The organism is Butyricicoccus faecihominis (assembly GCF_014648015.1).
GTDB lineage: Bacteria > Bacillota > Clostridia > Oscillospirales > Butyricicoccaceae > Agathobaculum > Agathobaculum butyriciproducens.
The window spans coordinates 173,751-218,452 of sequence record NZ_BMQH01000003.1; the positions used below are offsets into that span (position 1 = coordinate 173,751).

Consider the following 44,702-nt stretch of genomic DNA (forward strand, 5'->3'; position numbering starts at 1 on the left):
CTATCTCTATGACTACACCTTTGCCAACGACAACGGCAAAAACCCATTGATGGACAAGGCCCGCGCCTATGTGGAGAACTGGAAGGAGGCATATAAAAACAACACCGGCCTGCTGTTATTCGGGGATGTGGGAACCGGTAAGTCTTTTTTCGCCGGTTGTATTGCCAACGCCCTGCTTGACCGGGATGTGCCTGTGCTGATGACGAACTTCCCCACCATTCTGAACCGCCTGACCGGGATGTTTTCCGAGGACAAGGCCGACTTTATCGCCAGCTTTGACGAGTACGACCTGCTTATCATTGACGATTTGGGTGTGGAGCGCAGTACCGAGTATGCGATGGAGCAGATGTTTTTTGTCATTGACAGCCGCTACCGCAGCCGCAGACCCATGATAATCACCACCAACCTGAAGCTGGCCGAACTCAAGAACCCGCCCGACCTGGCCCACGCCCGTATCTATGACCGTATTCTGGAACGGTGTGCGCCGATTCTCTTTGACGGGAAGAATTTCCGGGAAGAAAATGCCGGTGCTACCCGACAGGCAGCAAAAGACATTGTAAACAGTAAGCACGATTGATTTTTTACCGAGCGGCACAGACCCGTTCGGAGAAAGGAGCGCCATGAACAAAGAACCCCGTACTATGCAGGCGGCAGACGCCACTACTGCGTCCAGAGCGCCGGAAAACACGCCGGCGATGGTAAAGAAAATCGGAAAGACAACCTACAAGGTTCATGTCCATTTCAGCAATACCAGCACAGAAACCATGAGCGATAAAATCAAGCGTATGCTCAAAAATGAAATTCAGCAGATGTGACAGACTGATAAACGAAGCCGTCTTGTGCTAAACTGATGATGGTACGCACCAAAATTTTTGTCAAGGAGGACACGAAAATGCTTTACACAGAAAAAGAGAAACATGAAATTGAGCGAGTAAAGGAAGTCTTTGCGGAACATCTGCGGCAAAGCCCTGATTTTGAACTGCTCTGGTCGGACAAGGTGGGCTATGTCTGGCTGACGATTGGCGTAAATCCAGTCTATGTGGATACCGGTATCAGAATCGAATCAGCCGCCGATCTCTGCGGCAGGTGTTTGGACGATGTAGCTTCGGATGTTCTATATATGACGAGCAACGATCACGCGCTGGAAGTAGCCGATCCGCTGGAATTGGCCGAAATCAAGCGGCGCTGGGAGCCATATATCAACCAGCTGCCAGACTATGCGTATCTCTGCAAAGACCTGCTGAACGGAAAAATGTAATCTATCAAACGAGGTGTCAGGAGCCATACGGTGCTTCTGGCACCTTTTTTGTGGATTTTTTGTGAATTTGATGAAAAAGTCCTTGACAATTTGTCTCTGGTCCGGCCTGCTTGAACACCTTCCAGTTCTTCACTGCGATGTGATCCTCGTCCACACGCTCTAAATCGTCGAACAGCAGATCCACCGGACTGCGGTAGCTTTCGTCCTCCTCACGAGCCTCGGCGTTGATGACCATGTACATCAGCGTGCCGAAGTTGCGCTCGCTTTCCGGTGCTTCGTGGAACAGGTACAAAATCAGCGCCGAAAGGAACGCTGTTTCCGCCTTGTCCCAGAACGGGTCAGAGGTTTGCGACTTCTGCGGTGTGGTGTTCTGGATCAGTGTGTTGATAAGCCGAAAGGCGTCAATATCCGTGTGCAGGTAGGCAAACGGGTTGTAGCAGTCGGACTGCTTCATGTCGATGAGGTTGAAAATCGTCACCTCGTAGCCCATCTTCTCCAGCAGACCGCCCACAGCGCGGTAGGTTTCGCCCTTTGGGTCACATACGATGTAGGAACATTCCGCCTGCATGAGATTAGGCTTGATGAAAAAGCGTGTCTTGCCTGCGCCGGAGCCGCCAATCACCAGAATGTTTGCGTTCACTTGATGCTGTGGCGGCAGTGCCCGGACATTCATGCTGATACGGATATGCTTGGAAATGAGCAGATAGCGGTCGTTCTTCTTGGTTCGGAAGTGGGCGCACACCTCTTTCGGACGCCCCCAGTAGGCAGAGCCGTGTTCCTCACCCGGTCGGCGGTTGCCTTTTTCGGAGTAGTACCACGCCACGGCAAAGCCATAGAACGCCAGCGCAATCAGCACAAATTTCTTTGTGTATGGCGTAATGTGGATGGAAAACGGGGTTTCCAATGCAGCGGAAAAGGCGTTCAGCCATTCAAACAGCCTAAGACCTTCACCACAGCACCCACCGCCCAGCAGTGCCAGCCAGACCACGAAAACGGCAAGCGCCGCCCAAAGCAGGACGGCGCTTCCGTTGGAATCGCGCTTCACGGCTTAGTAGCCGGTCTTAGGCAGAGTAGTAACACCCGGTTTGTAGACCGTTGTTACCCAGCGGTCTGTCGCCATGATCCACTGTCCGCCGTGCAGGCCGCCTACATCGGTGCGATTTGCAAACTGGTAACCGTTGTTCAGCCAGCTATTTGTCCAGCAGAGAATATAGGGTGCATCCACCTGTGCAAAGCCAGCCTTGACCGTGCCGAAAACAAACATGAAGTCGGTCACATACTCGTTGGAGGCCAGTCCCAGTGCCGCAGGCGAAGCGTCCAGCGAATAGTTCTTCATAGTGGATAGGTTGTCCGCCAGCGTGCGGTAGTCATGCAGATTGGTCTTGTAGACCACCTTATAACTGAGTTTCTGGTTCCATGTGCCGGTAATGATCTTGGTCAGACGCACCGCCGAAGTCGGCAGTGTGTCGCGCCAGTAGAAGCTGTTCAGCGGTACGGTGGAGTTGTTGGCGATGTTCTTGAAGTCGTAGCGGATGGTCTGGGACGGCGTGACCTGCTTGTAGCCGCGCTTGGTCACGGAAACATTAGTGTACACGCTCTGGTTCAGTACCTCCACGCGCACGATCTGGCCGGAGAATTCAATCTCCACCTCGATGGGCTGTGTGGTGGCGCTGTAAAATACCGGTGCTTTGGTTTCGCGGATGGTATAGCGTCCCAAAGGCAGGGTATCTGATTTCGCAACACCATTCTTATCAGTAACAACGGTATTTACCAAATCACCAGCACGATTATAAATTTCAAAGGTTGCACCGGGCAAAAAAGTTCCGGCCGCAAGCGCATTGAATGGGTTATCGTCTGCGGATTTCTTGGTGATTTGGATTTGTCCCATCGTGGGCGTGTTCTTCCATGTAATCGTGGAAGTCGCGCCATATTCCACATAAAAGGTGCGAACTGTAGTATCCAGCACATAACCGTCCGCCGCCTGGATTTCCCGCACCAGGTACTTTCCGTCCGTCAGCGTCTTGTCGATATAGACATAGCCGTTCTGGTCGGAGGTGTACTGACCGATGGGGTTGCCCTTGCTGTCCGAAACGAGGAAAGTCACGCCGTAAATGCCCTTGCCGGTCACACTGTCGATCTTGTGGATGAGCATGGAGCTGGCCTGTGTGTTCTCGACGGTCAGCGAGGTCGTCCTACCAGCCTTTACCTCGAAATTGTGGGGCGTACTGTCCAGCAGATACCCCTTTGCGGCTTTAATCTCGGTGGCGGTGTACCAGCCGTCCGCAAGCTGCGGGAGCGTGATAATGCCGTTGCTGTCCGTGGTATAAGTGCCGATGCGCTCGCCGTTCATCTTGGCGATCTCAAACTTCACCCCCTTGATGCGCTTGCCGCTGTCCGCATCCACCTTGATGATCTGGCCGCCGCCGATAGGCGTGTTGGTAAAGGTCAGTGTCTGCGTGTCGTTTCGGTCAACCTTGACGGTCTGCGAGGTGCTGTCCAGTACATAACCGTCCGGAGCCTTGATCTCCGTTACCACATAGGTATCCGGTTTGAGGTTGACCAACTTGATCTGGCCGTTGCTGTCCGTGGTGTAAATGCCGTTGGAAGTGACGGCGCCGCCGTAGTTTCCGACAAACGAACCATCTGAGGTCGTGATCTTGAACTGCGCGCCGGGAAGCGGCTGCTTAGTCACGCTGTCGATCTTGTCGATAATAAGATTGCCGTGTTTGCCGTTGGAAAACTCTACTGTCACCACATCCTGCTCCTTACCGGAGAGATAGACGGTCTGCGGCGTGTCGTCGATCTCATAGCCTGCGGGAGCCTTGGTTTCCTCCACGATATAGGTTCCGGCTTTCAGTCCGGTGATAACGATAGTGCCGTTGACCGAGGTGGTGTATTCTCCGATGACCGTACCGCCGGTGCCAGAGGTCCCGCCCAGATAACGCACACGGAACTTCGCGCCTTGCAGCATGGCTCCGCTGTCCGCGTCCACCTTTTTGATGATGAGCGCCGAAAGCGGCGTGTTCTCAAAGGTCAGCGTCTTACCGGTGCCTGCCTGAATGAAACAGTCCTGCGTGGCCGGGTCTTTGATGGCGTAGCCAGCTGCCGGTTCCACTTCGGTCACACGATACCAGCCGTCGCGCAGCTTGGTGAGTTTGATCTGACCTTTTTCATCGGTGAAATAAGTGCCGAGGTCGTTCAGTTCTCCAGTGAAGCTGTTGTTGCTGGCATAGGTGATGTGGAACTTTGCGCCTTTGATAGGGTCTTTGGTGATGCTGTCCACCTTGTCAATGGTTAGCGTAGGCTTGGGATAATTGCGGAAACGCACCGTACCCGTTTTATTGGGGACAAGGGTGATGGTCTGCGGCTCGCTGTCCAGCAGATAACCATCCGGCACGCCGGTTTCGCGCACCACATACACACCGGGGTCAAGGGATGTGAGCAGAGCCTCGCCGTTGACGTCGGTCTTGACAGTGGTGAGCGTGCTGCTGTCCGCCTTGTTGACGGTAAAAGTTACACCAGAGAGCGGTGCGCCGGTCACAGCATCGGTTTTTACAATTTTGAGGTTGGGCTTCTTCTCGTTGTTCACCACCAGCGTGCTGTCCTTGCCGGGGAACAGTTCCACATGGTATTCCGTATCGTTCAGCACATAGCCGCTGGGCGCTGCGATCTCCTTGACTGAGTACACGCCGGGTTCCAAATCGGAGATGGAAATGCGCCCGTTGGTGTCGGTCACACGGTCGAGGTAGTGGCTGCCGTCCTCGATCTTTGCGATACGGAAAGTTGCACCGGCAAGATAGCTGTCGTTCTCCGCATCGTATTTCACCACGGACAGGACCGGCTTTTCCGTGTTGGTGAACACGAAACGGGCGTTTTCTCCGGCATTGATTTGGATAACGCGCTTGTCATCATCCATCAGATAACCATTCGGCGCGGTGATCTCCTCCACAGTGTACGCGCCCGGCTCCAGTGCGGTCAGATCGATCTCGCCGTTCTTGTCGGTCACATATTCCTTGGAGAAGGTGCCGCCTACCAGAGAAATGCGGAACTTGACATTGGTCAGCGGCTCCATCGTGCGGCTGTCCGCCTTGATGATGTGGATACCGGGCTTGACGGTATTGAAGAAGGTCAGTGTTTTGATACCGCCGCCTGCGGTCAGCTCGATCTGCTGCGGTGTGCTGTCCAACACATAGCCTGCACTGGTGGAAACCTCTTTTACCAGATAGGTTCCCGGCTGGAGGTCGGTCAGGCGGATCTGTCCCATCTCGTCCGTGGAGAACGAGCCGATGAGGACAGTATCGCGGGTAACTTCAAAGGTCACATCGGGCAGAACTTCGTGGGTCTGCTCATCATATTTGGTGATGATAAGACCCGGTTTGGCCTGATTTTTCAGCACAAAGCTGGTTTCTGTGCCGGAAGTCACATTCACGGTGTAGGTCTGGTCGTCCTTGACGTAGCCGCCGGGGGCAGACACCTCGCGCACCTGATATGCGCCGGGCTTCAGCTTGTCGAAGTACACGCTGCCGCCGAGGTCGGTGGTGCCGGTCTGGGTGACACCGCTCTCGATATGCTTGATCTCCACAGTCGCACCGGCGAGAGAAGCGCCGCTGTCTGCGTCGATCTTGTCCACGCGCAGATTACCGTAAGGCGCATTTTCAAAGGTGACGGTCGCGGTATTGCCGTAGTCCACGGAAACAGTCTTGGTGGTTTCCGCACCCAGCAGGTGCCACTTGGGAGCCGCTTTCTCCGTGATGGCATACTGGCCAGAGAGGGTCAGTGGAACAATGATCTTGCCGCTTGCATCCGTGACGAAACTGCCGAGGACAGTTCCATCCGGGGCTTTCACCTCAAAAGTCGCGCCGGAAAGCGGTGTGTTCGTGCCGGTTTCTACCTTGTTGATGATGAGCGTGGTTTCAGTGGGCGTTTCCGGCTCGTCCGGGGTATCGGACGGCGCAGCGGAATAGCGGCTGAAAGTGGACTGCCGAATCTCGGTAGTAGGGTCGGTGTCGCACATATACCGCTGCAAAGTGCCGTATTTGCTGGTTTCCGCACACAGCGCGTAGTAGATGGCATACTTGTAGACATTGGCGTGCAGCGACATCTGCACCGCGCCGGTCTGGTCATTTACGCTGTCCTTGGGATACAGAACCTTGAACTGACCGGCATAGCTGGCACCATTGGACGAGGTCCTGATCTTGGTGATGTCGTTATTATTCATGTCTACGATACGGGTGCCCTCCGGCACTTCATCTGGCATGGTGAAAGCAATGTCGATGTCGTAATCGCACACCCATGTTTCCGAATCCGCCGTGAACACCTGCTGCAAGTATTCCTTGCCGTCTATGGTGACGGGATAAGCGGAGTCCTTGTCAGCCGTTACGGTGATGGTAGGCTGGGGAACGCGATTCCACCAGATACCGTTTTTATAGATGTTCTTTGCAGCCGCGAGGATTTTCTCGCCGCGCTCCTTTTCTGCACCGGACAGTGAAGGATTAAGTGTTAGCCGGTCAATACTCCAATCGTCTATCAGGTAGCACCAGAGCGCCATTTTTGTAGCGTAATAGGCTTGCTGCTTATTATCCAGCTTGAGTTCAGATAAACCTTTGTGCGGATAGCCGTTAGCAATGATACCCATGATTTTCGGGTCACTGCTGGCTTCGTTGGCAATGTATTTGATACTCTCGCCGGGATTTACCGATTGCGGTACGCCCTTTGTTGTAGGATTGATGCAGTAGGCCGGGATTTCCTTGATTGCGCCGCTGGCCGACTTAAAGTTGAAGTAAGTGTAGGACTGGGAACGGACAACGCCGTTCATGCTGAGGTAGGACATTTTATAGCCGCCGTTGGTGATATTCACCTCGCCCAGCGCACCGCCGATGGTGCTGCTGGCGGCAGAAGCAAAGCCTGTGCAAAGGCTCAGCATGGTGGAGATACACAAAAGTATCGCTATCAGTCTTTTTCGCATAAAAACCTCCTGAAAAACAGCAGCAGCGCAAACCGTGTTCAGGCTTGCGCTGCTGTGAAGTGGTTATTAGATTATTACATATCAATTAGATTTCGGTGCCTCTCCCCTTCCCTAATCGCAAAAAATCCGCCCTGAAAGTTCAGGACGGATCGGTAGACTATATCTGTTTGTCTAAATCTCTGCGGCTGTAAATGATACGGCGAATTTCCATTGTATCACCAATCACTACATAGAAAATAGTGTAGTTTTTCACAGAAATACGATAGTATGGGTACCTGCGCTCTTTAGCAGATGAATAAGGTTCAAATGCTTCTGCACAGGAAAGCCGCTCGTAAATCGCCGTTTCAACCGCATCAACGAAATTTTCTGCGGCGATTGGGTTTTGAAGATGAATGCTGATATAATCAACAATTTCATTCAGGTCGTCTTCAAAAAGCGGCAGGATACGCAGTTTATAATGCTTTTCTGCCATGAATGCGACCTCTTACTCGTTTGAACACTTCATCGCCGGAGTAGCGAACATCGGTGGAATCTGCCATACGATCTGCTTCATCCAATTTCAGTTCTACTTCATCTGTGAGCGCAGAATACTGCTCAATGCTCATAACGACCATCGAACCATAACCGTTTTTGGTCAGATAAACAGGTTCACCGGTTTCCATGACCGTTTTTTCGATTTCGGGGAATTTGTTTCTCAAATCGGAAACAGGTCTGATGTTGATCATAACACTACCTCCTCGCATGAAATTATTATATCACTCCTATCATTATATTATCAGTATTTTATCATGAAATCAACTGTTATTTCTGCCGCGCCTGCACACACCAGCGGTACTGCGGCTGATTCATCACACAGGTCACCAGCGTTACCACATTATCCGTGGTTGGTTTCAGCACGCTCACATCGTTCACGGATACTTTTCGCACCGAATACACGGAATAGGTTCTCGTGCCGAGCTGGGTCATCAGCTTGATGGTATCGCCATTCTTCAAGGTGTGGATCTTCCCAAAGTAGTTGCTGGAGCCGCGATTGTGTCCGGCAAATGCTACATTGCCGTCCCAGATAGAGGTTTCAGTAAAGTGTCCGGCACCTTTCCGCATGGCGGCATTGTCCGTACCCTGATAGATTTTCGCACTCAGTCCAATGGCAGGCGCAGAGAGAGTGCCGAGGGAACCATCCTTGTAATACAGGCTGCTGGTCACAGCAGTATAACCGCTGCGCCAAGTAGTGCCGCTGTTCGAGGGCGTTTCTGCGGCGGGCGGCATGACCGTAGCAGTGCCAGTAGTGCCGCTGCTGGCCGTGCCGCTTTCCAGATACCCTCCGGTCAGCAGATTGGGAGTCAGCCGCTCACCGGAACCGGGCATATCCGCCATCGGACTGCCAAATGCAGGCGGAATATAGGCGGCGTTCTTGCTCACATCAGTTTCGTAGATGTTCGAGCCGCCGACTACCGTCACCGGCTCCACACTGGTCGGCTTGCCGAAGCTGCCTGCGGCTGCGTCTGCTTCGGTGTACTCAAGAGCCAACGCCGGGGTAGCGGTCAGAACGGTCGCTGTCAGAAGTGTCAGCCCCAGCAGCTTTGCCGTTCTCGGCAGAGGTGTAATCTGCGTCCAGAATTGTTTCATCATCGTGCTTTCCTTTCTTCCTGTTTTTGATTTTTGCGGCAGTAAAACCGGCAAGACAGAGTAAGATCAGTCCGCCCGGAATGGCAAGATAGCGCCAGTCCATCGTCGGGGCTTCTTCGACTTCCACCTCCGGCACGACAAGCGGCGTGCCGTGGAACACCGCCACATACTGCACCTTATCCAGCGATACCTTTTTCACCTCGCCACTGTATTGTGCGGTGACGGTATACCCAGTCACATTGCGGCTGGACGCGGTTCCCGTGTAGGTTACGATAGCGGAGAAACGATCTCCGATGGCGTCATCGTCCACATTCTCCGTGTTGTCGGTCTGCCAGTCCACCGTGGAGAAATTCAGCGTCCGCCCGTTCTCGGTCGTGGTCTTGGGGATGTACTCCAAATCCATGCTGCTGAGATTGGGATAGGTGCGGGTCGCGGATACTGTCCACGAATTGTTTTTGTATCCGGCAGGCTCTACGGTGATGGAACTGGTATCCAGCTTCAGCGTGCCAGTGAAGCCTTCCTCGGTGGTGACTGCCTTGGTATCCGCCAGAAGCGGCAGAATAGCGGTCAGTTCCTTGCTTTCGCTGCTGACTGTCACGGTTTCGGTGTACTCTTTGGACTGCTGTTCGGGCAGTTCCTGCCGCAGCAGGTCGGTCAGCGTAAAAGAATAACCGTCCTGCTCAAAGCTCTGCTTTGCCTGCATGGACGGCTCTTGATCGACCGGCAGTTCGTAGGTTTTCCGCACCTCGAAAATACCGTTGTTCATACTGTAACTGACCTGCGACGGGTATTCCGCCGCAAATGCGGTGGTGCTGAGAAGCAGCAGCACCGCCAGAATGGTGATAGGTTTCTTCATCTCTCTTTATCCTTTCCGGGCCGAGGCGGCGACTGCCTCTTATGCTGCCGTATCCGGTCGATGATGGAGATCGGTTCACTCTCCATCATCTCTTGCGGCCAGCCAGTCCCGCGCTCTGCGGATCTGTTCTCTTGCGGAACACGGGACTCTGCTTTTTTTAACGGCTCATCCTCTGTCTGCTGCTTTTCCGGTGCGGCGTAATGCAAACGCTCAAAAACACGGTTCAGCTTGGAAACATCCTCGGCTTTCGCCAGAATATCCACATGACCGCTGTCACTGGCGGTGTCCTTGATAACGCTGAACAGAATACCGTACTTTTTCGCTTCGCGTCGAAAGGCGGCTAAGTCCTGTTCTTTCAGGTCGAACACCCGCAGTTCCTTACCGCTGCGAAGCAGGGCGTTCATGTGTGTCTTGCCCCGCAGCTTCTGATTCTCGTTCGCCAGCGCCAGACACAGGGCCGCAAGGTTCTTGGCTCCCAGTGCGGCCAGCTTCGCTGCTGCTTCGGAGATTTGGATAGCCTCGCGCGTCATTTGCTCGGCGGTTTCGCTGCCGATACTCATGGTATCGCTCCTCCTTCTTGATATTTTGTACATCGTAAACATGGGTCTGCACCCGTTCCGCATCCGCTTCGATCTGCTGGCAGAGCCGCAGTTCTCGACGGAGCTGTTTAATCTGGGCGGTGCGCGTGCTGATCTCCAGCGACAGCACCTCTTTCTGTTCTTCATCGGCGTGCCTCCTTTCTTCGTAGAGTGGTTTTCGCTCCCGCACAGCGGTATCAAGCTGCACGGTGAGCAGATTCTTGGTGGATTGCAGTTCCTCGGCGGTTTCGATTCGGTAGTCTGCCAGAAACCTGTGCTGTGCCAGATATTTTTGAAATTGTATCGTGTCCTCCAGCAGATACCGGCTGACCTTTTGGGAACCGCGTCCTTTGGCTGCACCACGCAACAGATAAACATAGTGAAAATACAGCGCACGAAAACCATGTACCTTGGGGTACTTCTTGAAACTGCCCTTGCAGGTGTAATGCCGTGTAACAGGTAACTGTTTGGGTCGGTTCCATGAACGCTGTGATAAAATCCGCTGCTCAATGGCGCTGTCGGTGTAATTTTCGCCCAGACTGTCCAGTCGGATGAACTTCTTGCCGTAGGGCGGCCTGACAGCGGTATGCTTTCGGTTGCCGCTGCGAACTTGATACCCGACTTTTCTCAATTCGTCCAGAAAAGTCGTGAAGTTTAGCGACTTGACGATAATACCGTCAATATCCCGTCGTACCTGTTCGCGAATGGTCGGCTGTTTGGATTTGACCGCCTGCCATTCCTGATGGCTCTTGCCTTTGCCTTTCGGCTCAATGACGGATAATCCCTGCGCCCGGCACAGTTCATCGGAAATTTTCTGTATCTCCTGAAAGTAGGTTTTCATGTTGCAGCGCAGCTTTTTGCCGTCCAGAAAGGACACAGAATTGACTGCGATGTGGTTATGCAAGTGATGTTTATCCAGATGGGTGCCGATGACCACCTCAAACCGCTCACCGAACAGCCGTTTGGCAAACTCCACGCCGATGGTATGGGTCTGCTCTGGGGTCAACTCACCCGGCTTGAACGACTGAATGATGTGATAGCCTTGCACGCCGCCCGTCTTGTTGTAACGCCGTTTAGTGCGCTCCATATCACGGCTGGCGTTTTCCACGCTGCTGCAATTCAGACAGCTTTCAAACAATCGCTGCTCGGTCTTATCTGGGTTTACAGCGTAGTCGATCATGTCGTCCAGTGAGGTCTTCTGCTCATTGACGGCATATCGGACAGTTTGCTTAAAGTCTAGCCGAATCGCAAAAACTTTGGTAATGGCCATATCAGAATGATTTGAGCTTGTCCCAAATCTGCACCTGCATATCTGCGATGAGCCGGAGCGTTTCCTCCGTTACCGGCTCACCGGAGTTGGCACGCTTAGTGATCTGGTTAATGTTGTTCGCAATGCCGGAGGTCTGCCGCAGCAGCTCCGCCCATTCCTCTTTAGGCCGGGGCTGCATCTGCACGCCGAGGATCACATTGCGGACAAACGGCTCGATTTTCAATCCGGCCAGTTCCGCCTGCGCCAACAGGTGATCGCGCTCCGCGTCCGTTAGACGGACGGTGATTTTTCGTTCTCTGAGTTTCATTCGTTATTCCTCCAATTTAGGGTATTAGGGCACTCCCTAACAAGCGGCGCTGTTCGGTGACGAACGGCGCTTTTCGCAAAATGCTGTCATTTTGCTATGCTTGCAAAAATATTCGGAGCGGCCGCAGCCACACCGAATTTTGAGCCGCCTGCGGCTCACCGTTCCGGCTCGTTCCTCGCCCTCTGCCGAGGAGAAATGCCTTTCTGCCGCATGAGCCATTCATTGTAGTCCTTACCCTCAGCGGGCAGTTCCACCGATACGGGCAGGTCGCTGATTGCCTGCGAAATAGCACCGGCCGCGCCGCGTCCTACCGCATCGTTGTCCAGCCGCAGCACGATTTCCTGCACATCGATGTGGCGCTTCAGGTAACCTTGCAGAGCAGTAGGCACCTTGGGCGTTTCATTCGGTCTGGACTGGTAGACGCCGCCGAGAGAAAGAACGGACTCCTGCTGCCAGTCCGCACCCTGCATTTTTACCTGTGTGAGATATGAGAGCGCGTCAATGGCACACTCGAACACATTCAGTTTTCCATTGCCTTTTCCGGTGATGGAAAAGCAGAATTGCTTGCTGCTGCCGGTCACATCCCGCTTGAAGCCGCTGCCGGAGAGCGTTCCGCGCAGTGTAGCGTACCGTGGTGTTTTGCCGTCATAGCCGACAAACACGGCATTGTGGTAGTCTGCGGCTTCGTACAGTAGGCCATGCTGAAAACAGTAGTCGAGTATCGCTATGTCGATGCCGCGTGAAAGCAGATAGGCGGTCACACGCTTGTTGTTTTGGAAGCGTACCGGCAGGAGAAAATCCGCCTTTGGCTTTTCTTCCTTTTGGACAGGTGCGGACTGCACTTTGCGGGCATCAAAAAAGCCGCACTGCTCATTGACAAGCTGTACGGCATCGGGAAATTTCATATTTTCGACTTTGATCAGATACTCCAGCGCGTTGACACCACCCATTTTATCGTGGGACCACCAGCACCATTTTCCGTTGGAGATTTTCAAACTGTCGTGGCTGCGGAGCTTATACGCTCCGGGGCCGGTGGGAATGAGTTCATCCGGCTTGTATCGCCGGAGAAAGGTCAGCAGGTCAGGCTGACGGGCACGCTCGATCTGCGCTTTGGTTGCATAGGGCATGGAATCAACTCCTATCGTTCTCGGTCATTTCTTATTTTCTCTGCGTAGTCTTTCACGCTGTATCGCTTCATATAGGCATTTTCACTGGGCGCACGGCTGTTCAGGTCGATTCCCTTTAGCCTGTAGTCATCCGGGTCAAGAACTTGTTCCACCGGAATAAAACACAGCTTTGCCGGAGATTTCAGATTGCCGTTAAATACGCCGACTGGCGTATGGAAACAGCGGTCGCCGCATACCCAGAGAAGTTTCACACCTTTCGGCACTTCACCAAACGGGCGTTTTAGGATGACAACGGACATCGGTTCAGCACCCATCGTGCGGTAATAATCCGTTCTGGCTGTCTTTTCGTAGGCACGGATCAGATTAGAAAAACACACCTGCGGCTGTACATACAGCCAGCTTTCTTGATACCCCATCTCGTCACCTCTCCGGCTCATCGCGCTTCGGTGCGGATTTTTTCTTGTCGCGCTCCTGCTCAATCAGCAATTCATAAGCATAGTTTACCAGGCAGGGATGCGCGTTCGTGTGGAACTCCGAAAACGGGTCATGTTCCGGCGTAATGTGATAGTTCGTTTTGGCGGCTTCACGCTTGGATGCAACAGAGTACCGTCCGTCCCAGTCGGCGCACTGCACCGTGTATCCAAGAAGAAATTTACAGCGGTCATGTCCGAATTCCTGTGTCCACTCCTGCACAAACTCGCGCATCCTACGCGCTTCGTTGGCATCGCTGATATTCTCTGTGAAAGCATCGATACACGCACGGTCGCGTTTTCGGTTGGCGCGGTAGAGATGTACCTCTCCCTTTTCGCGTGCTTCCGAGTACGAGCCTTCGTAACGGAACACAGACGGGTCAGCGTACAGTTTCTCTGCCCGATATTGCAGGCGAGTGTCGAGATAGCTCTGCACAGAATCGCGCAGTTCCTCCATGTGCCTGTCCTCCACAGGCAGCCATTCCTCATACAGCACTTGCAGAGGATGATCCAGTTCGTTCAGCACATTGAGTTCCGCTGGCGTAAGCTCCGCACTTTCCAAAATCATCAGCAAGTCCTGCTTATTCACGATTTGATAGGCACTGTTGATAATCTCCTGCGGCGGTTTGGTTTTCATATCCTCCAGATAGGTGTTCAGTTCGGTCAGCGCCTTGTCATAAAGCGTCTGGGCGCGTTCTTCGGTCGTACTCATCGTTCAAGTTCCTCCTTGCGTTTGTATTTTTCTTCCTGCACCGATTCCGGCGCTTTATTATCCATGTTCAGCAGGGCGTTCAGTTCCTCCAGCCGTGCCGTTTTGGTGTTCAGCTCCACTTCACGGGGGAACGGCTTTTGTACCTCCGCCTTTGCGGTTTCCAACTGTGTTTGCAGATTGGAAAGCTGCTCCCGGCAAGCCTGTTCCTTGATGGGCAGCCCCTCCAGCGCATTGTCCATGCGCTGTAAATTGCCAAACACATCGGTTCCCAGCGTGACCGTGTGGCGGAGCTGCCCGATCATGGTCAGGCGGTATTCCCGCGCGAAGGTGTCGAACGCCAGCTCCAGCGTCAGACCGCGATAGCTGCCGACCTGTGTCGCCTCCGGGGAGAGCATCGTCTGGCACATGGTCAGCAGCGCCGCGCCCGCCTCTTTCTTGTCGGCATGGGTGACGCCCGCCAGCGTAAGCGGAGAGAAGCCGTCCCCATTGGGATGGGTATTCTCCTTGACCGTGGCAATATCCGCGCCATACCCGGCGATCCGCGCCTGCGTTTCCGCGATTTGTTTCGGAAAGCCCTTGCTGATGGCGTCCTCCAGCGCGTATTTCTGAGAAAGATGGTTGGCTTTCAGCAGCTTCAGCTTGGAAACTTCAATGTCCAAGTCCATTTTTTCTTTAATCATGGGGTTGCCGCTGGCCAGTGCCTTGATCTCGGCATAAGAAAGCGCCTGCTCATCCACATCTTCGGCGGAGCGGACAGGCGATTTGCTGGTCATGATTTGGCTGATAAATTTCTGCTTGCTCTCCACAAGCTGGTAAAGATAGGCGTCGAAGGTACCCTCGGTGACATAGCTGTAAATGTCTACCTCCGGGTTTTCGTTGCCCTGCCGGATGATGCGCCCCTCCCGCTGCTGAAGGTCGGACGGACGCCACGGGCAGTCGAGGTGGTGCAAAGCGATGAGTTTCTGCTGACAGTTGGTGCCGGCACCCATGCGCTGGGTGCTGCCCAGCAGGATACGCACCTGACCGCTCCGCACCTTGCCGAACAGGTCTTTCTTCTGCACCTCGCTTTTAGCGTTGTGGATGAAGACGATCTCGTTTTCGGGAATACCCAATTCCAGCAATTTTGCGTGAATATCATCATAAACGCTGAAAGTGCCGTCATCCTTTGGGGTGGACAGGTCGCAGAAGATCATCTGCGTGGAGCGTTGGCCAGCGGTGCGCTGCCAGATCTCAAACACATTTTCCGCGCACTTGGCGGCTTTGCTGTTGGGATCGCTGGGGAGCATGGGGTTGACCAGCCGCTGATCCAGCGCCAACTTTCGGCCATCGTTGGTGATGAGCAGCATATTGTCCACGCTGCTGTCCACCTCGCGGTTGCGGACTTTCTCAGCGCGCTCCGCCAGCGACGCCACGATCTCTTTCTGATACTCGGAGGGTTTCAGGGCGATGTTGTGGTAATGCGCCTCCGGCACGGGCAGCTTGAGCATATCCGCCGTCTGGATGTCCGCCACATTTTTGAATACGCTCATCAACTCCGGCAGGTTATAAAACTTGGCAAACCGTGTCTTTGCCCGGTAGCCGGTTCCCTCCGGGGACAACTCGATTGCGGTGACGGTCTCGCCGTAGTTCGCCGCCCAGCTATCGAAGTGCTGTAAGCCCTGCTCCTCCAACGCCGACATCTGCAAATACCGCTGGATGGTGTAAAGCTCCACCATGCTGTTGGAAATGGGGGTGCCGGTGGCAAAGACAATGCCGCGCCCTCCGGTGATCTCGTCGAGGTAGCGGCACTTCATAAAGAGGTCTGAGCTTTTCTGCGCCTCGGTCTGGGCAATACCGCCCACATTCCGCATTTTCGTGTACAAAAAAAGGTTCTTAAAATAGTGCGACTCGTCAATGAAGATACGGTCAACGCCCAGTTCTTCAAAGGTGACCACATCGTCCTTGCGGCTCTGGTCATTCAGCTTGTCGATCTTGGCTTGCAGGCCCTTCTTGGTTTTCTCCATCTGTTTGATGGTGAAGTTCTCGGCTTTTTCTCGCTTGGCATCGGAAATCCCCACCATGATCTCGTCGATCTGCTGTTCCAGAATGGCCCGCTGGCGCTCTACACTCATGGGGATCTTCTCAAACTGGCTGTGCCCGATAATAACGGCATCGTAGTCGCCGGTGGCGATCCTGCCACAGAATTTCTTGCGGTTTTTGGTTTCAAAATCCTTGCGGGTAGCGACAAGGATGTTCGCTGCTGGATAGAGCTGCAAAAACTCAGTGGCCCACTGCTCTGTCAGGTGGTTGGGCACCACAAAGAGAGATTTTTGACACAGGCCCAGCCGCTTTGACTCCATCGCCGCCGCGACCATTTCAAACGTCTTGCCGGCGCCCACCACATGGGCAAGCAAGGTATTTCCACCGTACAAAATGTGCGCGATGGCGTTGACCTGGTGCTTGCGGAGCGTGATCTCCGGGTTCATGCCTGAAAAGCTAATGTGACTGCCATCATACTCACGGGGACGGTTGCTGTTGAACAGAATATTGTAGCTCTTACAGATGGCCTCGCGCCGGTCAGGGTCTTTCCAAATCCACTCGGCAAAAGCCTCTTTAATGAGTTCCTGCTTGCTCTGGGCAATGGCGGTTTCCTTTTTATTGAGGACGGCGGCCCTCCGCCCATCCGGGTCATACTGATAATCGAAAACACGGACATCCTTCAAATTCAAGGTGTCCTCGATGATCTCATAGGCGTTGATGCGCTGTGTGCCGTAGGTGCTGATGGCCTTGACATTGCCGCGATCCTTGCTCTTGCCTTCGATGCGCCATTCACCGGTGATGCCGGAATAGTGGACCTTCATGCTCCACTGGGCGCTGCGGGGTGTTCCCAACGTTTCGAAGATAAACCGGCGGACATATTCGGTGTCCAGCCATGTAGCGCCCAGCCGGACGGAGATCTCGCTGGCAGTGAGGTCGGTGGGCTGCACCTGCGCCAATGCCTCGGCGTTGATCTGATACTGCGGGTCCTGTTCTGCCTTGCCTTGGGCAACCGCCAATTTCTGACGCACATTGCCAGAAAGATACTCGTCTGCGGGCAGGTATTTCTCATGCCCATCGTTCTCGCCGGTATAAGCGGGGTTCAAAAAAATCACGCCCTTGAGGTCAGAAAACAGCGTTTCCTCATCCTTGCCGGTGAGCCTGCCCATATAGTCCATATCCACATGGGCCTTTTCGCCAATGGACAGCGCCAGCGCCTCCACCGCTGTATCTACCTTTTCAGCGGGTTTGTGACTGCGGATGGTGCGCTTGGTGAACAGGTCTGCCTTCCTTTTCAGGTTCCGATCCTCGTCCAGAATTTCCAGTGAGCACAGCAGAAAATAGGAGCTGTCTTGATCGAAGGCGATGGCGTTGCCGCGGGAATTGATGAGTCCGTATTTCCAGGTGAAGGCATCGTAGAGGGCATTCAGCTTGGCTTGCTGCGCCTTGATTTCTTCATCGGGATAGTCCTCGGTCTGGTATTCCAACAGCGTCCGCACACAGTCCCGCAGCTCGATCATGCCGCGGATTCTGCTCTCCGCCGTCTTGGATACCTCCACCGGGTTCATGCGGCTGTTTTCACGGTAGTAGATTTGCCCGTTCACCAGTGTATAGGAAAAATTGCGGACAGCGGGATCAGCCTCAACGGAATGATCCTCACCCTCCAGTTCTTCCTCCCGGTCATAGGCGGTGATCTCGCCGTGGATATTTTGAACGGCCTCCGCCAGCAGTGCTTCCAACGGCTGCTCCGGGTACGGCTCGCAGGTGGGCGTGGGGCCGAACGGCCCGGACACCATCTTCATCTCGCCCAAGATCATATCCGGGTGGTCGATAAAGTAGCTGTTCATCTGAATGCCGTTATCGTTGGTGGCAAGGTGTACCCATTCTGGTTCGATGTCCACCATACGCTCACGCTTTTGGAGGAACAGGATGTCTGAAACGACCTCGGTTCCTGCCGCGGATTTGAACGCATTGTTGGGAAGTCGGATCGCACCCAGCAGCTCCGCTCGCTGTGCGATGTATTTACGGGCACTGGCGGTGCGCTTGTCCATCGTGTAGCTGGAGGTCACAACGGCGATGACGCCGCCCGGTCTGACCTCATCGAGAGCCTTTGCGATGAAATACTCATGGATGGGGAAATTCAGCCGGTCATGGCGTTTATCCGCTACATGGAACTGGCCGAAGGGAACATTGCCGATGGCAATGTCAAAAAAGTTATCTGGGAAGGCGGTTTTTTCGAAGCCCTGTACCGCAATACTGCTTTTCTGATAAAGCTGGCGGGCAATGCGGCCGGAGAGGTCGTCCAGCTCCACGCCATAGAGCTTACTGCCGCTCATGCTTTCCGGCAGCATACCGAGGAAATTGCCGATGCCGCAGGACGGCTCCAGAATGTTGCCCTGTGTGAAGCCCATTTGTCCCAGTGCGGTGTAAATACTGCGAATCACCGCAGGCGGCGTGTAAAATGCCGTAAGCGTGGATTCACGGGCGGCAGTGTATTCCTCATCGGTCAGCAGGTTTTTCAACTCGCTGTATCGCGGGTTCTTTCCGTCGAAGAAATTGGCAAGACCGCCCCAGCCCACATACTGTGCCAGCACCGCCTGTTCCTCTGATGTGGCGGCGCGGTTCTCCGTTTCCACGGTTTTCAGTGTGCGAATCGCATCCAAATTGCGCTGAAAACGCTCCAGCGGCGCGCCCTCTCCGATATGGTCATCGGTGATGCGATAGTTGCTGCCGTTTGCGTCCAGCGGATAGGCAAGCGCGTTTTGCTTTTTCTTTCTCAGCGGCGTAAGTACTACAGTGGGTTCGTCTGTCTGCGGCTGCTCCGCTTCGATAGTCGGTGGGATTTCCTGCGGCACGGGTTCGGGTTCAGCAGAAAATTCAGCTTGTTCCTGCTGTGGCGTATCGTGCCGATGGTTGAACAGGCTGAAAGTGCCGTCCACATACTCCGAAAGCCGCTCTTTTGCGCGGCGGACGGAATCGAAATACCGGTCATTCTCGTCCAGGCTGTCCAACCGAGAGGTTAACGCCGCCAGCATCTCAGCCGCTTTTGCTCTATCCGGGAGCTGTGCTTCGATAGCATGGACAGCTTCGTAGAAATCCGCACTTTTGGGATAGGGCCGCGGAACATCGTCAGGCGCATTGTAAAAACCGTGATAAACAATTCGTGCCAGCTGTCCACGCTCATATTTCGGGATTTGTGCGATAGCATCCTCGCCGGGAAACCGCTTCTGTGCAATCAGCTGCTCGTACTCTTTGACCACCTTGGGGATTGTCAGCTTGACTTCATCATAGTTCTTGCGTGCATAGCGGCGGCGCATTCTAATGCCCGCGTGCGTTTCCTCGTAATCATAACCATCCATAGCCGAACCGCTGTACTCGCCAAAAAGGGATTTGATAAACTTTTGGTGTTCGGCTGTATCGTTAGAATTGCAGAAATGCGAGTAAACTGCCAGTCTGGTATCTGTGGACTGACGAAGAAAATATCGGTCAATTTCATCCTGCGTGATGAACATTTTGCATTGGCGCAGGAAGTTTGGCTGTGCGGTGAAGTGGCGCTCCGGCAGGTTCAGACCGTCCAGCACAACGCCGATACGGTGTGTGTTATAACCGCTTAAGTGGAATCTCGTGATACTCTGATCTGCGGCATAGGCATCGAGAAAATTGTGGTATTCCTGTGAGAGCGTCTGCAATCCGCCTTCGTTTTTTGCAAACGCCACCATATCGTCGTTCAGTTCTGGATAGCCCTTGTGTTGGTCATGGATCGCCAATGTCTGTGGGAATAGGCCCTGTGCGCGCCCTTCTTCGTTCAGGTCACGGGCGGTCATCAGCAGAGCTTCCATTGCTTCGTGCAGCACCTTGTCCGAGGCCTGCTCCAACTCTGCCGCCGACAGGTAAGTACCTACCTCCAGCAGTTCCAAAATACGAGTTGAAACCTGCTCCCATGTGACCACAGTTTTGCTGTACCCGGTGCGGATACTGTCACCTTGAGCAAGATGGATGCCATCTTCCATGAACCACACGGCATATTTGCGGCCTTCATATTCAATGCCGCGCCCATTTTCCGTGCCAAACTCCCGGCGCAAAAACTCTTCATTTTCCTGCTCTGGCCGTTCCCGCATATAAAATATGGCGATACGCTCCGCGCTGTTGGGCTCATTTCCGCCTGTGCAGAGTACTTGGTCAATGACCTCCTGCGACACCGTGCGTGCGGATGTAGGAACGCCGGACACCTCACCCTCGGGTATCTCATACACCAGCGTATCACCGCCCATATCGAACAGGGCAAGCTGCTCTGCCATGACAGGGGCATTTTGCAGACCCAGCTTGATCTTATACTCGCCGCGTTCAATAAGATTTTCTGTCATTTCGGTAATGACTGACCACGAAAAAACGGACTCCGAAGTACGGGAGAGGTAGCTACCCTCCCACATCAAAAGTCCGTCTTTTTCGGCGTGGTAGCCTGTCCGAATGCCGTCGGTCATGACTTCCACCCATATATCGTTGTAGCTGTTTTTCAAGAACTCTGTGCGTTCTGCAAGATTCTTGTGGCTCTGGAAATACTCAAAAATCTCCTGCCGCTTGTGCTTGCGCCCGCCGTCGTCCAGCAGGTTCGCTTCAATGAGGTGGGTATCCAGAAAGGAAGGAAATTCGGTGGCTGCGGCGCTTTCGTTGGTTTTGTTTAGCTGTAAATCAGATCGTTCAGTACCTGCTCCTCCGCGCTGTGCCGGAGATTGTTCATCAGACCCGTCCAGCGCAGCGGATCGGTCGCTTTCAACTCCTCCGTCACGCCCTCGGCTTTCGCCATCTGCGCCACGGCCTGTGCTACCATCCTCTGCGCGGTCTGCTCGATCTCCGCCAGATGTTCCGTCAGCCGACAGCTCGTTTTCAAGTTGGTGTACAGCACGCGGCGGTGCTGCTTGAGGTACTGCCGCCGCAGTTCCGCGTACTTGCCCAGATGGACTTCCGGCTCCTGCGGAAGCAGCAGGTTCGGAATCTGAAAGCCGTTCTGCTCGTGATAGGTGATTTCCATGTTCATCGCTCCTTTCAGCGTCAATATTTCGTTCGGTATTGGAATCATACCGGTTTTTGCTGTCCTTTGCAAATAACTGCTCTCGCTGAGCCTGCATGACGGTTCGGCTGATTTCACGCAGTCCCATTTCTGCGATGTCACTGGTAGCGATGCCAAGGGCGTTGATGGTCATGTGCGTGTTGAACTCATAGACGTGGCCGAATTCATCAGGTGAAAAGTAATCATCTGCCCGCAGGCCCAGACGGGTCAGCAGCATATAGGACACGCTGACTTCCAGTGCATCCCGGTAGAATACCTCCAGATTGAGGTCGTCCAGTTCTTCCAGCAGACTGTCCTCGCGGCAATCCAGTAGGTCATGCAGATAGTCCGTGATGTTATCCGCCACGGCGTTATGGCTGGCAGAGCGCACCGCCTCTGCGAGATTTTCTTTCTCGGCAAGGTTGCCAAAGGTGGCTTCCAGCGTTTCGATGACAGCCGGTTCAAAGGCAGGCTGCATTGTCCAGATCGGCAGCGGATGGGCAAATCGGGATTCGTGCGTATCCGACACATCGAAGTAGAGTTTCAACAGATGCTGTCCATCGTCACCGAACACGGCAATGCTTTTTGCACCGCGATTGACCCAGCGGCCAAACTGCCGGTTCCAGCGTTCCATTTCCAGAACGGCAGTTGCGTCCGGGCGCTGGGCATAGATCAGGATTTGCTCATCAAACGGGCATTTGTAGTTATAGCAGGCCGCACGGAGAAAGCCTGTCCAGCTTTTATAGCTGCTGGTGACGCTTCGCACGGTCTGGTCGTACAGTTCGGTGATGAACTGAAATTTGGTTGGCAAATGTGTTGTCCTCCTTTCCAAAGGTATGAAAAAAGCAGCCCTTATGGACTGCTTTCAGCGGATGATTTAATTTTACGATATGGAAGTATTACTCACCATGTTTCGGCAAGCAGGAAATCGACAAGATGAACGATTTTAATACCGTTTTCAATGCCGGTATCCATTTCGTTGAGCGTAACGACATATTTAGGATAATGGTCACGAATCTCCATCAGATTTCCGACCTCTCGGTCTGAAGTTGCCGGAATCTGGACACAGACCTGCACATAAATCTTTTCGTCACGGCGCGTTGCTACAAAGTCGATCTCCTTCGTATCGTTCTTGCCGATAAAAACATCGTAACCGCGGCGCTTCAATTCCAGAAAGACGATGTTTTCCATCGCACCATCCAGCATCTTTCGGTTATAGCCCAGCAGAGCATATTTGAGCGATACATCGGAAAGATAATACTTCTCCTGCGTTTTCAAAATGCTCTTGCCTTGCAGGTCATAGCGTTCGCATGGATAAATGATGAACGCCTGCTCCAACCAGCGCAGATAATTGTAAATGCTCTCCACCGAAACCTTACGGTGCTCACTTTTGAGAAAAGTAGAGATAGAGTTGGCCGAAAAGGTCTTGCCCATATTCTCAATGATGTATTTCACCACGCGATCAAAAAGGTCTTGCTTGTTGATACGGTGGCGCTTTACAATATCGCGGGAAACCACGGTGTGATAAATACCGTTGACGATCTGATAGGCACTCTGCTCATCATACTCACTCAGCGCAATGATGGGAAAACCGCCAAAGCGAATATATTCCTCCAGCAGTTCCCTTCGGGATAGAGTGCTGCCTGCCTTAAAGTCCAGATACTCCTTGAACGACAGCGTATAGACGGGAATAGAAACATAGCGCCCTGTCAGATAGGTTGAGATTTCGCTGGACATCAGTTTGGAATTGGAGCCGGTTACATAGATGTCGGCATCTGCACCCTCCAGCAGACTGTTGACCGCTTTTTCCCATCCGTCAATCTCCTGAATCTCGTCCAGCAGAAGGTAGCAATGGCCTTTTCCTTGCATAGCTTCAACCAGTTCATCATACATCTGCTTGGCGGTGATATTTTCAGGAATGTCCATCTCTGTGTATCGCTTGGAGATAATATGGTCCTCGGATATGCCACGGCGCAGAAATTCTTCTTTCAGCATTTCAAAAATGGTAGACTTGCCGCAGCGGCGAACGCCAGCCAGTATCTTGACAAGCGGTTTATCAATAAACGGCTCGATAGCTTCAATATAGTCCGGTCTGTTAATCATGATATCGCCTCCCCTATAGCTATTAGTATAACCAGAAAAACCAGGATATGCAATGAGTTTTTCTGGTCTAACCGTAAAAACTTTATAGCTATTCAAAGGCGATATGACTTATCGCTCCGGCTCCGCTCGCTTCTTAGCAAGGGAGCGCGCTTTGGCTTTCAGTTGTGCGCGGTATTTCTCAAAGGTATCACGCTGATAGCAATACATATAGAAATTGTATTCGCCCTTTGTCGGTGTACAGCGCAGCATATACGCATACTGCTTGCTTTCCACCAGAAACGCGCAGGACGGAAGAATAGCATCTTTGATGGCGCAGCTTTGCTGATAGCAAGTACAGCAGCGTTTCATGGTGTCAAAGTCCCGCAGCGGGGAATCCGGCTGTTCTCTCAGCCAATTCACGGTGCGGTCAATATCCGTCTTGAACTCCGGTGTGTTCAGCATATCATTCTGGTGCGGCCACCAAGTCGTAAAGAATTGCTTGCCGCTGCCAAAGTCACCGCGCAGATGTCCGATACAGCCGGTGACCTTGTCCTGCTCCTCGGTCTGGGAGTAACAGAGGTCGTGCAGCACAGTGTCATCGGCTACGAAAAAGTCGATGACCTGTTTCTCGCTGACGGGATATTCCTGCTGAAACTCTGCCAGAGAGAAACAGCCGGATTCGAAATCCAAATCACCATCGTTCAGTTCCAGACCGCCGCTGATGGGTAACTGGATTGGCTCCCGCGTCAGGACGGTGCCGAAAAAGTCCACCAGGATACCGCGTGCCAGTTCTACCGGCTCACCGCCGTATTCGTCGCTGTACCGGACTTCGTAGCGGTACACGCCATCCGGCACGGTAGAGCGGTCAACACGCAGGTCGGTGAACAGAGCCGGTACGCCGAAAATCGTCACCTCATCGTAGGTCAGGCGGTTTGCATCGTGTCTGCTCATCGTTCATCACCTCGTTCTGGTATCTGCGGCGCTTTGGATTTTGCCCGTTCACGGAGAAATTCGGCTTCTTCCGTGATACGCCTGCCGAAGTCCGCAACTGCACCCAGTTTGGTCGCACAGTAGTGTCCCCAGAAGAAATTATCCGGGGCGTTTTTGATGTTCGCCTGCCATGTGACATAGGGCGCGGCTGGATTGTTCAGGTTCTCACCAATGACGAATCGGGCATTGCCGACTGTCATGCTTTCGATGATGGTATAGCCTTCATTGACTTGATTTTGCTCGTTCACGCTCAGACCTCCTTGGATTTACTTAGCCGAAAGAAGAATATTCTTTCTCGGCACAGTAGTTTTCTTCTCTCTTTCGGCTTAGTTAGGAAAAGGGATTGTAAGGGGAAAACCCATGCAAAGCCTAACGCTCCTGCTGCCGAAGCTGCCGCTTGTGCCAGTCCTCCAGCAGCTTGACGATAATCTTCTGTTTTTGTGACGGCGTATAAGTTCTGGGAAAATATTTCGCCAGCACATCACCTTTCAGCACCAGCTTGTCTTCGATGGGTTTTTCCTCGGTCATAATGGCATCCATCACATTCTCGTCCAGTTTTCCGTCCTGACTGTACTGTTTGAGCCGCTTGGCCTGACTGAGATTAGGCGTACACTCCTCGCGCTCGATAGCATCGCAAAGCATAAGCTGTTCCGGCTCGGTGAGGTATGACACCTCCACAGCGGCATTGAATGCCATCGTCTTGTTATCCACACGGTCTAACAGGTTGGGGACAAGGTTAGTTAGGCGAATAAAGCGTGAAATCTGATTACGACTTTCACCTACTTGTTCTGCTAAGAGTTCTCTTGATTCTTTGCCATCGAACTTCCGCCCAATTTGGGCGGAAGTTAAATCCGTCCGTTGTCCCTGTCGTTTCATCGCGTCCAGCTTCATCTTATAGGCAAAGGCTTTTTCAGACGGTAACAGCTCCTCACGCTGTAAGTTGCTATCCACCATGAGCAGGATTGCAGTATCATCGTCCATCTCCCGCACGATGGCAGGAATCTCGGTCAGACCCGCAAGCTGGCTGGCGTGATGACGGCGGTGTCCAGATACGATTTCAAAATTGCCGTCATTTTTCGGTCGTACCAGAATGGGAACCAAAACACCCCGTTCCTTGATACTCTCAACTGTTTCCAGCATTTTATCATCGTCTATCACCTTGAACGGATGGTTCGGGAATGGTTCCAGCTTGTCCAGTGGAAGGTTCTGTATGCGCTCTTGCGCGTCCGCCTGCCGTTCCTCGTCTGTCTTGAACAGGTCATCATAGCTGGCGAGTTGGATATTTTTCGCGGCGCTTTTCATGCTCCAGCACCTCCTTTGTAAATTTCTCATAGGCGGTCGCTATGGGACTGCGCGGGTCAAAGCTGAAAATACTGGTGCCTCTGGCGCTCATTTCAGCCGCCTTGATACCGCGCGGTATTTCGGTGTCGTAGACCCGTATCGCCTTGCCGTAGGCATTTCGCACAAGCTGACTGATTTCCTTAGAGAAGTTGGTGCGGCTCTCCGTCATGGTGATGAGGATACCGCTGATTTTCAGATTGGAATTGAGCTGGCGCTGTACCTTGCTCACTGTGCGGAGAAGCTGTTCCAAACCTTTGACGGGTAGGTAGTGCGACTGCACCGGGATAATGACCCGATCCGCCGCCGTCAGCGCGTTCAGTGTCAGCATACCGAGTGACGGACTGCAATCCACCAGAATGTAGTCGTACTGCCGCTTGACCTCGTTCAGATAGGTGCGGAGTACGGTTTCACGGCTCATGGTGTTCACAAGGGACACCTCCAGGCCGGACAGTTCGATATTGGCAGGCAGTAAGTCCATCCCCTCTGTATGGTGCAGGATACCGGCCTGCGGCTCGATGGGGCAGTCGGAGATGATGCGCTCCAGCATGGTGGCCAGCGTGGGCGATAACTCGTCCGGTTGCTGCCAGCCGAGCATTTCGGTCAGATTTGCCTGACTGTCTGCGTCGATGAGCAGCACGCGCTTGCCCTGCCGCACCAGTCCTGCGCCCAGATTGACCGCCGTAGTGCTTTTTCCCACGCCGCCCTTTTGGTTCACGATTGCTATGGTCTGCATTGTTTTTCCTTTCTTTTACTATTTTAGGCAAAAGAAAACCGTCTGTGCAAAGCAGACGATTCTCTTATGTAAATGAGTGCGTTCTATGTGCAAAATAGTGTATGTTTTGAGGTGAAAAAACGCCAAAGGAGGTCGGCGTAAACCTCAAGCAGGGCTATAACGGCGATCTGACCAGCCGTCAGGCCGGCTCCGTAGGCGGTCAGATGGTGAAGAAGATGATCGAATCCTACGAGCAGAATATGGCAAACCAGGGCTAAACGCTTCTCTTTCCTGCGAAAAAAGGGACACAGAATCATTCCGTGTCCCTTTACTTATGCTTTCTCTGCCTGTCTGCGGAACAGCTCATCAAGTGTTCTGCCGCACTTGTCTTTCCATTTCATCCAGCCGTTCGCGCTTGCGCCCAAAACAAAACAGGCGTCGCACCGGGCGAGGAAAACGACATGGATTTGCTCAGATAATGCTTGTTATCCTGATAAGCGATATCCGTTTTCCGATACAAGTCAAGTTCTATCCATCCGAACAGTGCAAAGCCGCCGCTTCACAGGGAAACGGCGGCTTTTTACTCTTGCTCAGGACTCTCTCCAGTCCGTGAAAATACGCTCTGCGTCAGACGCGCTTGCGCACGCGAGCAGCTTGTCAGCCAGTTCCCTGCATTCGTCGTAGGAGTGCTTTGCAAGGTCTGCCTTTGCTGCCAGCATTGCGGATGCCGACATGGACAGATTGGTCACGCCGAGACCGCACAGCACCGGCGCCATGCCGGCCGTGCCTGCCATCTCGCCGCATACGCCGACTTCGATACCGTTCTCGTTCGCTGCTTTGGCCGTCATGGCGATCAGGCGCAGCACGCCCGGATGCAGCGGACGGTACAGATAGGAAATCTTCTCGTTGATGCGGTCCACCGCGCAGGAATACTGAATCAGGTCATTCGTGCCGATCGAGAAGAAGTCAACCTCCTTCGCCAGTACATCCGCGCAGACAGCCGCCACCGGAATCTCGACCATAATGCCGACCTTGACGTTCGGGTTGAAGGGTACACCTTCCGCGGTCAGCATGTCCTTCGCCTGCTCGAGCACCTGCTTTGCACCACGCACCTCATCCACCGACGAAATCATCGGGAACATAATGCGCAGATCGCCGTACTGCGCGGCACGCAGCAGCGCGCGAAGCTGAATCAGAAACAGCTCCGGCTGATTCAAGCAAATGCGGATCGCGCGGTAGCCGAGGAACGGATTCTGTTCCTTCTCCAGCGCCAGTGCGGGCACTTCCTTGTCGCCGCCGATGTCCAGCGTGCGGATGATAACCGGCTTGCCCTGCATGATCTCACACGCCTTCTTGTAGGCGGCGAACTGTTCTTCCTCGCTCGGCAGGTCGGTACGATCCATGAACAGGAACTCCGAGCGGAACAGACCGACGCCTTCACCGCCAAGCTCCGCTACGCGGACTGCGTCATCCGGCGTACCGATGTTGCCCTCGATAATTACACGGCGGCCGTCCGAGGTCGCGCCCTCCTTATCCTTGTACTGCGCGAGCATGGCACGATGCGCCGCATCGGCCTTCTGGCGCTCCGCAAAGTCGGCAAGCGTCTGCTCATCCGGCTGCGCCACGACTTCGCCTGCCGCGCCGTCGATCAGCAGCAGGTCGCCGTCCGCGATCTCGTCCGCCTTCTCGCCGGCACCGACAATCGCCGGAATGCCCATCGAACGCGCCATGATCGCCGAATGGCTCGTGCGGCCGCCGATCTTCGTGATAAAACCGGCAACCGGCTTGCCGCCGATCTTCGCCGTGTCGGACGGCGTAAGGTCGTTCGCCACAATAATGCACGGCTCGGTGATCGTGTCGATCGCGTTATCCGCAATGCCCTTCAGATTCTTAATGACCCGCTGCGAGATATCACCGATGTCTGCTGCACGCGCCTGCATATATTCGTCGTCGAGTGCGCGGAACATCGCCTGAAAGTTCTCGCAGTTGACAAAGCACGCGTACTCCGCGCAAACCTTCTCATCCGTTACAATGTTTGTCATACCCTCGACAAAATCAGGGTCGTCGAGCATCATCAGATGCGCGTCAAAAATTTCCGCCTCAGCCGCACCGATATTCTTTTCCGCATCGTCACGCAGCACTTCGATCTGCTGCTTGGCTTTTTCCACTGCGTCGAGAACGCGCTTGCATTCGGCTTCCGCATCGGCAACGGTCTCCTTAACCACCGAAAGATCTTCTTCCTTGATCACGAGAGCCTTTGCCTTCGCCAGACCCTCCGAAACGCCGATAGCCTTGAATTTAACCATGGGTTTTCCTCCGTTTTTACGATTGTATTTTTATACAAATTTCGCAACCAAACCTATATTATATTGTACAACATCCCCATACTTTCGTCAAGCAAATAAAGTTTTTTCTGCAAACCGACATTTATTTTTGAAAAACGAGTGCCGTACTCGGGATTTGTCTGCTATAATAGAGGCATTCCACACTACTTCTACTGGAGGAAGGATAATTATGGCTAATCGCTGCACTCGTATTCCCGAGATCATGTTTCCGCGTGAAGGCGTGGATCTGTCCAAGTGGGCAGTCATCGCCTGCGACCAGTACACCTCTCAGCCGGACTACTGGGCCGAGACTGACAAGACCGTCGGTGACGCGCCCTCTACCCTGCGTCTGACCCTGCCGGAGGTTTATCTGGAGGACGCGGACGTTGCTGCCCGCACGGAGAAAATCCATCAGACCATGCAGCAGTATGTGCAGGACGGCACGCTGCGCACCCTGCCCGCCGGCGTCGTGCTGACCGAGCGCTGGTCCGGCGGCTCGTGCCCGCGCCGCGGCATCGTGCTGTCGGTCGATCTGGAAGCGTATGAATACACGCCCGGTTCCGCATCGCTCATCCGCCCGACCGAAAAGACGGTTGTCGAGCGTATTCCGCCCCGTCTCAAGGTTCGTCAGGGCGCATGCCTGGAGCTGCCGCACATCATGATCCTGATCGACGATCCCGACCGTCAGATCATCGAGCCGCTGTTCGAGCAGACCGCCTCTTATGACAAGCTGTACGATACCGACCTGATGCAGAACGGCGGCCATATCACCGGCTGGTTCCTGCCGAACGGTCCGGAAACCGAGGCCATCGAGGCCAAGCTCGAAGCACTCTGCGACCGCGAGACCTTCAACAAGAAGTACGGCTGCACGGACGCACAGGCGCTGCTGCCGTATGCAGTAGGCGATGGCAACCACTCCATGGCCACCGCAAAGGCGTACTGGGAAGAGGTCAAGAAGGGCCTGACTGCAGAGGAGCAGGAGAACCATCCGGCACGTTTTGCACTCGTTGAGGTTGTCAACATCCATGACGAAAGCCTGATCATCGAGCCGATCCACCGTGCCCTGTTCGGCGTAGACGCCGATGAGCTGCTCGGTGCTCTGACCGACTTCTACAACGGCGAGGGCTGCAAGGCTTACGTTGCCGACGAGGCTCCCAAGAGTGAGAACGCGCACTTCTTCCCGTTCTGCTCGGCGAACAAGTCGGGCGTGTTCATTGTCGAGAACCCGAAGTGGGCCATTCCGGTCGCTACCATCCAGACCGGTCTGGACGCTTATCTTGAGACCCACACCTCCGCGAAGATCGACTACATCCACGGCACGGACGTTGTTGTTTCGCTGGCGGAAAAGCCGGGCAACCTCGGCTTCATCCTGCCGGATATCGCCAAGAACGACCTGTTCCGCGGCGTTGTTTTCGACGGCGTTCTGCCGCGCAAGACCTTCTCCATGGGTGAGGCGCACGAGAAGCGCTACTACATGGAGGCCAAGACCATCGTAAAGTAAAGTTACGCCTTTTCAGAGGACGCAGCCGCATCGGCTGCGTCCTTTTTCCATTCCAGAACTGCCGTGTTTCCTTCTGTGCGGCAAAGTACAAACGCCGGTGCCAGCGCGAACGGCTTTTTCGGGTCAAACGGGCATTGCAGACGCAGTCCGGTCTCGGTCGGCTGAATCTGCACGTTTTCGCTGGATAAAAGCGCGTCCAGGACCGTATCTCCGGTGACAAGCGGCGGCTTAGGCGGCGCATTGCTCTGCGGCAAAGGCTCCGGCGCAGACGCGAGATAGAACCGCTCGGGTTCCCCCTCACAGCCAGTCTCATGCAGCATTTGCCGCGAGAGAGGCCGGCGCAGGCGCAGACGGCCATGCTCCGGTGCAGGCAGACCGACCCGCAGGATGTTTCCGTTCACAACCGCATAGCAGCGCAGCAGTTCGTCCCCGCAGACGGCGCAGTCGAGATCGACCTGCACGCCGCAGGCGTCCGGGGTCCAGTCGATCGTGCCGATTGGGTTGTCGTTACAGAATACGTCTGCGCGCATGGACGGTTCTCCTTTCTGTGCAAATTTGAATTTTACTACTTGCTAAAGCATATAGAATGGGAGCCAACCTTTGGCTGGGAGGTCCAAAAGGATAGACACCAAGGTTTGCCCGTAGGCCACTAAACCTTGTTCCCGCGCCGTGCGCGGATTAAATGAGTACTATCCTCTTGGGACTCCAGTTTCCTTTGCTTGTTAGTCTGGCGCCAATTTCCTATATGTGACCGCTGCGAAAAGGGGAACGGCAGTCGGGTTACCACAGCGTTTCTTTCGCAAAATATGCGCAATTCACAGACAGCGTACTGCTGCACATATCAAAAAGCCTACGCAGAGGGCGGCACGGCTATGCCGCCCAAAGATTACGCCTGCGATTGCAGTGTGGCACGCGCTGTCTGACGCAGAAGAGACCCTTGTCAGCGTGTAAGGGTAGGCCGACTGCCGTTCTCCTTTTCGAAGCGGTCGCCGGTCTCTGGTCTGCGTCAAGCTAAGAAACAAAGGGAAAAGGGAGTTAAGAGGGTAGTACTCATTTTATCCGCGCACGGCGCGGGAACTTGGTTTAGTGGCCTACGGGCAAACCTTGGTGTCTACCCTCTTGCCCTTGCCGCGGGGCGCGGCACCGTTCCTGCCGTCCGCAGACGGCAAATCCCAGTCTATACGCAAAAAGCGCATACCCCATAAAAGGATATGCGCTTTCTCCCGCCGTTATACGGCTTACCCCTGCACCGAGCCGAGTCCGAAACTGACCGCCAGTGCTTCATCGACGTGCCGCATGGCTTTTTCGTCGAGCGAGCCCATTTTCTCGCGCAGGCGGCGTTTGTCCAGCGTGCGGATCTGCTCGGTCAGGATGATGGAATCCTTGGTCAGTCCGTAGTTCGGCGCACCGACCGTGATATGCGTCGGCATTTTCGCCTTGTTGATCTGCGATGTAATAGCGGCGGCGATCACGGTCGGACTGTACCGATTGCCGACGTTATTCTGCACGATCAGCACCGGACGGATGCCGCCCTGCTCACTGCCAACCACCGGACTGAGATCGGCATAGTAAATATCGCCTCGTTTGATGTTGCTATCCACTTTGGTTCACACTCCGATGAAATAAATTTACGGTGCTGCCTGATGGTTTTCCCGCAAACCTATTTTCCCCGTGTCACACAGAATTATAACTGTATAATGCAGAAAAGCGGAGAGAGAAAAATCTCCTCCGCTTCAAAGCTGCCGCGAAACTACAGTTTCGCCGACAAGCAGGAACGGACCGCAGGCCGTTCCAAAGTCGTCCGAAAGTTCCTGTTCAGAAACTTTCTCCCTCCAGAAGTAAGAAAACCGTGATACATGCTCCCGGTTTTCTTGCATTTGCAACGCAAATGCTGTTTTAATAGCGCTGCCGCGCGATACTATCAAACTAACAGGATACCGACTTTGAGAGACAAATGAAGCGAGGGAAAATCCCTCGCTTCATCTTATGCACGCAATGCCAGTAAATTACCGATAGAAGCGCGGCACGCGCTGGCTGATGGCGCACAGCACCTCGTACGAGATGGTGCCCGCCGCGTCTGCTGCGTCCTCTGCCGTCCAGCCTTCCGGGCCGAACACGGTCACTTCGTCACCGCGATGTACGTCTACGCCCTCCGGAATACGCACCATGCACATATCCATGCAGATGCGGCCGAGCACGGGCGCTTTCACGCCGCCGAGCAGCACCTGCGCCTTGCCCGAGCCTGTACGCAGATAGCCGTCCGCATACCCCATTGAGATAACCGCCATATGGGTCGGCTCTGCCGTCTCGAAGGTGCGGCCATAGCTGATGGTCGTATTCGCCGGAATATCGCGCACCTGCACCACACGCGCCTTGACGGTCATGGCGGGTCTCAGATCGAGCACCGGCGGCACGGAGGCATCCGGGCGATAGCCGTACAGGATAATGCCCGCACGAGTCATCGTGCAGTGCATCTTCTCGTAGGTCTGGATAGCGCCGCTGTTTGCACAGTGGCGCAGCGGCAGGTCAAGACCGGCCGCTTGCAGACCCTCGCACACATCCGAGAAGCGCTTGTACTGCAATTCCGTGTACGCCTCGCCGGAGGGCACGTCGGCAACCGCAAAATGCGTGAAAATGCCTTCGCTGATCAGGCCCGGCAGCTTGGAGCACGCAAGGATATCCTGCACGGTCTGCTCACACTCCCACGACGGGAAGCCGAGCCGCGTCATGCCGGTATCCAGCTTGTAGTGTACGGTGACCGGCTTGCCGGTGCGCTCTGCTGCCGCGCTGATGAGTTCTGCGGTCTCGCGGTCGTACACCGGCACGGTGATGCCGTACTGTGCCGCCGTGTTCATGTCCTTCTCGTCCACATAGCCAAGGATGAGGATGGGCGTTTCGATGCCTGCTTCTCGCAGCTCCACACCCTCCGGAATGGTCGCTACCGCAAAATACGGTGCGTCCATCTTCTCCAGCCGCTTAGCCACCTGTACGGCACCGTGACCGTATGCGTCCGCCTTAACGACACACAGGACCGGCGCCTGCGCCTGCTCGCAGATCACGCGATAATTATGCTCGATCGCACCGAGGTCGATCTCCGCCCAAGTGCGGTGTTGATTTACTTCCATTGTCTTCGTCACTCCAACAGAACCGTTTGGTTCCTGATTTACTGACAGGATTCCACCTGTATGGTCAGCACGCGTGCACCGTCCGCATACAGCTCGGCATAGACCGGCTGCAGATTGCTCTGCCGCAGCCACACCTGCTTTTCCACGCTGTTGTCTGCCTTCTCATAGCGCAGCACGAGCAGGCTTTCGCCGTTCGTGCGCTCGCTCCACACCTGCGCAGGCACAGCATACCGCAGATCATTCAGCAGGCAGAACCATGCGTCTGCCGGGGTCAGTCCGGTGTGCCGAGGAGCAATATCATCCAGCTGCAAGTCGTTGTACTGCAGCGTGAACGCGCCGTTCTCCTCACCTGAGATGCGCCCGCCGATACCGGCGACCGACTCCGGTGCGGTCAGCGTGAAGGAATCGCTGTCCTCTCTATTATAGACATAGTCGCTTTCAAATTCCAGTACAGATTCGTCCAAATCCGAGATTATTTTCAAATGCGCCGTACAGCTGTCCAGCGATGCGAAATGCGCACGCACATCCTCGGCACTCATTTCCGCCGAGCGGCCGCAGCCGCAGAGCAGAACAAGCGCCGCCAAACCACACAGCAGCCTGTTCAGATTACCACTCCTTTGACCGGTTTATCACCATGTTTTCGAGTTATATCGTTTCAGCAGAATCGGCAGCTGCGTCAGCATATCGCTCGGTGTCATGCCGTATTCGCTCAGCGCATTCGCAGCTAAATCTCCGGCTCTGCCGTGCAGCCACGCCGCCGTACAGGCTGCCGGAACCGCGTCAATGCCCTGTCCGCACAGCGAAACCAGCATGCCTGCCAGAACATCCCCGCTGCCGCCTTTCGCCATGCCGGGATTGCCCGAGGTATTGCGGTACGCCGCGCCGTCCGGCGTGAAAATGCGGGTGCGGTGTCCCTTATAGAGCACAATGCACCGATAGTCCTGCGCGAACTGTGCCACGTCCGCAGCGGTCGCGTCCGGCTTGCCGCTGAGCCGTGCGAACTCGCCTGCGTGCGGCGTGAGCACGACCGGCTTTGCCGTTCGCCGCAATATATCCTTATGCGCCGTGATGGCATTTATGCCGTCCGCATCGAGCACAATCTGGCAGGCAGCTTTTTCAAGCAGGGTACACACGATTTCGGTCAGCGTATCCGAACGGCCGAGTCCGCACCCGATGAGCAGCGCGTCCGCCTTTTCGGCAAGCGCAAGCAGCTTCGGCAGTGCGTCCATGGAAAACAGCCCGTTTTCATCCTGCGGCATGGGCCGCACGACCGGCTCATTCAGCTTGACCGCCAGCACCGGCCACGCACCCTGCGGAACTGCCAGCGTCACAACGCCGCTTCCCATGCGGACCGCGCCCTGTGCCGAAAAATATGCCGCACCTGTATATCCTGCCGAGCCGCACACGCACAGAATGCGGCCGTAGTCGTTTTTATTTGTCTCCGGATTGCGCGAATGCAGTACGCCGTCCGCGAAGTCCTGGTTTATCTCAATCATATCGTTTCCTTTCAAGTCGAAGCCGCTGCCGCGTTCGCCTGCGCGTGCACTGCGTCGATTGCGAGGACGACCGCCAGCGCAAGTGTTTCGTCTGCGGAATCGGCAATGTCCAGCTGATAGCAGTCACCCCATGTGAACCACTCCTTGGAGATGGACACGATCTCGCGTCCGTTCTGCGTGATGCGGTACTCATGCGCCCAGAAATCACCCTCGATTGTCCAGTCGAGACCCTCGATTTCGTATTTTTCGTAGAAAAATGTAAGCCGCTTGACGATCTCGGCACGCTCCACGCCGTCGATGTACACGAAGAACCGCGGCATCATACTGAACACCTTCTGCTGGATGAAGGCGGTCTCGTGTCCGGTCAAGTCGGTGACATACAGCTTCTTGCCCCACGAGAAAAACTCCCCTTCGACATGGTATTTGTCGGCGCCGGTTTCATCAAAAACGGTAAACCGATCCACCCAGGAGAACACCTTTTGTTTGATATATAATTTCATATTGATCCCACCCCTCTTTTCTTACAGGATAACACGGCGTGTGCTGACCGTCAAGCACGGACGTTTCACTGCACCGCCGCATAGGCTGACACGAGGAGGTGATACTTTGGCGATCAAGATTTTTGTCGATCAGGGACACAATCCGTCCGGTCCGAACACCGGCGCGGAAGGCAGCGGACTGCTCGAACAGGATGTGACCTACGCTGTCGGCGTGTATCTGGCTGATCTTCTGCGGGCAGACCCGCGGTTTGAGGTGCGGCTGAGCCGCAGCACACCCGAGGAAATCCTCGGCACAAGCAACGCCACCAGTCTGGCCGAGCGCGTGCGGCTGGCGAATGAGTGGCCTGCGGATTACTTCATCAGCATCCACTGCAACGCGAACGTAAATCCCGCCGTCAACGGCACTGAGGTGTATGTTTATCAGGAAAATACGCAGGCGTACTGGCTGGCGCAGCATGTGCTCGCCGGCATTGTTGCGCGTGTCGGCACACGTGATAACGGCGTGCGCATCCGTCCGAGCCTGTATGTCCTGCGGCGGACACAGATGCCTTCGATTCTGGTCGAGCTAGCATACCTGACCAATGCTTCCGATGCGATGAAGCTGGAAAACGATCCGTTCGGGTTTGCACAGGGCATTTATAACGGTCTGCTCAGTTATTTTGACTTTGAACCGTATTAAACAAAAACGAGAGGTCAAAAGACCTCTCGTTCTATCTTTCTTAACGCACTTTACTAACGTCGCAGCTTTTCGCGCATTAACGCGCATTTAATAGAATTTGCAGTGCAAATTCCAAAAAAGCGGGAGCATGTATCTCGCTTTTTTGACTTCTGGAGGGAGAAAGTCTCCGTATGGGAACTTTCGGACGACTTTGGAACGGCCCACGGTCCGTTCCTCTTGTCGGCCAAACCGTGGTTTGGCGACAGCATCTTAAAATCCTCCGGTGACGCCTAAAACCTGTCCGGTAATGAAAGACGACTTATCCGAGCACAGATACAGAATGCTGTCCGCGACCTCGGCTGCCGCGCCGACTCTTCCGAGCGGTGTCTGATCGGCAAGCTCCTGCATGGTATCCGCACTGTGCATGGCGTTCATGTCGGTGTCGATCACGCCCGGCGCAATGCAGTTGACCCGGATATTGCTCGGGCCAAGCTCCTGCGCGAGCGACTTGCTCAGGCCGATAATCGCAGCCTTGCTCGCGGAATAATGGCTCTCGCAGGACGCACCGCACTCCCCCCACATGGACGACACCGTAACGATGCTTCCCTTGTGGTTGTGCAGCATTTCAGGCAGCACGGCGCGAATCGTGCGCACCGTACCCATGAGATTGACATCCAGCATGCGCATCCAGTCCGCGTCCGTGATATTCTGGAACAGCTTCTGTTCGGCGATGCCTGCATTGCAGACCACGGCATCGATCGTGCCGAACCGCGCCTTCCCTTCCGCGACCGCAAGTTCCACTGCCGCGGTATCCTGCTGATCGGCCAAAAGCGCCAGTGCGCCGGTCTCCCCAGCGAGCCTGTCCGCCGCTTCCCTGCTTTTGCTGTAAGTAAACGCGGTATTCCATCCGTTTTCGGCAAACGTGCGCACACAGGCGGCACCGATGCCGCGCGAGCCTCCGGTGATGAGAACAGTCTGCGCCATGTCAGATGGCAACCGTCTGCTGTGCCTCGAACAGACACTGGTTCAGATCCTTGCTCTGTGCCAGACCCTCCTCAATGTCGATATCGGTAACAATGTTGTTATCCGATACAACAACGCGGTTGGTCTTGCCCTCCATCAGCGCACGAACGGCAGCGTAGCCCATGCGGGTTGCCATAACACGATCCATAGCAGACGGAGAGCCGCCGCGCTGGATGTGACCAAGGATCGTTACACGGGTGTCAATGCCGGTAGCCTCGTGAATCTGGTCTGCAACGTCCTGTGCAGAGCCGTAGCCCTCTGCTACGATGATGATATGGTGGTTGCGGCCCTTGATACGGCCGATGCGCATTCTCTCTACGATCTCGGTGTCGAAATCCAGCTGACGCTCGGGCAGGCAGATCGCGGTCGCGCCGACTGCACAGCCAACCTGCAGTGCCAGATGACCTGCACGGCGGCCCATGACCTCTACAACAGAGCAGCGCTCGTGGGACTGCATGGTGTCGCGCAGCTTATCGATGCACTCGATCGCGGTATTGCAGGCGGTGTCAAAACCGATGGTGTAATCCGAGCAACCGATATCATTATCAATGGTACCCGGAACGCCGATGCACGGAACACCCTTGCGGGAAAGCGCCTGTGCACCGCGGAATGTACCGTCGCCGCCGCAGCAGATCAGGCCGTCAATGCCGAGGTAGCGGCAGGTGTCAGCCGCCTTCTGCAGACCTTCCTCGGTCAGCATCTCCTTGCAGCGTGCGGTGTACAGCATGGTGCCGCCCTTGCGGATAATGCCGTCTACACTGCGGGCACCCATCTCGATGATATCGCCGTTGATAAGACCGCTGTAACCGCGGCGAATGCCGAGAACGGAAATATCGTGTGCGCTTGCGCTGCGGACTACCGAGCGGATAAGTGCGTTCATACCGGGTGCGTCGCCGCCGCTGGTAAGTACGCCGATTCTGCGAATTTGTTTATCCATGATAAAGCCTCCCTGTTGTCGGTTCTGTTTTCTTGCTTGGCGGCACGGTCGATGCCGCACTGACCTCTGTATTGCATTTCTGTTTCCCTCTGTGGAAACCGTCTCTCTCCCTACGGATAAACACAGTCTCCTATTGTATTATAACATCTTCCTCGCGCAAGAGAAAGCGTAATCTTGTTAAAAATGCAATATCCGGTTTGCACCAGTACCGGCGGGCAGCGAGCGTCTTTTTCTTCGTGTCCATCGGGTAGAGATAGACCGGCGTATCGCCGGGCTGCGTGCGCAAAACCTCTTTAATCTGCGTCCATTCATCACCCTGCAGACTGGAAATACGCAGAAACAGCTTTTGCGGCGCCAGCTTTGCCGCCTGCGCATCGGTGTAGACCGACTTCTGCGTGCCCTTTTTCGGCTGCTGCAGGCTCTCCACCGCACTCTCGGTGAGCGGCTGCGCCTCGTTCAGCAGCACCTTGGGCGCCTCGTCCTCTCGGGCGTCGATCTTACCGGTGAGCAGAACTGCGCTGTCCTCGGTGAGATATGCGCCGCACTGCTGCAGCGAACGCGGGAACACGACAAGCTCAATCGCCGCCGTGTCGTCCTCCGCGGTGACATATGCCATCATCGAGCCGTTCTTGGTCGATTTCAGACGCACCGCCGTGATAACACAGGCAAGCCGGACGGTCATGCCGTCCTTGTAGACCGGCTGGCTGCTCTCGCCCGTCAGGTCGTCGATGATCTGCTTGACGGAGGCCGCCTGCGCCTTCTGCGTCAGGCTGCGGTACTCGTCCATCGGGTGACCGGAGAGGTACAGACCGGTGGTCTCCTTCTCCATCGCCAGCAGTTCCCGCTTGGGTACTTCCGGAATGTTCGGCATCGCAATCTGCGTGTCGCGCACCTCGTCGTTGCCCATGCCGAACAGGTCCATCTGCCCCTCGATGTTCTTCTTGCGGTTCTGGGCAATGGCATCTACCACGGGATTGACGATTTTCAAAAGCTGACTGCGGTAGTAGTGCATGGAATCGAACGAGCCTGCCTTGATGAGACTTTCAAGGGCTCTGCGATTGAGTTCGCGGTCGTACATGCGCTCGCAGAAATCCTGGAACGAGGTAAACAGGCCGTTCGCCTCTCGCTCCTCGACAAGCTGCTTCATAAACGAGCGTCCCACACCCTTGACGGCTGCCAGACCGAAACGGATATTCTCGCCCGCAACCGAAAACTCGTCATAGGATTCGTTTACGTCCGGCGGAAGCACCGCGATGCCCATATCACGCGCCGCCTGAATATACTCGGAGATCTTGTCCGAAACATCCAGAACGCTCGTCAGCAGCGCCGCCAGATATTCTCTCGGGTAATGGCACTTGAGGTACGCCGTGCGGAACGACACGACCGCGTAGCAAACCGCGTGTGCCTTGTTGAACGCATAGTTTGCAAAATCCATGATCTCGTCAAACAGACTTGCCGCAACTGCTTCGGGCACGCCGCGCTTGATGGCGCCGTCAATGCCCAGCTCCTCGTTGCCGTAGATGAAGTTGACGCGCTCCTTTTCCAGCTCCTTCATCTTCTTTTTACTCATGGCGCGGCGCACCATATCTGCCTTGCCGAGCGAATATCCCGCAAGGCTCTGGAACACCTGCATAACCTGTTCCTGATAGATCATACAGCCATAGGTGACGCTTAAAATCGGCTCGAGCAGCGGATGCTTGTACGTCACCTTTTCCGGATGGTGGCGGCACTCGATGTAGCGCGGAATGGACTGCATCGGACCGGGTCGGTACAGCGCAACGACTGCGGTAATATCCTCAATGGACTGCGGGCGCAGACCGGTAACAACGTTGGTAATGCCCGCGCTTTCCAGCTGGAACACGCCCATGGTCGAGCCCTTGCCGAGCATCTCGTAAGTCGCGGGGTCGCTCATATCCACGTTCTCGATGGAAAAATCCGGCGTGTGACGGCGAATCAGCTTTTCCGCGTCCGCGATAACGGTCAGGTTGCGCAGGCCGAGGAAGTCCATCTTGAGCAGACCCAGCTCCTCGATCGTCACCATCGTAAACTGCGTTACCATCTGGTCGCCGTTGCGCGAAAGCGGAACGTAGGTGTCCACGGGGTCCTTGGTGATAACCACGCCTGCCGCATGCGTCGATGCGTTGCGCGGCATACCCTCGAGCGCACGCGCCGTATCAATAAGCTCTTTGACCTGCGGCTGCTCGTCGTACATCTTTTTCAGCTCCGCGTTGATGGTCAGCGCCTTGTCGATCGTAATGTGCAGCTCGTTCGGCACCTGCTTGGCAACCGCGTCAACATCGTTGTACGGAATGTTGAGCGCACGGCCGACATCGCGGATGGCACCGCGGGCAGCCATCGTGCCGAACGTGACGATCTGCGCTACGCGGTCCTTGCCGTATTTGCGGGTAACGTACTCGATGACCTCCGGACGGCGAACATAACAGAAGTCCACGTCGATATCCGGCATGGAGACACGCTCCGGATTCAAAAATCGCTCGAAGTACAGCGAATAGTGAATCGGGTCAAGGTCGGTGATAGCAAGGCAGTACGACACGATCGAGCCTGCTGCCGAGCCGCGTCCGGGTCCGACAGGAATGCCCTGACTTTTCGCGTAGCCGATAAAGTCGGACACGATGAGGAAGTAATCGACAAAGCCCATCTTGGCGATCATGTCGATCTCGTACTGCAGACGCTTGCGCACGGTGCCGTCGTCGTCCGGATAGCGCCTTGCGAAGCCTTCATCGCACAGCTTCTGCAGATATTCGAGCGAGGTGTAGCCGTCCGGCACATCGAATTCCGGCAGGTGGTACTTGCCAAACTCAAACTCAACCTGACAGCGTTCCGCGATCTTTACCGTGTTGGCGAGTGCCTCCGGGTGCTCCGGAAACAGCGCCGCCATTTCGTCCGCGTCCTTAATGTAGAACTCCTGTGTCTCGAACTTCATGCGGGTCGGGTCATCCACGGTCTTGCCCATCTGGATGGACATGAGCACGTCCTGAATACGCGCATCCGCCTTAGTCAGATAATGCGCGTCATTGGTCGCCACCAGACCGATGTTCAGCTCTCTGGAAAGCTGGTACAGACCCTCATTGACTTTCTGCTGCAACGGAATGCCGTGGTCCTGAATCTCAAGATAGAAATGCTCCCGGTCAAAAATATCGAGGAACTGCTCGCAGAGGTCATACGCGCCGTCCATATCGCCGTCCGCCAGCGCACGCGGAATCGCGCCTGCCAGACACGCGGACAGACAAATCAGACCTTCGCTGTGCGCGCGCAGCAACTCCATATCGATACGCGGCTTCATGTAAAAGCCTTCCGAGAAACCGCACGACACCATGTGGATGAGGTTGCGGTAGCCGGTCATGTTCTCGCACAGCAGGATGAGGTGCGTGTGCCACTCGCCGTTGATGTAGCTGCGGTCAAAGCGCGAATGCGGCGCCAGATACACCTCGCAGCCGATGACCGGATGGATCCCCTTGGCCTTGCAGGCGCGGTAAAAGTCGATCACGCCGTACATGACGCCATGGTCGGTCAGCGCGCAAGAGGTCTGCCCCAGCTCTGCCACACGGTCCACCAGCTTTTCGATGCGGCAGGCGCCGTCCAGCAGGCTGTATTCGCTGTGGACATGCAGATGTGCAAATGGTACCAATTTAGTCCTCCTTTTCCGCAAGCTCAATGATCTTTTTCAGACGGTGGCTCAGTCCCGGTTTGGAGATGGGCGGGTCGAACCGCTGCGCCAGCTCGGACAGGCTGTCCGTCGGGTATTCCAGACGCAGGCGCACAGTCTCCCACAGGTTGCCCGGAAATGCGTCCTCACCCTGGCTGTCGATCAGCGCCTGAATCGCCGCGATCTGCCGTGCCGATGCATCGGCGGCCTTCATCATGTTTGCAGTCTCACAGTTGACCTGCCGGTTGATCGTGTTGCGCAGATTCTTCTCTACCTTGGCCTGCATCAGCTCCATCGCCGCGTGCGGCGCACCGATGCGCGTAAGGAAATCCTCCGCGCTTGCGCCGTCCTTAAAGTACAGCAGATACGCGCTGCCGCGCCGTGCCTGCTTGGGCGATAAACCTAAATCGAGCATCAGGCTTGTCTCCTCACCTGACAGACTCTGGTGGGTGGTCTTCAGCTCGAGATGGCTTTTCTTGTCCGGTCCCGCGACCGTGCCGCCCATGAGGAAGGCACCGCGCAGGAAGGACGCAATGCAGCAGTCCTCCTCGAGCAGATTGCGGTTGATGTGATAGGTGATGTGGCTCTTGCAGTCGTAGCCGAGCGCGTCAAACACGCGTCCGATCTGCGCCGGTTCGGTGAGTACAAGCTGCTGCTTTCGGCCTGCCTTCTGCGGCTCGCACTCAACAAAAAACGCGCGCTGCAGCAGCGCCTGCAAGCGGCGGACAACGGTCATGTTCTCCGCCGACAGCCGTATCTCCTTGTGTGAAAAAACCGAGGCATGGAGCAGTGCGCCGTAAATCTCGGCACGCGTGCAGCAGGTACGCTGCATGGATACCCGACACAGCTCGTTTTTTACCTCGGTTGAAAAAGACATATATTCTCTCCGTTCTGTACAGCACGCTTCGCCTGTCCGGAACGAAGCGGGTTTATCTCTGGTAATCGCGGTGCATGGTTACTACACCGTATTCCTGCCTGCGCAGGTGTTCGCTCAGCGCCTCGGTGATAGCGACCGAGCGGTGCTTGCCGCCGGTGCATCCGATGCTGATGATCAGATTCGCCTTGCCTTCCGCGATATAGCGCGGCAGCAGAAAGTCGATCATGCCCGTCAGGTATCGCATCAGCACATCCGCCGTACCGCCGCGGAACACATAATCGCGCACCTCCGGATCGGTGCCGTTGCGCTCGCGCAGGCTCATTTCGTAATAGGGATTGGGCAGGAAACGCACATCAAACACAAGGTCGCTCTCGGGCGGAATGCCGTACTTGAAGCCGAACGACTGTACGATGACCTCAAACACCTCTCCGCTCTCGGTGCCGGAAAACATCGTCAGCAGACGTTCGCGCAGACCGGCAGCAGACAGTCCGGTGGTGTCCACCACAAAGTCGGCACGGTCGCGCAGACCGGACAGCATTTCGCGCTCCTTTTCAATGGCGGCTGTCATGGACATGCCCTTTTCCATCAGCGGATGCTTGCGGCGCGTCTCCTTGTAGCGGCGGATGAGCGTCGGCGTGTCCGTGTTGAGGAACAGGATGCGGTAATCGCAGCCCATGCTCTTGATCGAATCCAGCGAATCAAACAGCTGCTGGAAATCGCCGCCTGCACGCACATCGGTGACGAGCGCCACACGTTCATAGCGTTCGGTTGCCGCCAGACAGATCTCTGCGAAGCGCGGTATGAGGGAGATCGGCAGATTATCGACGCAGTAATAGCCTAAGTCCTCAAGTGTGGCGACCGCGCGGCTCTTGCCTGCGCCCGACATACCGGAAACGATCAAAAAATACATGTTACCTTTCCCCCTGCCCTGTGGTTCTGCTGTGATAGCGCCGCCGAGCGGCGCTGCTGCTTATTTTACGATGCGCACCTCGCACTCCAGCTCCACGCCGAACTGCTCACGCACCCTGTTCTGCACCAGTTCGATCAGACGCAGCATGTCATCGCATGTTGCACCGCCGCGGTTGATGAGAAATCCCGCGTGTTTTTCCGAAACCTGTGCCGCGCCGACGCTCGTGCCCTTGAGACCGGCCTGCTCGATAAGCTGGCCCGCAAAGTGTCCCACGGGACGCTTAAATGTCGAGCCTGCCGATGGGAAATTGAGCGGCTGTTTGTCGCGTCTGCGCTGCGCGAAATCGTTCATCTTATCCAGAATCGCCGCCGAATCGCCGTTCTGCAGCTGCATGGTCGAACGGAGCACCGTCCAGTCCGGATGCTTGCGGAACACGCTCGTGCGGTAGTCGAAGCCGTGCTCATCGCCCTTGAGTGTACAAATGTTGCCTTCGCCGTCCACGAACTCGGTCTCCTGCACAATGCCGGCCATTGTGCCGTCATACGCACCCGCATTCATGTAAACCGCGCCGCCCAGACTGCCCGGAATGCCGCCGGCGAACTCGGCTCCGGTCAGACCAGAACGCTGTGCGCGGCGGGCAATGCGGCTGAGCAGCGCGCCCGCCTCGGCAGAGACGGTGTTATCCTCGTTTACGCGGACTTCATCCAGCTCGGATGTGCAGACAACCGCACCGCGGATGCCCGCATCGGCCACCAGCATGTTGGAGCCGTTGCCGAGCAGCAGGAACGGAATATTGCGCTCGCGCAGTACGGCAAGTGCCGCGGTCAGTTCCCTGCGGGTCTTCGGCTGCACGAACAGGTCGGCCGGTCCGCCAATGGCGAACGTGGTATGGCGGCGCATGAGTTCGTTTTCTGCAATATCTATTTCAGGTGCGGCCTCTCGCAGTGCCGCGATGCAATCCTTAATATGCTCCATAAGGCGTTTAATCCTCCAAAAAATCTATATAAAAAGTTTAAGTGGTATACCCTCGGAATTCCTGCCGCGTCATGCGGCGGCGCATCGAAGGTCCGGCACCGGGAGCAGGCTCCGGTTTGTCCTGCCGTGCCGTTTTGGTTTTTGCTTTACTGTTTATTATAACAAATGTAGATGGGATGCGCAATCAGTCCGAGTGGGTTTCCGCAGATTTTTTCGGTTAAAAATCGGATTTTTCTCTATTCGGCACCGGCTGAGCGGGGTACTCGAACTGCCGCTGGCGGGTTCGTCCTGACGGGGCGGCTCCTTTCTCTGCACCGGCTGAGCGGGGTGCGCGAACTGCGCAGGCGTGTTC

At 55.1% G+C, this 44,702-nt stretch carries 37 protein-coding genes and 2 pseudogenes; 7 read left to right on the forward strand and 32 right to left on the reverse strand.

The window, feature by feature from the left end; genetic code table 11:
* From IEY11_RS04140 to IEY11_RS04150, 3 genes are all read left to right on the forward strand, one after another.
* On the forward strand, positions 1 to 577 hold a 577-nt coding region (locus IEY11_RS04140; protein ID WP_188885866.1), incomplete at its 5' end, for an ATP-binding protein.
* A 64-nt stretch (positions 578 to 641) separates the two neighbouring features.
* Entirely contained in the window at positions 642 to 815 is a 174-nt protein-coding gene (locus IEY11_RS04145) for a transposon-encoded TnpW family protein (protein WP_456236992.1), read from the forward strand.
* A gap of 77 nt (positions 816 to 892) precedes the next feature.
* Positions 893 to 1,258: a hypothetical protein gene (locus IEY11_RS04150; protein ID WP_188885868.1), complete on the forward strand. Its 366-nt coding sequence runs from the start codon at positions 893 to 895 to the stop codon at positions 1,256 to 1,258.
* Positions 1,259 to 1,274: 16 nt separating this feature from the next.
* Here the strand turns inward: IEY11_RS04150 and IEY11_RS04155 are convergent, their stop codons facing one another.
* The 14 genes and pseudogenes from IEY11_RS04155 to IEY11_RS04220 form a co-directional block, all read right to left on the reverse strand.
* Positions 1,275 to 2,303, reverse strand: a complete 1,029-nt coding sequence (locus IEY11_RS04155) for a type IV secretory system conjugative DNA transfer family protein (protein WP_188885869.1) — start codon at positions 2,301 to 2,303, stop codon at positions 1,275 to 1,277.
* 3 nt (positions 2,304 to 2,306) lie between these two features.
* Positions 2,307 to 7,223 carry a SpaA isopeptide-forming pilin-related protein gene (locus IEY11_RS04160; protein ID WP_188885870.1) on the reverse strand — a complete coding sequence of 1,639 codons (4,917 nt, stop codon included), beginning with the start codon at positions 7,221 to 7,223 and terminating at the stop codon, positions 2,307 to 2,309.
* A 157-nt stretch (positions 7,224 to 7,380) separates the two neighbouring features.
* The gene (locus IEY11_RS04165; RefSeq protein WP_117487790.1) at positions 7,381 to 7,695 is read right to left on the reverse strand and encodes a type II toxin-antitoxin system RelE/ParE family toxin; all 315 of its coding nucleotides are present in this window, start codon (positions 7,693 to 7,695) and stop codon (positions 7,381 to 7,383) included.
* A complete protein-coding gene (locus IEY11_RS04170; RefSeq protein ID WP_117751153.1) occupies positions 7,676 to 7,948 on the reverse strand; it encodes a type II toxin-antitoxin system Phd/YefM family antitoxin in 273 nt (90 codons plus the stop codon). Before IEY11_RS04170 ends, IEY11_RS04165 begins: the two co-directional genes overlap by 20 nt.
* 76 nt (positions 7,949 to 8,024) lie before the next feature.
* Entirely contained in the window at positions 8,025 to 8,852 is an 828-nt protein-coding gene (locus tag IEY11_RS04175; RefSeq protein WP_243183948.1) for a class D sortase, read from the reverse strand.
* On the reverse strand, positions 8,740 to 9,705 hold the full coding sequence (locus IEY11_RS04180) for a cell wall anchor protein (protein WP_188885871.1): 966 nt from the start codon (positions 9,703 to 9,705) through the stop codon (positions 8,740 to 8,742). The genes IEY11_RS04175 and IEY11_RS04180 overlap by 113 nt, the downstream gene beginning before the upstream one ends.
* The gene (locus tag IEY11_RS04185; protein ID WP_243183957.1) at positions 9,702 to 10,193 is read right to left on the reverse strand and encodes a PcfB family protein; all 492 of its coding nucleotides are present in this window, start codon (positions 10,191 to 10,193) and stop codon (positions 9,702 to 9,704) included. The genes IEY11_RS04180 and IEY11_RS04185 overlap by 4 nt, the downstream gene beginning before the upstream one ends.
* Positions 10,084 to 11,553: a relaxase/mobilization nuclease domain-containing protein gene (locus IEY11_RS04190; protein WP_188885872.1), complete on the reverse strand. Its 1,470-nt coding sequence runs from the start codon at positions 11,551 to 11,553 to the stop codon at positions 10,084 to 10,086. Before IEY11_RS04190 ends, IEY11_RS04185 begins: the two co-directional genes overlap by 110 nt.
* A gap of 1 nt (position 11,554) precedes the next feature.
* Positions 11,555 to 11,860, reverse strand: coding sequence for a plasmid mobilization protein (locus IEY11_RS04195; RefSeq protein ID WP_118479511.1), 306 nt, complete (start codon positions 11,858 to 11,860; stop codon positions 11,555 to 11,557).
* A gap of 155 nt (positions 11,861 to 12,015) precedes the next feature.
* The gene (locus tag IEY11_RS04200) at positions 12,016 to 12,987 is read right to left on the reverse strand and encodes a DUF3991 and TOPRIM domain-containing protein (protein WP_118479509.1); all 972 of its coding nucleotides are present in this window, start codon (positions 12,985 to 12,987) and stop codon (positions 12,016 to 12,018) included.
* Between the two features lie 11 nt (positions 12,988 to 12,998).
* Positions 12,999 to 13,403, reverse strand: coding sequence for a hypothetical protein (locus IEY11_RS04205; protein ID WP_194461860.1), 405 nt, complete (start codon positions 13,401 to 13,403; stop codon positions 12,999 to 13,001).
* A 4-nt stretch (positions 13,404 to 13,407) separates the two neighbouring features.
* The gene (locus tag IEY11_RS04210; protein ID WP_188885874.1) at positions 13,408 to 14,169 is read right to left on the reverse strand and encodes a DUF3848 domain-containing protein; all 762 of its coding nucleotides are present in this window, start codon (positions 14,167 to 14,169) and stop codon (positions 13,408 to 13,410) included.
* A pseudogene (locus IEY11_RS04215) lies at positions 14,166 to 18,911 on the reverse strand (DEAD/DEAH box helicase family protein); the annotation flags it as partial. The pseudogene IEY11_RS04215 and the gene IEY11_RS04210, both read right to left, overlap by 4 nt.
* A 1,952-nt stretch (positions 18,912 to 20,863) precedes the next feature.
* Positions 20,864 to 21,262 (reverse strand): TnpV protein, encoded by a 399-nt coding sequence (locus tag IEY11_RS04220; RefSeq protein ID WP_308743902.1) that lies wholly within the window; start codon positions 21,260 to 21,262, stop codon positions 20,864 to 20,866.
* Between the two features lie 307 nt (positions 21,263 to 21,569).
* On the opposite strand from IEY11_RS04220, the gene IEY11_RS04225 reads away from it, so the two are divergent.
* On the forward strand, positions 21,570 to 22,172 hold the full coding sequence (locus tag IEY11_RS04225; protein WP_118667991.1) for a hypothetical protein: 603 nt from the start codon (positions 21,570 to 21,572) through the stop codon (positions 22,170 to 22,172).
* On the opposite strand, the gene IEY11_RS04230 is transcribed toward IEY11_RS04225, so the two are convergent.
* The 5 genes from IEY11_RS04230 to IEY11_RS04250 all read right to left on the reverse strand — a co-directional run bounded on the left by IEY11_RS04230 (position 22,136) and on the right by IEY11_RS04250 (position 26,378).
* Entirely contained in the window at positions 22,136 to 23,335 is a 1,200-nt protein-coding gene (locus IEY11_RS04230) for an ATP-binding protein (protein WP_118667992.1), read from the reverse strand. The two genes, IEY11_RS04225 and IEY11_RS04230, sit on opposite strands and share 37 nt — an antisense overlap.
* A 108-nt stretch (positions 23,336 to 23,443) precedes the next feature.
* Positions 23,444 to 24,265, reverse strand: a complete 822-nt coding sequence (locus IEY11_RS04235) for an LPD28 domain-containing protein (RefSeq protein WP_188885875.1) — start codon at positions 24,263 to 24,265, stop codon at positions 23,444 to 23,446.
* Complete coding sequence (locus IEY11_RS04240; RefSeq protein ID WP_188885876.1) at positions 24,262 to 24,552, reverse strand: hypothetical protein; 291 nt, start codon at positions 24,550 to 24,552, stop codon at positions 24,262 to 24,264. The genes IEY11_RS04235 and IEY11_RS04240 overlap by 4 nt, the downstream gene beginning before the upstream one ends.
* A gap of 121 nt (positions 24,553 to 24,673) precedes the next feature.
* A complete protein-coding gene (locus IEY11_RS04245) occupies positions 24,674 to 25,606 on the reverse strand; it encodes a ParB/RepB/Spo0J family partition protein (RefSeq protein WP_188885877.1) in 933 nt (310 codons plus the stop codon).
* Positions 25,566 to 26,378 carry a ParA family protein gene (locus IEY11_RS04250; RefSeq protein ID WP_188885878.1) on the reverse strand — a complete coding sequence of 271 codons (813 nt, stop codon included), beginning with the start codon at positions 26,376 to 26,378 and terminating at the stop codon, positions 25,566 to 25,568. The genes IEY11_RS04245 and IEY11_RS04250 overlap by 41 nt, the downstream gene beginning before the upstream one ends.
* Positions 26,379 to 26,503: 125 nt before the next feature.
* Between IEY11_RS04250 and IEY11_RS04255 the strand changes: the two are divergent.
* Positions 26,504 to 26,635, forward strand: a pseudogene (locus IEY11_RS04255) (alpha/beta-type small acid-soluble spore protein); the annotation flags it as partial.
* A 312-nt stretch (positions 26,636 to 26,947) separates the two neighbouring features.
* Here IEY11_RS04255 and ptsP read toward each other — a convergent pair.
* Positions 26,948 to 28,663, reverse strand: coding sequence for a phosphoenolpyruvate--protein phosphotransferase (gene ptsP, locus IEY11_RS04265; protein ID WP_188885879.1), 1,716 nt, complete (start codon positions 28,661 to 28,663; stop codon positions 26,948 to 26,950).
* A 208-nt stretch (positions 28,664 to 28,871) separates the two neighbouring features.
* On the opposite strand from ptsP, the gene IEY11_RS04270 reads away from it, so the two are divergent.
* Positions 28,872 to 30,182: a DUF1015 domain-containing protein gene (locus IEY11_RS04270; RefSeq protein ID WP_110437049.1), complete on the forward strand. Its 1,311-nt coding sequence runs from the start codon at positions 28,872 to 28,874 to the stop codon at positions 30,180 to 30,182.
* A 2-nt stretch (positions 30,183 to 30,184) separates the two neighbouring features.
* Here IEY11_RS04270 and IEY11_RS04275 read toward each other — a convergent pair whose 3' ends face one another.
* From IEY11_RS04275 to IEY11_RS04300, 6 genes are all read right to left on the reverse strand, one after another.
* Positions 30,185 to 30,712, reverse strand: a complete 528-nt coding sequence (locus IEY11_RS04275; protein WP_188885880.1) for a hypothetical protein — start codon at positions 30,710 to 30,712, stop codon at positions 30,185 to 30,187.
* 708 nt (positions 30,713 to 31,420) lie between these two features.
* Complete coding sequence (locus IEY11_RS04280) at positions 31,421 to 31,783, reverse strand: type II toxin-antitoxin system PemK/MazF family toxin (protein WP_110437051.1); 363 nt, start codon at positions 31,781 to 31,783, stop codon at positions 31,421 to 31,423.
* 405 nt (positions 31,784 to 32,188) lie between these two features.
* Complete coding sequence (gene alr, locus IEY11_RS04285; RefSeq protein ID WP_188885881.1) at positions 32,189 to 33,307, reverse strand: alanine racemase; 1,119 nt, start codon at positions 33,305 to 33,307, stop codon at positions 32,189 to 32,191.
* Between the two features lie 38 nt (positions 33,308 to 33,345).
* Positions 33,346 to 33,891, reverse strand: a complete 546-nt coding sequence (locus IEY11_RS04290; protein WP_188885882.1) for a hypothetical protein — start codon at positions 33,889 to 33,891, stop codon at positions 33,346 to 33,348.
* A 45-nt stretch (positions 33,892 to 33,936) separates the two neighbouring features.
* Positions 33,937 to 34,803 (reverse strand): NAD(P)H-hydrate dehydratase, encoded by an 867-nt coding sequence (locus IEY11_RS04295; protein ID WP_188885883.1) that lies wholly within the window; start codon positions 34,801 to 34,803, stop codon positions 33,937 to 33,939.
* An 11-nt stretch (positions 34,804 to 34,814) separates the two neighbouring features.
* Positions 34,815 to 35,303 (reverse strand): LURP-one-related/scramblase family protein, encoded by a 489-nt coding sequence (locus IEY11_RS04300; protein WP_117487840.1) that lies wholly within the window; start codon positions 35,301 to 35,303, stop codon positions 34,815 to 34,817.
* A gap of 106 nt (positions 35,304 to 35,409) precedes the next feature.
* On the opposite strand from IEY11_RS04300, the gene IEY11_RS04305 reads away from it, so the two are divergent.
* Complete coding sequence (locus tag IEY11_RS04305; RefSeq protein WP_188885884.1) at positions 35,410 to 35,982, forward strand: N-acetylmuramoyl-L-alanine amidase family protein; 573 nt, start codon at positions 35,410 to 35,412, stop codon at positions 35,980 to 35,982.
* Positions 35,983 to 36,231: 249 nt separating this feature from the next.
* On the opposite strand, the gene IEY11_RS04310 is transcribed toward IEY11_RS04305, so the two are convergent.
* The 6 genes from IEY11_RS04310 to murB all read right to left on the reverse strand — a co-directional run bounded on the left by IEY11_RS04310 (position 36,232) and on the right by murB (position 44,350).
* Positions 36,232 to 36,945, reverse strand: coding sequence for an SDR family NAD(P)-dependent oxidoreductase (locus tag IEY11_RS04310; RefSeq protein WP_118729580.1), 714 nt, complete (start codon positions 36,943 to 36,945; stop codon positions 36,232 to 36,234).
* A 1-nt stretch (position 36,946) separates the two neighbouring features.
* Positions 36,947 to 37,921, reverse strand: coding sequence for a 6-phosphofructokinase (gene pfkA, locus IEY11_RS04315; protein ID WP_117751128.1), 975 nt, complete (start codon positions 37,919 to 37,921; stop codon positions 36,947 to 36,949).
* Between the two features lie 130 nt (positions 37,922 to 38,051).
* Positions 38,052 to 41,570, reverse strand: coding sequence for a DNA polymerase III subunit alpha (locus IEY11_RS04320; RefSeq protein WP_188885885.1), 3,519 nt, complete (start codon positions 41,568 to 41,570; stop codon positions 38,052 to 38,054).
* Between the two features lies 1 nt (position 41,571).
* Complete coding sequence (whiA, locus tag IEY11_RS04325) at positions 41,572 to 42,465, reverse strand: DNA-binding protein WhiA (RefSeq protein ID WP_188885886.1); 894 nt, start codon at positions 42,463 to 42,465, stop codon at positions 41,572 to 41,574.
* Positions 42,466 to 42,517: 52 nt separating this feature from the next.
* A complete protein-coding gene (gene rapZ / locus IEY11_RS04330) occupies positions 42,518 to 43,375 on the reverse strand; it encodes an RNase adapter RapZ (RefSeq protein WP_116705102.1) in 858 nt (285 codons plus the stop codon).
* A 60-nt stretch (positions 43,376 to 43,435) separates the two neighbouring features.
* Positions 43,436 to 44,350: a UDP-N-acetylmuramate dehydrogenase gene (murB, locus tag IEY11_RS04335; protein WP_110437063.1), complete on the reverse strand. Its 915-nt coding sequence runs from the start codon at positions 44,348 to 44,350 to the stop codon at positions 43,436 to 43,438.
* Positions 44,351 to 44,702 lie beyond the last annotated feature (352 nt).

Excerpts from the sequence above, each read along its gene's own strand:
- IEY11_RS04145 (WP_456236992.1), top strand. The coding sequence starts at position 642 with ATGCAGGCGGCAGACGCCACTACTGCGTCCAGAGCGCCGGAAAACACG.
- IEY11_RS04150 (WP_188885868.1), top strand. The coding sequence starts at position 893 with ATGCTTTACACAGAAAAAGAGAAACATGAAATTGAGCGAGTAAAGGAA.
- IEY11_RS04160 (WP_188885870.1), bottom strand. The coding sequence starts at position 7,223 with ATGCGAAAAAGACTGATAGCGATACTTTTGTGTATCTCCACCATGCTG.
- IEY11_RS04165 (WP_117487790.1), bottom strand. The coding sequence starts at position 7,695 with ATGGCAGAAAAGCATTATAAACTGCGTATCCTGCCGCTTTTTGAAGAC.
- IEY11_RS04170 (WP_117751153.1), bottom strand. The coding sequence starts at position 7,948 with ATGATCAACATCAGACCTGTTTCCGATTTGAGAAACAAATTCCCCGAA.
- IEY11_RS04175 (WP_243183948.1), bottom strand. The coding sequence starts at position 8,852 with ATGATGAAACAATTCTGGACGCAGATTACACCTCTGCCGAGAACGGCA.
- IEY11_RS04180 (WP_188885871.1), bottom strand. The coding sequence starts at position 9,705 with ATGAAGAAACCTATCACCATTCTGGCGGTGCTGCTGCTTCTCAGCACC.
- IEY11_RS04190 (WP_188885872.1), bottom strand. The coding sequence starts at position 11,553 with ATGGCCATTACCAAAGTTTTTGCGATTCGGCTAGACTTTAAGCAAACT.
- IEY11_RS04195 (WP_118479511.1), bottom strand. The coding sequence starts at position 11,860 with ATGAAACTCAGAGAACGAAAAATCACCGTCCGTCTAACGGACGCGGAG.
- IEY11_RS04200 (WP_118479509.1), bottom strand. The coding sequence starts at position 12,987 with ATGCCCTATGCAACCAAAGCGCAGATCGAGCGTGCCCGTCAGCCTGAC.
- IEY11_RS04205 (WP_194461860.1), bottom strand. The coding sequence starts at position 13,403 with ATGGGGTATCAAGAAAGCTGGCTGTATGTACAGCCGCAGGTGTGTTTT.
- IEY11_RS04210 (WP_188885874.1), bottom strand. The coding sequence starts at position 14,169 with ATGAGTACGACCGAAGAACGCGCCCAGACGCTTTATGACAAGGCGCTG.
- IEY11_RS04220 (WP_308743902.1), bottom strand. The coding sequence starts at position 21,262 with ATGATTCCAATACCGAACGAAATATTGACGCTGAAAGGAGCGATGAAC.
- IEY11_RS04225 (WP_118667991.1), top strand. The coding sequence starts at position 21,570 with ATGCAGATAGTCCGTGATGTTATCCGCCACGGCGTTATGGCTGGCAGA.
- IEY11_RS04230 (WP_118667992.1), bottom strand. The coding sequence starts at position 23,335 with ATGATTAACAGACCGGACTATATTGAAGCTATCGAGCCGTTTATTGAT.
- IEY11_RS04235 (WP_188885875.1), bottom strand. The coding sequence starts at position 24,265 with ATGAGCAGACACGATGCAAACCGCCTGACCTACGATGAGGTGACGATT.
- IEY11_RS04245 (WP_188885877.1), bottom strand. The coding sequence starts at position 25,606 with ATGAAAAGCGCCGCGAAAAATATCCAACTCGCCAGCTATGATGACCTG.
- IEY11_RS04250 (WP_188885878.1), bottom strand. The coding sequence starts at position 26,378 with ATGCAGACCATAGCAATCGTGAACCAAAAGGGCGGCGTGGGAAAAAGC.
- ptsP (WP_188885879.1), bottom strand. The coding sequence starts at position 28,663 with ATGGTTAAATTCAAGGCTATCGGCGTTTCGGAGGGTCTGGCGAAGGCA.
- IEY11_RS04270 (WP_110437049.1), top strand. The coding sequence starts at position 28,872 with ATGGCTAATCGCTGCACTCGTATTCCCGAGATCATGTTTCCGCGTGAA.
- IEY11_RS04275 (WP_188885880.1), bottom strand. The coding sequence starts at position 30,712 with ATGCGCGCAGACGTATTCTGTAACGACAACCCAATCGGCACGATCGAC.
- alr (WP_188885881.1), bottom strand. The coding sequence starts at position 33,307 with ATGGAAGTAAATCAACACCGCACTTGGGCGGAGATCGACCTCGGTGCG.
- IEY11_RS04295 (WP_188885883.1), bottom strand. The coding sequence starts at position 34,803 with ATGATTGAGATAAACCAGGACTTCGCGGACGGCGTACTGCATTCGCGC.
- IEY11_RS04300 (WP_117487840.1), bottom strand. The coding sequence starts at position 35,303 with ATGAAATTATATATCAAACAAAAGGTGTTCTCCTGGGTGGATCGGTTT.
- IEY11_RS04310 (WP_118729580.1), bottom strand. The coding sequence starts at position 36,945 with ATGGCGCAGACTGTTCTCATCACCGGAGGCTCGCGCGGCATCGGTGCC.
- pfkA (WP_117751128.1), bottom strand. The coding sequence starts at position 37,921 with ATGGATAAACAAATTCGCAGAATCGGCGTACTTACCAGCGGCGGCGAC.
- whiA (WP_188885886.1), bottom strand. The coding sequence starts at position 42,465 with ATGTCTTTTTCAACCGAGGTAAAAAACGAGCTGTGTCGGGTATCCATG.
- rapZ (WP_116705102.1), bottom strand. The coding sequence starts at position 43,375 with ATGTATTTTTTGATCGTTTCCGGTATGTCGGGCGCAGGCAAGAGCCGC.
- murB (WP_110437063.1), bottom strand. The coding sequence starts at position 44,350 with ATGGAGCATATTAAGGATTGCATCGCGGCACTGCGAGAGGCCGCACCT.